This window comes from Nonomuraea sp. NPDC051941, from assembly GCF_044593615.1.
Genome location: NZ_JBIUCF010000065.1, coordinates 1 through 57,033, shown reverse-complemented (window position 1 = coordinate 57,033; position 57,033 = coordinate 1). Strand labels below are relative to the sequence as shown.

Genomic DNA, 57,033 nt, shown 5'->3' with positions numbered 1-57,033 from the left:
GGTGCCGTTGGCGTAGCCGATGGTCATCGTGTACGAGCGCGCCGTGGGCATGTTCACCACGAAGTCGACGTAGCTGTCGGTACGCGGCGTGCCCGAGTTGTCGATCCGGCCCACGTAGCCGCCGCCCGACGCGCTGGAGGCGCTGAGCCGCTGGGCGCGGAAGACGGAGGCGTTCTCGGCCTCGTACCGCTGCTGGTAGGCAGGCACCCCGCTGACCGGCTCGACGACGAGCTGGTAGGCGCTGGTGGCCACCATGTTGGGCACGGACACGCTGAGCTGGCCGCCGCTGACCGTCCGGGTGGTCGTGGAGATCGTGGTGGGGGCGGTGACCGCGGTGAAGCGGCCGCTGGACGGGGTGGAGGTCAGCGTGACGCGGACGCTGGAGCCGAGTGCGCCGAGGCCCGTGAGGTTGACGGTGTTGGTGCCGGCCTCGTTGCCGAACGCCACGTTGACGATCTTGCGGGTGCCGTCGTAGGAGGCGAACCCGTCCAGGCCGGTCGTCGTGGTCGTCGTGGTCGTGACCATGTTCCCGGCCATGTCGCCGTACCACTTGTACAGCCACCAGGTGCCGGTGGGCTGGCTGTTGTTGACGACCAGGCCGTTCATGGTGCCGTACTCGTACCAGAACGCTCGGTGGGCGGACTCCACGCCGCCCCGCTCCAGCTTGGCGACGTAGCTGGCGATCCGGCCGGGCACGTCGACCTCGCTGGTGGCGGCGTACTCGTTGATGGAGATGCGGCGCGGGCTGATGCCGAGCGAGGACTCCAGGTTGCGGTAGTCGGCGATGTCGGAGGCGATCCTGGTGGGGTTCTGCAGCTCGTGCCAGCAGATGATGTCCGGCAGGGTGCCGGTGTTCTTGGCGTTGGTGAGGAACGACTGCATCCAGGAGCGGTTGTAGGTGGCGGTGCTGGGGCCGACGATCGGCGTGAGCGTGTCGAGCGCGCGCACCGCCCGGTACGTACGCACCCAGGCGTCGTTGAAGTTGCCCGCCGCGGCGGTGTTCCAGGTGTAGTCGGGCTCGTTCCAGAGCTCCCAGCCGATGACGTTCGTGACCGTGGTGGCCGACAGCCGGGCGTTGACCATGGTGTTGACCTTGGCCAGCCAGTCGTCCCAGCTCACCCACCTGTACGGGAAGTCGGGATAGATGTCGGGCATCCGGATGAACTCGCCCGCGCCGGCCCGGGTGGCCTGCGGGGACACCAGCAGGGAGTCGCCGCCGGGCGGCTGGCCGTTGGGGCGCTGGCCGACGCCGGGCGCGGGCTGGGTCAGGGAGTTGACCTTGATCGGGAGGAGGGTGGAGTCGGCCGGCCGGGAGTTCTCGGCCAGGCCGTACAGGCCGCCGGAGGCGACGTGGGTGACCGGCCGGAACGGCTGCGCGACGTTGACGGTCAGCGTCGCGCCGGCGGCCGCGGCCGGGGGTGAGGCGGTCACCAGGGCAGTGGCCGTGGTGACCAGGGCTAAGGCGAGCACTCGGAATCGGGACATCGTGTCACTCTCCTTCGATGGGCAACCAGACACGCATGCTCGACGGGCCGCGACGGGCCCACGAGTGGTACGGCCGCAGCGGCACGTCGAACCACTCGACGTCCGCCGCGGAGGCAGCCGCGGCGCCGGAATAGGCCCACGACCGGTCGGGGGGTGCGGCCAGGCGGCCGCGGACCAGCACTTCGCCGGGCTCGGCCCGGGGGCCGGATCGGGGGTCGCGTCGGGGATCGATCGCCAGGGCGTCGAGCCCGCCGGGGTGCGGGAGGTCGTGGGACTCGGCGCACAGGACCTCGGGGCCGCGCTCGACGGCGACGCAGCCGCGTACGGCGTCGATGCGGGGGTCCGGCCAGGTGAAGCGGGGCTCCATCGGCAGTTCGAGCGTGATCACCTCGCCCGCCCGGAACGCCCGCCGCACCGTGGCCATGCCGGGCTCGACCGGCCGCGCCCGCCCGTCCTCGGCGAGCGTGGCCCCGTCGGCCCAGGCGGGGACCCGCAGCGCCAGCGTCCAGAGCCCGTCGGCGAGGATCCGGACGCGGACGGTTCCGCTGTCGGGGTAGGCCGTCTCGACCTCCACCGCGACCTCCCGCCCGTCCGGCAGCTCGGCGCGGACGGTCGAGGGGGCGTACTGGTGGAGCTGCAGGCCGTCGTCGTCGGTGGTGGCGAGGTAGCCCTGGAGGCCGGCCAGGGTGCGGGCGACGTTGGTGGGGCAGCAGGACACGTCGAACCAGGCGGCCCTGACGCCGGCCTCGGCGCGCGGGCTCACCTCGTCCGGGTCCGCCTCCCGGCCCGGTGCCCGCTGGTGGAGGGGGTTGGCGTAGAAGAACGCCGTGCCGTCGGGGCTCGGGGAGGTGGCAATGACGTTGTAGAGCGTGCGCTCGATCAGGTCGGTGTAGCGGACGTCGCCGGTGGCGAGGTGGAGGCGCCAGGAGACCATGATCGAGGCGACGCCGGCGCACGTCTCGCAGTACGCCCGGTCCGGCGGCAGCTCCCAGTCCTCGCCGAAGCCCTCGTCCTGGTGGCGTGAGCCCATCCCGCCCGTGATGTACGTGCGGCGCGCGACCGAGCGCTCCCACTGCCGCTCCACGGCCCGCAGCAGCTCGTCGTCACCGCGTTCGACGGCGACGTCCACGGCGGCGGCGGTGAGGTAGAGCGCGCGGACCGCGTGGCCGCGCCACACGTCGGCCTCCCGGATCGGGATGTCGTCCTGGAAGTAGGCGCGGCCCAGGGGGATGTCCCTGAGCGTGCCGTGCCCGCGGCGGTCGAGGAAGATCCGCGCCTGCTCGACGTAGCGCTCCTCCCCCAGCGCCCGGCCGAGCTCGGCCAGGCCGACCTCGATCTCCGGGTGCCCGCAGATCCCGGGCCGGCCGTCCGCGCCGAACGTGCGGCACACGTGGTCGGCGGCGCGGCGCGCGACCCGTACGAGGTCGTCCTCGCCGTGCGTGCGCAGCCGGGCCACCGCGGCCTGCAGGAGGTGGCCGGTGTTGTAGAGCTCGTGGCCCATCTCCAGGTCGCTGTAGCGCGGCGGCTGCGTGCCGTGCCCGAAGCAGGTGTTGAGGTAGCCGTCCGGGTCCTGGGCGCGGGCGATCCGCCCGGTGAGCCGCTTGATCGCCGCCTCCGCCCCCGGGTCGCCGGTACGGCCGCGCTCCCAGGACAGGGCCTCCAGGAGCTTGTAGACCTCCGAGTCGGAGAACGACCAGCCGGGGCGGTCGGGCGCGGTCGTCCCGTCGGCGACCCGGTCGAAGTTGGCGAGCCAGCCGAGGCGCTCCATCCACGACTCGCAGTGGGCGAGCGTCGCCGCGGCGTTCACGGCCTGCCGGCTCCCCCAGAACCCTCCGGTGATGGAGACCTGCGCGAGCCCGAGGGGGCGTACCCGGCCCTGGGACGGCAGCACGGGGCTGGTCATGTGGTGAACCTTTCGACGGATTGCTGTTCAGTCCTTCACGGCGCCCGCGGTGACCCCGGCGGCGATGTAGCGCTGCGCGAGGACCAGCAGGAAGGCCGCGGGGACGGATGCGATCACGGCGGTCGCCATGATCGAGTTCCACTGCGTGGTGTTATTGCCGATGTAGCGGAAGATGCCGAGCGTGATCGGGATCACGTCGCTGTTGCGGTTGAGGGTCGAGGCGAAGATGAAGTCCGACCACGCCCACAGGAACGCGAAGAGCGAGACCGTGATCACCGAGTTGCGGCTCAGCGGCAGGATGATCGACCGGAACGTCCGCCAGGTGCTCGCCCCGTCGATCTGCGCGGCGGCCATGAGCTCGCCGGGGATGCTCGCCATGAACGCCCGGAAGAGCAGCACCCCGAACGGCACGGCCAGCGTCGAGTCGGCGACGATCAGGCCGGGGACGGTGTTGAGCATCCCGAGCCTGATGTAGATGGCGTAGAAGCCCATGGCCATGACGACCGCGGGGATCATCTGCGCGACGAGGAGCAGGAAGTCGATCCCGCGCGCGCCGCGCGGGCGCAGCTTGGCCAGCGAGTAGCCCGCGGGCAGGGCGACGAGCAACGTGAGCGCGACGGTGCCGAGGCCGATGAACAGGCTCGTGGCCAGGGCCGGCAGCTGCTGGGCGAACGCCGCCGCGTACCCCTCGAACGTGGGGTTCCAGGGGAACCAGTGGGGCGGGTCGGCCCGCATGTCGCCCGTCTTGGTCAGCGAGACGTTGAACATCCAGTAGACCGGGAACAGCATCACCCCGACGAGGACGACGCCTGCCGCGGTCTTCCAGCTCTTCATGCGCGCTCCTCCTTGCGCTGCAGGTGCACGTGCAGGAGCCCGGCGGCGAAGGCGATGAGGATCAGCAGGTTGCCGACGGCCGCCGCCGGCGAGAAGTCGGGCTGGCCGGTGCCGAACGCCTCCCGGTACGACCAGGTGGCCAGCGTCGTCGAGGCGTCCGCCGGGCCGCCCTTCGTCATGATCCAGATGATGTCGACGACCTTGAGCGTGTAGATCAGGCCGAGCAGCAGCGTGATCGCCGACACCGGGCGCAGCAGCGGGAAGGTGATGCGCCAGAAGCGCTGCCACCCGTTGGCCCCGTCCAGGCCGGCGGCCTCGTACAGGTCGGCGGAGATGTTCTGCAGCCCGGCGTACAGGATCACCAGGTTGAACGGGACGCCGAGCCAGATGTTGGCGATCGTGACGGCCAGCAGCGAGGTGTCGGGAGAGGTGAGCCAGTTGATCTGGCCGATCCCGAACGCCTCCAGCGCCGCGTTCACGATGCCGTTGTCGCTGTTGAGCATCCACGACCAGGTCGAGGCCGAGACGATCAGCGGCAGCAGCCACGGCACCAGGAACATCGCGCGCAGCACCGCCGACAGGCGGAAGTTGCGGTGGAAGAAGACCGCGAGGGCCAGGCCGAGGGCGTACTGCGCCGCGATGGACACCAGCGTGAACAGGGCCGTGTTGCGCAGCGCCCGCAGGAAGGTGTCGTCGGACAGGATGTCGCGGTAGTTGTCCAGCCCGGTGAACTCCGGGTCGCCCCGCACGAACGCCCGGGGCGTGTAGTCGTGCACGCTGAGGTCGATGTTGCGGTAGAGCGGATAGGCGTAGAAGGTGAGCAGGTAGATCACGAGCGGCGCGAGGAAGGCGTAGGCCGTCCACTGCCGCGAGCGCCCCCGCCGGGGAGCCGCGTGCGCCGCCCTGCCCACCGTCACCGCCTCGCCGGCCTCGCTGCTGAGAGAGGTCATCGGATCAGCCGCCGGTGGCCTGCTTCGCCTGGGCCTGCGCCTGCTTGAGCGCGTCGGCGGGGGTGGCCGAGCCGCTCAGCGCCTTCTGCACCCCGGTCCACAGCGCCTCGGAGATCTTCGGGTACTTGGTGCCGAGGTTGTCGCTGGTGCGGCCCTTGGCCGACTTCACGGCGTCGACCCACGGCTTGAGGCCCGGCTCCTTGGCGAGGATGGCCTGCTGGCCCTCGGCGGTGGAGGGGATGTAGTACGCGAACGTCGTACCGGTCTCCACCAGGCCCTCGGGCGTCGTCATGCATTCGAGGATCTTCTTCGTGACGGCGTAGCGCTTGGTGTCCTTCTGCACCGGGACCGTGATGAACTCACCGCCCGTGGGCGTGGGCGCGGTGCCCCCGTCCTTGCCGGGGATCTGCACGATGCCGGTGGGGAAGCCCGCCTTCTTGGCGCTGTCGATCTGCCAGGTGCCGTTCTCGGCGAACGCGAACTCCCCGGTCAGGAACTGCTCCCAGGTGGTGTTCTGGGAGTTGCTGATGACGGAGTTGGGGGCGGTGCCGTCCTTGACCCACGTGGTCCACAGGTCGAGCGCCGCGACGGCCTGGGGCGAGTCGAGCTGGGTCAGCTGCGCGCCGGAGCCCCAGAACCACGGCAGGAACTGGAACGAGCCCTCCTCCGTGCCGATGGCCGCGAACGTGATCGGCTTCTTGCCCGCGGCCTTGACCTTCTTCAGCGCCGCGTTGAGCGTGGCCCAGTCCTTGATCGAGCCGGGGTCGACGCCGGCCGCGTCGAGGATCTTCTTGTTGTAGTAGAGGGCGAGGGTGTTCGCGCCGATGGGGATGCCGTACGTCTTGCCGTCCAGCTCGCCGGCGGCGATGAGGTTCTTGTCGAACCGGGCTGTATCCAGGCCGAAGTCGGACATCGTGGTGAGCATCCCGGCGTCCGCGAGCGTCGAGACGGCGGGGTTGTCGAGGAGGATGACGTCCGGCGCGTTGCCCTCCTGGCCGGCGAGCAGCGCCTGGTTGGTCAGCGCGGTGGTGTCGTAGGCGGTGCGCTGGATGGTGACGCCCGCCTGCTTGCCGCAGGAGTCCACCCGCTTCGCCCAGGCCGAGGCCGGGTCGTGCTGCGGGTACGGGTCCCACCAGGTGTACGCGCCGGCGCCGCCCGCGGCGGCGCTGGTGGTGGTGGTGCCACCGGTCTGCGGGGCGGACGCGCAGGCGGACGCGCTGACTGACAGGGCCAGAACGGCGGTTCCGAGGACCGCCGCCTTCGCGGAAACCGACGTGCGGTTCATCGATGCCTCCAATGTTAGCGCTCACACTCGAGCGCGGCCGGAAGGTGTGGGGGGTCGGGGCCCGCGAACTAGCGGGCGGTCGGGGGCACGGTGGGGGGCGCTGCGGGGGGCGCGGTGCTTCCGCGCGAGACCAGTTCGGGAGAGATGAAGCGCACGACGAACGGCTCGTCGCGGGCCGCCGGCGATTCGACGCGGCGCACGAGCTGGCGTACGGCCATGGCGCCGAGCCGGTCGGGCGCGCTCTCGATGAACGAATAGGGCAGGGAGAAGGTCGCGGCGAACTCGGCGGAGTAGCGCCCGATGACCGAGAGGTCCTCGGGCACCCGCAGGCCTCGCTGGTGGGCGACGGAGGGCAGGGCCGCGGTGGCGGCCTCGTTGTTGAGCAGCAGGCCGGTCGCCGACGGGTAGGCGTCGAGCAGGGCGTTGAGCAGGTATCCGACCGCGGGCTGGCGGGACTCGCCATACACGGCGTGCAGGGTGACGCCGAGCTGGCGGGCCCGTTCGAGTGCGGCGTCGCGCAGGCGCCACACGTACGCGCCGCCGCGCTCGACGACGTGCTCGGGCTGCGAGATCAGGATGAGCTCGCGGTGGCCGAGCCGGTGGAGGTGCTCCACCATGGCCCGGCCGGCCTCCTCGAAGTCGAGGTCGAACACGTCGAGCCCCGAGCAGTCGCCCGGCAGGCCGACCAGGGCGCCCGGCTGCGGCGCGGCCCGCAGGATGGGCAGCCTCGGGTCGAACTGCGCGATGTTCATCAGGACGACGCCGTCCACCATGCGCGAGTCGGTGATGCGCCGCAGCGCCCGCACGCCGTCGGCCTCGGTGACCAGCAGCGTGTCGTAACCCAGGTCGCGGGCGGTGTTCGTGACACCCACGATGTACTGCATCATCGCGGGCGCGAACTCGTCTTCGTGGAACTGGGCGAGCAGACCGAGGACCTTGGTCTGGGATGTGGCCAGCGCTCGGGCGCCCGCGTTCGGCGTGTAGTCGAGCGCCTCGGCGGCCGCCAGCACGCGACGGCGGACCTCCTCCGAGATGGGCCGCTTGCCCGACAGCGCGTAGGACGCGGTGCTGCGGCTCACCCCGGCCTCCCGGGCCACGTCTCCGATCGTCGCCACTCTCACCTCCTGTACGTCATTGAACCGGTTCGACAGTTGCGTCGCGAAAACCCTCGGATCGCCGACCGGACAACGCCTTTTCCTGGGGATCTGCAGGATCGATCGGCCCGCCACCGGTCACGGCCGGGAACGGGCTCCACCTGCGGGCCGCCGGAATCAGCGAACCGGTTCAACGATGTGCCCCGACTGTCGCGCCGCCGGTGCGCGGGAGTCAAGAGCGAGGACGGTCGGCGATATCGAATCGTGACATGCCGGAAACGCCCATTGACGCGCTGGGCGCGGCTACGTAACCTACGCGAAACCCTCAGTTGCGTACCTCGATCACCCTCCCTGAGATTTGTTAACGCTCACACCTCCAGGGACTTCGTCATGACCATCAAGGCCATGTGGGCCGGGCTGCTCCCGGCCGCCCTCGTCGCCGCCTTAACCACGGGCGTCGCGGATGCGCGGACCGTGGATCCGCCCTCTCCCGTGCTCCTCTACACGTTCGACTCCGACGACCTCGCCACCGGCTCCATCACCGACTCCTCCGGCAACGGCCTGAACGGGACGCTGGTCAACGGCTCCACCGCCGCGCTGGTCGACGGCGCGGGCGGTGGCCACGCGCTGAGCCTGCCCGGCGGCGCGCCTTCCTCCGACGGCGCCTACGTGCGGCTGCCGCTGGACGCGATCAAGGGCAGGACCGACCTGACGGTGTCGGCGCGGGTCAAGTGGGACGGCACCGCCGCCGCCTGGCAGTGGATCTACGCGCTCGGCAAGGACACCAACCGCTACCTGTTCAGCACGCCGTACAACGGGGACGGCGTGCTGCGCACGGCGGTCACCACCTCGGGCGGCGGCGGCGAGGCCAAGGTCACGGGCTATGCCCCACTGCCGGCCGGCGCCTGGAAGACGCTGACCGTCACGCTCGACACCGCCGCCAAGCGCGTCACCACCTACCTCGACGGCGCCGCCGTGGCCTCGGCCCCCACCGCCATCAGCGCCGCGCAGCTGATCGACGCCGCCACGACCTCGGCCGGGTTCATCGGGCGCTCGTTCTATCAGGACCCGCTCTTCGACGGCGCGATCGACGACTTCCGCGTCTACGCCGCCGCGCTGTCGGCGGAGCAGGTGGCGGCCGTCGCCGGCGGCCAGACACCGACCCCGACAGGCCTCGCCCAGAGCGCGTTCTCCGTCCGGACGACCATCGGCACCGCGCCGGCCCTGCCGGCCGCCGTCCGCGCCACCTTCACCGACGGCTACGACCGCGAGCTGCCCATCGCCTGGTCGCCCGTGGATCCCGCGGACTACGCCGCCGCCGGGACCTTCACCGTGACCGGCACGGCCGGCGGCAGGCCCGTCACGGCCGAGGTCACCGTGATCCGCGAGGGCCAGCTCGTCATCGACCTCGCCGAGGACACCGGCCCCTTCCACGGCGGCGCGTCCGGCACCCTTTACGGCCTTTACGGGCCGGGGGTGCCGACCGACAACCTCATCGAGGGGATGCGCCTGCGCACCGTCTCGACCAAGGCCCAGGACGGCCCGCAGCACCCCGGGGCCGACGCGCTCGAGGTCGTCAAGCCGCTGGCCGACAGCACCGACGGCGACGTGTACATCTACATTACCGACATCCACCGCGGCTTCCCCTACCAGTGGCCCGGCGGCACGCCGCAGGAGAAGCTCGACCTGTATCGGCAGAAGATCGCCAAGCAGGTGGACCAGGTCCTCCAGCTCGACCCGAAATATCAGGACAACATTGTCTTCGTGCCGTTCAACGAGCCCGAGGGCAACATGTTCGGCACGGGTGAGTGGAGCTACAACCGGGTCAGCTGGCTCAGCGACCCGCGCGACTACTTCAAGGCGTGGGACGACGTCTACGCCCTCATCAAGGGCAGAATGCCGGCCGCCCGGATCGCCGGCCCCAACACCAGCGTGCTGTACTCCCAGGTCAAGGGCTACCTGGAGCACGTCGTCGAGGCCGGCACCGTGCCCGACGTGATGACCTGGCACGAGCTCAGCCACCCCGAGCAGGTCAGGGCCAGCGTCAAGCGCTACCGCGAGATGGAGGCCGAGGTCTTCGCCGGCACGAAGTACGCCGGGAAGCGGCTGCCCATCAACGTCAACGAGTACGCCTTCAACTACCACACCTCGGTGCCCGGCCAGATGATCCAGTGGGTGTCGGCCATCGAGGAGTCGAAGGTCGACGCCGACATCGCGTACTGGAACATCGACGGCAACCTGTCCGACTCCGCCGTACAGGCCAACCGGGGCAACGGCCAGTGGTGGCTCTTCAACGCCTACGGCAGCATGAGCGGCCACACCGTGCGGGTCACGCCGCCGTACCCGGGGCAGAACTACACCCTGCAGGGCGTCGCCACGCTCGATCCGGGCAAGAAGCAGGCCCGCGCGATCTTCGGCGGCGCCGACAGCGCCGGGCACATCCGCTTCGAGCACGTCCCCGACAAGGTCTTCGGCCGCCGCGTGCACGCGTGGGTGCGGGAGATCCCGTGGACCGGCCAGGTCGGCGACTCGGCGCAGCCGGAGATCGTCGCCGAGCGCGACGTCGCCGTCAAGGACGGCACCGTGGTCTTCGACTTCGGGGCCGGTGACCTGCCGAGGCTCAAGGAGTCGTCGGCGTACGAGATCGTCCTCACCCCCGCCGGCTCGGGCACCGCGACGGCGCCCGCGCCCAAGCTGTGGGAGGGGTCGTACGAGGCCGAGGACGCGAAGTACACCGGCGGCGGCTACAGCCGCAACGGCCCGGAGGGCTCCCCGTCGGACGTGTCGAAGTTCTACACCTCCGGCCGCTACGACGTGGGCGGGCTGCGTACCGGCTCGGACGGGGTGCTCGATTTCACCGTCGAGGTCCCGCGGGCCGGCCGTTACGACCTCAGCGTGTTCGCCAACTCGCTGAACACCTTCGACCGGGTGCGCGAGCAGGGTCCGACCAACGTCTTCGTGCGCGTGGACGGGGGCGCGGAGCAGGAGCTGTTCCTGCCGCTGGGCTACAAGTGGGTGGTGTGGGACCACGCGGACACCACCGTGGAGCTCACGGCGGGCAAGCATGTGCTCTCCCTGGCCGCGCGCAGCCTCGACGGCGCCAAGGCCACGAAGGGCGACGCGATCGTCGACCGGATCCGGCTCTCGCTGGCCAACCCGGCGGCGGCGACCTCGATCTACGAGGCCGAGCTGGCCGACCTGCGCGGCGCCCGCCCGTCCTACTCCGCGTACAGAGCCGCGCTCTCGGGCTCCGGGGTCGTCGCGGCCCGGCGCGAGGAGTCGGCCACCTTCTGGGTGTACTCCGCCCAGGACGCCCCGGCCGAGCTGGACCTCAAGCTGCTCGGCTCCGGCCAGGCGGCGGTGACGGTCAACGGCGTACGGGTGCTGGACCGCGCCCGGCGCGGCGACGCGACCGCGGCGGTGTCGCTGTCCGGCGGCGTCAACAAGGTCACGGTCACCGGCAGGTCCGGCACGTCGCTCATCGACCGGCTGGAGGTGCGGCCCGCCGCCGGCGCGCTGCCGGCCACCGTGTACGAGGCGGAGTCCGCCCGGCTCGCCGGGACGGCGAAGGCGTCGCCGCTCTCGCTGGCGGGCGGCGGGAGCGCGGTCACCGGGGTCGGCGGCACGCCCGGCAACGCCAACACGCTCACCTTCGACCTGCGGGCCGCCGCCGACGGCACGTACGCCATGCGGGTGCGCTACTCCAACCCGGAGCAGTCGCCCGCCACGCACTACAACCCGGACCCGCTGGCCAGGCACGCCGACATCTCGGTGAACGGCGCCGCCGCGCAGCGCGTCCTGTTCCCCCACACCTTCCACGAGAACAACTTCTGGGAGCTCACCGTCCCGGTGCGGTTGAAGAAGGGCTCGAACACGGTGCGCTTCTCGGCCGAGGAGCTGCCGAACTTCGACGGCACCACGTACGCGTCGGAGACCTTCCCCGGGGTGCTCCTGCGCGCGCAGTACGCCCCCGTGATCGACAGGATCACGCTGGCGCCGTACAGCGGCTGACCCCCATCGGTGCCGCCCGTGCCCCAGCCCTGGGGCACGGGCGGCACCGATGCACGCTTGTCGGGCGGGCCGTACCGATCAGCGGGACGGTGACACCAGGCCCGCGTCGTAGGCCGTGATGACCAGCTGGATCCGGTCGCGGGCGGCGAGCTTGGCGAGCAGGCTGGCCACGTGCGCCTTGGCCGTGCCCGGGCTGATGTGCAGCTCGGCCGCGATCTCGGCGTTGGACAGGCCGCGCCCGACCAGGGTCAGCACCTCGCGTTCCCGCCCGGTGACGCCCGCGAGCTCGCGCGGCCGGGGCGCCGGGGCGGGGCGGCGCGCGAAGTCCTCGATGAGGCGGCGGGTGACGCCGGGCGCGATCAGGGCGTCCCCGGCGGCGACGACGTGCACGGCGGACAGGATGTCCTCCAGTGCCATGTCCTTGACCAGGAATCCGCTGGCCCCCGCCCGGAGGGAGGCGTAGACGTTGTCGTCGTCGTCGAACGTCGTCAGCATGATCACCCGGGTGGACGGGGACTCGGCGGCGATGGTCTGGGTGGCCTCGATGCCGTCCATGCCGGGCATGCGGATGTCCATCACCACCACGTCCGGACACAGCCGCCTGGCGAGCTGGATCGCCTGGGCCCCGGTCCCGGCCTCTCCGGCGACCTCGACGCCGGGGGTGCCGTCGATGACCATGCGCAGGCCGGCGCGGATCAGCGGCTGGTCGTCGGCGAGCACGACACGGATCGTCACGACACCTCCACCCCGGCGCTCGCACGTCCGGCCGGGTCTTTGATCGGGCCGGCGAGTGGGGTCGTGAGCGGCAGGCGGGCGGTGACGCGGAAGCCGCCGCCCGGCCGGGGGCCCGCGCTGAAGTCGCCGTTCAGCAGGGCGACGCGTTCGCGCATGCCGGCGATCCCGTGCCCGCTCCCCGCGCTCGGCGTGGCGGCGCCGCGTCCGGCGCCGCGTCCGGCGTCGGAGATGTCGATGCGCAGCTCCTCGTCCTCGTAGTCGATCGTGACCTGGCAGTGGTCGGTGCCCGCGTGGCGCAGCACGTTGGTCACGGACTCCTGCACGATGCGGAAGGCGGAACGGTCGACGGCGGCGGGCAGGGGTCGTGGCCGCCCGTGCCTGCGCACGTCCACGCGTACCCCGGCGGCCGCGGTCGCCTCGGCCAGCCGGTCGACGTCGGCCAGCCCCGCCGCGGGCGCGGGTTCAGAGGACTCACGGTCACGGTCGCTGTCGCGCAGCGCGCCGAGCAGGTGCCGCAGCCCCTTCAGCGTCTGCCTGCTGGTCGCCTCGATCGCGCCCAGCGCCTCGCGCGCCTGCTCCGGCCGGCTGTCGATCACGCGGGCGCCGGCGCCGGCCTGGATGGCGATGATGCCGATGCTGTGCGCGACCATGTCGTGCAGCTCGCGGGCGATGCGCAGCCGCTCGTCCGTGACCGCCTGGGCCGCGGCGTGCGTACGCAGCGCCCGTTCGTACTCGCGCCGCTGCCGGATGAACATCCCGCCCATCCAGCCGACGACGACGCCCAGGCCGAGCAGGACCGACAGCGCCAGGAACCCGGGCGCAAGAGCGCGCAGGCCGTGCCGCAGCAGGTCCGCCTGCAAGGCCGCCTCCTGGACGACGAGCGTGACGGCCGCCGCGGCCAGGCCGGCGCGGCGCGACCGGGTGGCGGCGACCAGGCAGACCAGGACGTCGCCCGCCAGGAGCAGCGGCCAGAACCGCTCCGCCGGCAGCCCGGCCGCCGACGCCGTGACCACCCCGGCCAGCAGCACCGCGAGCACCGTGCCGGGCCGCCGCCGCGCCCAGGCCAGGGGGAAGGCCATGGCGGCGGCGAACGCCGCGTGCTCGGCGCCCACGGGGAGCAGGTTCTCGCCGTCGGTCAGCGTCAGGGTGTACAGCAGCGGCACCAGGCCCGCCAGGCCGCACCAGGTGAGCAGCGTCCGCACGCCGCCCGGCAGCCGTTCCGGCCATCTGTCGCGCACCCGTCGATCGTAGTCACCCGCTCAGGGGCCGGGCATCGGCCGCCGGGCCTATGCCCGCGGGCCACCCACGCCCGCCGCAAACAGGCCCGCGGCCAGATGCGGCACGCCTTCGACCTGCGACAACGTTGGTCAGGTGATCGAAGTCAACGGACTGACCAAGCGCTACGGCGCGGTGACGGCGGTGAACGGCCTGACGTTCACCGTGCGGCCGGGGCACGTCACCGGGTTCCTCGGCCCCAATGGCGCCGGCAAGAGCACCACGCTGCGCATGATCCTCGGCCTGAACCGTCCCACGTCCGGAAGCGCCACCATCGACGGCCGCCGCCGCCCGGCGGGCCTGCGCCACGTCGGCGCGCTGCTGGACGCGGGCGATGTGCACGGCGGCCGCACCGCGGGCGCCCACCTGCGCGCGCTGGCCCGCGGCAACGGCCTGCCCCGGCGCCGGGTGGCCGAGGTGCTGGAGGAGGTGGGGCTGGCGGGGGTGGCGCGCCGCCGGATCGGCGGGTTCTCACTCGGCATGCGCCAGCGACTCGGCATCGCCGGCGCGCTGCTGGGCGACCCGCCGGTGCTGATGTTCGACGAGCCGATCAACGGCCTGGACCCGGAGGGTGTGCTCTGGGTGCGCGGCCTGTTCCGGCGGCTGGCCGCCGAAGGACGCACGGTGCTGGTCTCCAGTCACCTGATGAGCGAGATGGAGCACACCGCGGACCGCCTCGTCGTCATCGGCCGCGGCGAGCTGATCGCCGAGGAGAGCCTGGCCGGGTTCGCCGCCCGCGGCACCGGCGCGTCCGTCGCCGTACGCACCCCGGACCCCGCCGAGCTGGCGGCCGTCCTCAGCCTGGAGGGGGCGCACGTGCGGCCGGAGGGTGGAGACGCCCTGACCGTGACCGGGCTGAGCGCCGCCCGCGTCGGCGAGCTCGCCCATCGGCGCCGGATCATGCTGTACGAGCTCGCGCCGCGGACCGCCTCGCTGGAGCAGGCGTTCATGGAACTGACCGCCGGCCACGCCGAACATCGGACCGGTGACCCCGCAATGGCCGCCAGACCCGCCGATCACCCGGCCGGTGGCCTCCGATGATGACCACCAGACCCGCCGGTGATCCCACGATGAGCTCCGGCACCTTCCGCGACCTGCTCGCCGCCGAGTGGATCAAGCTCTGGTCCCTGCGCTCGACCTCGTGGCTGCTCGGCCTGGGCACGCTGGCCATCGTCGCCCTGGCCGCCCAGAGCAGCCTCGACGCCTACCAGAGCTGGCCCGGCTTCACCGCGATGGAGAGGGCCAGGTTCGACCCGCTGGGCGAGGCGTTCAGCGGCCTGGCCGCCTCCATGCTCATGATCGGCGCCGGCAGCCTGGGCGCCCTGACCATCGTCGGCGAGTACGCCACCGGGCTCATCCGCACGACGCTCACGGCCGTCCCGGCCCGCCACCGCGTCGTGGCGGCCAAGCTCGCCGTCACCGCCGCCGTGACGCTCGCGACCGGCGCGCTCATCTCCGGGGGAACGTTCGGCGTCAGCCAGGCCATCCTGTCCGGCCGCGGCATCGCCGTCTCGCTCGGCGACGCCGGCGTGCTGCGCGTCCTGGCCGCCAACGCGCTGCTCGCCCCGGTGTCGGCGCTGACCGGCATGGGCATCGGCGCGCTGGCCCGGCACACCGCCGCCGCCGTCGTCACCGTCTGCGCCGCGCTGGTCGTCGTGCCCACCTTCTTCCGGCCCACCGTCCACCAGTGGCTCAACGACCTGTACGCCCTGGTCCCCTTCTACGTCTGGCGGACCTGCCTGGGCCTGCCCCTGCTCCGCGACGACCCCGCCCTGCCCACGGTGGCCGGCTCGTGGGCGGCCTTCGCGCTGTGGCCGCTCGTCGCCGCCGCCCTGACCCTGATCGTCGTACGTCGCCGCGACGTATGACCCGTACGAAAGGAAATCCGATGAAGTTCCGCCTGCCCGCCGTCGCGCTGACGGCCTGCCTCGCCCTGACCGCCGTCCCCGGCACAGCGGCCGCCGCCTCGGCCTCCATCCAGTTGGAGTTGCCCCGCCCGACCGGCCCGAACCCGGTCGGCCGCGACATCCTCCCCCTGGTCGACAGCGCCCGCAAGGACCCCTGGGTCCCCGAGTCGGGCCCGCGCCGGCTCATGGTCTCGATGTACTATCCCGCCCGCTCGGCCACCGGCGGACCCGCTCCGTACATGACCACCGCCGAGGCCGCGTCCCTGCTCCAGCGCAAGGCCCCAGGCGCGAAGATCCCCGCCGAAGTCATCAGCGGCACCCGCACCTACGCCCGCGCAGGAGCGCCGCCCAAGCAGGGCCGTTACCCGCTGGTGGTGCTCTCCCCCGGCCTCGGGCTCCCGCGCGCCAGCCTCACCTTCCTGGCCGAGGACCTGGCCAGCCGCGCGTACGTGGTCGCGCTGGTCGACCACGCCTACGAGTCCTCCGGCACGACCCTGCCCGACGGCCGGACCATCACCTGCGCGCCGCTCTGCGACCAGCCCAAACCGCCGGAAGGCGGACAGGCGGCCATCACCGCGAACCGCGCCAAGGACATCGCCTTCGTCCTCGACGAGCTGACCGGCCGGCACCCCGCCTGGAAGAACGCCCGCATGATCGCCCCCCAGCGGATCGGCATGGCGGGCCACTCCCTCGGCGGCGACGCCAGTGCCGCCACCATGGCCGTGGACAGGCGCGTACGGGCCGGGGTGAACCTGGACGGCACCTTCCACCCCGCGGTCCCGCTCGACCGGCCCTTCCTGCTGATGGGCAGCCGGTCCGACCACGTGCCCGGCAAGGACCACACGTGGGATGACGCCTGGACGAAGATGAGCGGCTGGAAGCGCTGGCTCACGGTGGCCGCCACCGACCACGCGAGCTTCACCGACCTGTCCATCCTGCAGCAGGCGGTCGGCCGGTCGGGCCCCGACTCGCTCTCACCGCAACGCTCGCTGGAGATCACCCGCGCCTATGTCGGCGCCTTCTTCGACCAGCACCTGAAGGGCCGCAGGCAGCCGCTGCTCAACGGCCCGTCACCGGCGAACCCGGAGGTCGCCTTCCACAACCCCTGAGGCTGTTCTCATTCCTGAAATATCCGGCTTTGGCGCAGCGGGAAGCGCGTGACAGGCGTCCAGCGGAGACCGTCGAAGCTCGCCAGGTCCACGGCGGTGACGCGGGTGGTGAACGGCAGTCCGGGCGCGACGGCGGACTCGACGCCGTCCAGGACCTCGTCGTCGCCGTAGCCGACGGACAGGTGGGGGACGGCCTCGCCGTACCGGCCGCCGTACGGGCGCAGCGCCGGCCACCTGCCGGTCACGCTCCGCGTGAGAGCGGCGAACGGCCCGGCGGGCTCAGGCCCCAGATAGAGCAGGCCGGGAAAGCGGCCGCAACCGGTGAAGGCCGCCTCGAAGGGCTGGTGGGCGGCGAACAGCCTCGCCAGCTCCGCCAGCGTCCCGTCCCCGATCTCCGGCCGTGGCAGGAACGGATAGAGCACGGTGACGTGCGCGGTCACGCCGTACCTGGCCGACGGGTCGAACAACGCGCGCTGGCCGCCGACGACCGGCTCGGCTTCGGGCACGGGCACCACGAGGACCGTGGCACCGACCGGGTACGGAGCCGCCCCGCCCGCGCTCAACTCGCGCCCCGCGTGCCGTACCAGCGCCACTCGGTGAGCCGTGGGCGATCGGGGAGAGCGGTGCGCCCGGTCGCCCACAGCAGGACCTCCCAGGCGTCACCGTCAACGGCGGCATGGTGGGGAAAGAGCCTGTTCAGGACCCGGGAGCACAACTCCCCCGGCGGCGACCACTCCAGATTCAGCCCTTGAGCGATGTCATGCGTGTGCACGAGGACCTCGACGACGGCCATGGCGGCGAAACCCTCCGGGTCGGAGGGCCCGAAAACGTGGTAGGCGACGGTGTCCGAGGGGGCGGTGCGCAGGACGGAGGCCATCAGGCCTCCGCACGCCTCCACAATGGTCAGCAGGCCCTGGGCACCCGCGGCCCGGTCGGCGAAGATGACGTTCGCCGGGCCACCGCTCCGGTCGCTGCTCGTCCGGAACGGCAACAGCGCGGTCGTCGGCGGCTCGGCGAGCCCGAACCTCGCGGCGTAGGTGAACAGGTCGTCGGCCAGATGCTCGAGCGTCTCCCGGCAGGTCCACTCGAGCGTCCCCGCCTTGGCCTCCCACGCATCGGCATCCGCGTCCCTCAGGGCGTCGATGGCCAGAGCCACGACCCGGCGCACGTCCTCTCCGTCGACTGCGGTTTCCGCGCTGTGCATGAGAAGGATCGTAACAACGGCCGGCGCGGGGCCGGTCAGTCGCGCGTCGGGGTGAGGGCGCGCAGGGCCTCGCGGAGGTCGGCGCCGGAGCCCGCCGCGACGACCCCGCCCTCGCGGTCGACGGCCACGGCGGAGAAGACCGGGCCGGCCGGGGTGTCCGGGTCGCAGGTGAGGGTGACGGCGTGCCCGTCGAGCAGCATGGCCTCGGCGTCCGTCCTGGACGGGGGCGCGGCCCGGTTGATCAGGTCGCGGGCCGAGATCAGGGCGGCCACGGGGGTGCGGTGGCGGCCCAGCAGCACAGGGCTCTCGTCGTACGGCTGGGTGACCTGCCGGACGAGATCGCCGAGCTTGGCCCGGGCCGTCGAGAGCGGCACGAGCGGGAGCCCGCTCAGGATCCCGGACACCTGGGAGAGCGGGACGAGCGCGGCCCACTCCCAGCGCTCGCGGGTGACCAGGATGGTCTCACCGTTCCTGGCGGCCTTGACGATGGTCCCCCAGCGGGCGCGGGCCTCCTCGACGCCGAGCGGGGTGCCGTACCGGGCGTGGAGTTCGGCGTAGGAGGGCGGCTGGGCGGCGGAGTCGTTGATCACCCGAAGAATCGTAAGGCGCCTTACGGAATATGTGCAAGGCGCCTGACAAAATCCACGTCAGACGCGCTTCGCCGTGGAGGCACGGACGACCAGCTCGGTGGCCAGCTCGACGTGGTGGGAGTCGATCTTCTCGCCGGCCGCCAGCCGCAGCGCCGTACGCACCGCCACCCCGCCCATCTCGCGCAGCGGCTGGCGGACGGTGGTCAGCGGCGGGGAGGCCATCCGGGCCATCTGGGTGTCGTCGAACCCCACGATGCTCAGGTCCTGCGGGACGCGCAGGCCCCGCTCCCTGGCGGCCTCCATGACGCCCAGCGCGCTCTCGTCGCAGCCGGCGAAGATCGCCGTCGGCGGCTCCGGCAGGTCGAGCACGGCCCCGCCGTACTCGAGTCCGTCCTCGTAGCGGAAGTGCCCGGAGCGCGTGTACGCGGGCGGCACCGGCACCCCTTCGGCCTCCATGGCGGCACGGTAGCCATGCAGGCGGGCCTGGTGGCAGGCGGCGGCGGCCGGGCCGCCGAGGTAGGCGATGCGCCGGTGGCCGAGGGACAGCAGGTGCTGGGTGGCGGCCAGCCCGCCGGCGAAGTTGGTGGAGCCGACGCTGGTCACGCCGGCGTGCGGCAGGTGGAGCGGGTCGATCACGACCAGCGGCAGCCGGACGCGGGACAGCGCGGCCAGCTGCCGGGTGCTCAGCTGGTCGCACGTGACGCAGATCAGCGCCCGGCGCCCGGCGGCGGCCAGGTCGCCGGCCCACGCGGCGGGGTGGTCGATCTTCTTCCTGACACTGACGACGATCCCGACGCCGAGCTCCGCCCCGGCCGCCACCACACCCTGGATGATCTCCGTGGAGTAGGTGCTGAAGTCGTCGTCGAACTGCACTTCGACGGTGTCCGTGGCGACCGGCCCGTCCGTACCCGGGGTCCGGCGTGGCGACGGCGCGATGTAGTCGTGCTCCCGCAGCAGCGACTGCACGAGGGAGCGGGTGGTCGGCGCCACGTCGCTGCGGCCGTTGAGCACCTTGGACACGGTCGCCACCGACACGCCCGCCGAGGCCGCGACCGTGGCCAGCGTGGCGCGTCTAGAACTGGACGGCATCGACTCCCCTTTCACGCTCGACCGACACGGGGGTGTCCAGGCGCCGGTCGTGGCCGACGACCCGGGCCGGGCCGGCCAGCCGTACCGTGCTCCGGCACGGCAGGTCGGCCGCCGACGTGCCGACGAGCACCTCGAGGTCCCCGGGCTCCACGATGCGCCTCAGATCGCGGCCGGTGAAGGCCGTCCGGTCGGCGTGCACCCGGAAGGTCACGCGGGCGCTCGCCCCGGGCTCCAGCCGGACCCGGGCGAACCCGGTCAGCTGCCGGACCGGCCGGGTGACCTGCGCGACGACGTCGTGCAGGTAGAGCTGGACGACCTCCTCGCCGGCCCGGTCCCCGGTGTTGCGCACGCTGACCGCCACGCCGAACTCGCCGTCCGTGGGCACCTCGGCGTCGCTGATCCGCAGGCCGCCGACCTCGAAGCTGGTGTAGGAGGCGCCGTACCCGAACGGGAAGAGCGGGGTCGGGTCGAGGTTGCTGATGCCCTGGCTGTCGGCGCCCAGCGGCGGCTGCAGGTACGTGCCCGGCTGCCCGCCGTGCCCGCGCGGGATCTGCACCGGCAGCCTGCCCGACGGCTGGACCCGGCCGGACAGCACGCCGGCGACGGCCGCGCCGCCCTCCTCGCCGGGCATGAACGCCTGGACGAGCGCCGCCGCGCCCGCGCGCACCCGGCCCAGCGCGTACGGACGGCCGGAGACGACGACGGCGACGACCGGCGTGCCCGTCGCGGCCAGCTCGGCCACCAGGTCCTCCTGCAACCCAGGAAGGCGCAGGTCGTCGGCGTCGCAGCCCTCACCCGAGGTCCCGAGGCCGAACAGCCCGGCGAGGTCGCCCACGGCCACCACGCACAGGTCCGCCCCGCGCGCCGCTTCGAGCGCGGCGGCGAACCCGGAGCGGTCGTCCCCCTGCACCTCGCAGCCCCGCTCGTGGACGATCTCGGCCTCCGGCAGCTCGGCCCGCAGCCCGTCGAGCAGGCTGGGCGCCTCGATGCCGAGCCCGAGCGCGGGGTGGCGGGGCAGCACGTGGTTGGGGAAGGCGTAGCAGCCCATGAACGTCCGCGGATCGTCGGCGCACGGCCCGACGACCGCGATCCGGCGCGGCCCGGCAGGCAGCGGCAGCGCGTCGCCGGCGTCGAGCAGGACGATCGACCGCTCGGCCAGCTCGCGCGCCAGCGCCCGGTTGCCCGGCGAGTCGAGGTCCACGTCATCCGCCCCGGACACGGACTTCTCCGGCGTCCAGTCCGGGTCGAGCAGCCCGAGCTGCACCTTCTGGGTGAGCAGCCGGCGCACCGCCCGGTCGATCAGCGACTCGGGGAGCTCGCCGGCGCGTACCCGCTCGACCAGGTGCGGGCCGAAGCCGAGCGTGTCGGGCAGCTCGACGTCGATGCCCGCGGTGAGGGCCTGGACGCCCGCCTCGCCGGTGTCGGCGGCGACGCGGTGCATGCTCGCCAGGAACGGGATCGCCCAGTAGTCCGACACGACCGTCCCGGTGAAGCCCCACTCCTCGCGCAGCACCTCGGTCAGCAGCCAGGGGTCGGCTCCGGCGGGCACGCCGTCCACGTCGGAGTAGGAGTTCATCACCGACCGGGCGCCGCCCAGCGCGATGGCGGTCTCGAAGGTCGGAAGGATCATGTCCATCAGCTCGCGCCGCCCCATCGGCACGGGCCCGTGGTTGCGGGCCGCCCGGGAGGCGGAGTATCCGGCGAAATGCTTGAGGGTGGCGATGATGCCCGCGTTCTCCAGCCCGCGCACGTAGGCGGCGCCGAGCATGGAGACGAGGTACGGATCCTCGCCCATCGTCTCCTCGACCCGGCCCCACCGGTAGTCGCGCACCACGTCCAGCACCGGTGACAGGCCCTGGTGCACGCCCACGGCCCGCATGTCCCGGCCGATCGCGACCGCCATCCGCTCCACCAGCTCAGGGTCGAACGTCGCCCCCCACGCGATGGCCGCCGGGTAGACCGTCGCCCCGTACGTGGTGAACCCGGTCAGGCACTCCTCGTGGACGATGGCCGGGATCCCGAGCCGGGAGCGCTCGACGACGGCCCGCTGCAGCCTGACCACCTCGGCGGCGCCCTCCCGCGCGGTCACGGGGGCGCTGCCGTGCACCCGGGTCAGGTGGCCGAGCCCGTGCCTGACGGCCTCGTCGAGGGGGACCGTGCCGGAGGCCGTGAACACGTCCTGCATCGGGGCGACGTTCAGCGTCTCGGCGTCCTGCGCCGGCTCGTGCTGCATGTCGTTGCCGAGCCACCGGCTGCCGAGCTGGCCGACCTTCTCCTCGAGGGTCAGCTCCGCGAGGAGGGCCTCGACTCGGTCGGCCACGGGAAGCGCCGGGTCCTGCCACGGGCGGAGCACGCCGTCCATCGCGGGGGTCCGATCCAGAGCCGTCATCTGCTCTCCTTAAAGCCGATTCCCGCCGTGAGTATTTCGAAATGTTTCGATGTCGTCGAGTGGCCTACGAGCAAGCGTCCCCGATTTACAGACGACCAGATGAACGCCGCGCCTGAGTACTTTACACACGCGCTGCTCGAAAGGGCAGATTCCCGGATACGCCGGTCTTGACAGGCCCATGGTCGAAACCTAAATTGACGGACCACGCGGTATGTCGCAAATGTTTCGACGAGCTCACTCAAAGGAGACGTGACGAGCGGCATCGGCAGGCGCCGCGTCCCCGGCCGCCCGCCACCACCATCCGACGATCAACGAGCCGCGCGGCCAACCCCCCGGCGTTCAAGTACGGAGATCAGCGTGGAGAACAGGTCAACTTCCCGCCGCACCTTCCTCAGCCTCTCCATGGGCCTTCCCCTCGGAGCAGCCCTGACCGCCTGCGGAGGCTCCGGCCCGACCCAGGCCGGCGCCGGTGGCGGGGGTGCCACCACCACAGGTGGCGGCAGCGGTGCCGGCAAGGCCACCTACTGGTATCTCACCGGACAGCCACAGGAAGGCATCCGCACCCGCGCCGTCGAGCGCTTCAACAAGGCCAACCCGAGCAGCCAGCTCGCGACCACGATGTTCCAGAACGACGCCTTCAAGACCAAGATCAAGACGGCGATCGGCGCGGGCGAGGCCCCCACCATCATCTGGGGCTGGGGCGGCGGCGGACTGAAGAGCTACGTGCAGGCCGGCCAGGTCGACGACCTCACCTCCTGGTTCGACCAGAACGCGGCCCTGAAGGACAAGCTGTTCCCCTCCTCCTTCAACGCGGCCACGGTCGACGGCAAGATCTACGCGGTGCCGGTCGAGGCCGTGACGCCGATCGTCCTCTTCTACAACAAGAAGGTCTTCGAGAAGGTCGGCGCGCAGCCCCCGCAGAGCTGGGGCGACATCATGGACCTGGTCAAGAAGTTCAACGCCGCGGGCGTCGCGCCGTTCTCCCTCGGCGGCCAGTCGCGCTGGACGAACATGATGTGGCTGGAGTTCCTCTTCGACCGCATCGCCGGCCCCGAGGTCTTCCAGGCCGTCTTCGACGGCGAGAAGGACGCCTGGAGCAACCCGGCCGCCATCGACGCCCTGACCAAGATGCAGGACCTCATCAAGGCGAACGGCTTCATCAAGGGCTTCTCCTCGATCACCGCCGACTCCAACGCCGACCAGGCGCTGCTGTACACGGGCAAGGCCGCGATGATGCTGCACGGCGGCTGGACGTACGGCAACATGCGCGACACCGGCGGCGACTTCGTCAAGGGCGGCAACCTCGGCTACATGAACTTCCCGCCGGTGGACGGCGGCAAGGGCGACCCCAGCGACACCGTGGGCAACCCGGCCCAGTACATGTCGATCTCCTCCAAGGCGTCGGAGGCGGAGAAGGAGATCGTCAAGAAGTTCCTCGCCACCGAGATGAACTCCGACGCGCAGAACAAGGACTGGGCCAGCAACGGCTTCGTGCCGATCGTCAAGGGCACCGACTCGCAGTTCGGCACCGACCTCGACGGGACGTGGCAGCGGTTCGTCTACGAGACCGCCAGCAAGGCCAAGTCCTTCCAGCAGTCCTGGGACCAGGCGCTCAGCCCGACCGCGGCCGAGGTCCTGCTGGACAACATCGCCAAGCTGTTCCAGCTGTCGGTCTCGCCGCAGCAGTTCGCCACGAACCTCAACGAGGTCATAGGCAAGTGACGGTCCCCCCGATCTCCGCCAGGGGAAACGCGCCCCTGGCCGCCGTGCCCGGCGGCCAGGGGCGCGGCCTGGCCTGGCTGGCCGTACCGGCCCTGCTGCTCTTCGTCGGCTTCGGCGTCATCCCGCTCATCGGGGTCTTCGTGCTCAGCTTCACCGCCTGGGACGGGCTCGGCGAGATCCGTCCGGCGGGCTTCGACAGCTGGCGCGCCGTGCTCTCCGATCCCGGCCTGCCGCACGCGCTGTGGGTGACGTTCCTGGTCATCGCGATGTCGTGGGTGGTGCAGACGCCGGCGAGCATCCTGCTCGGCACGTTCCTGGCCGGCTTCCAGCGCTACCGCGCGGTGTTCTCGGTGATCTACTTCATCCCGCTGCTGCTCAGCTCGGCCGCCATCGCGATCACCTACAAGGCGCTGCTCGACCCGAACTTCGGGCTCGGCGCCGGGCTGGGGATCCCGATCCTCGTGCAGGACTGGCTGGGCGAGCCCGTCCTCGCCTTCAGCGTCGTGATCTTCGTGGTGTCGTGGCAGTTCATCCCGTTCCACTCGCTGATCTACCAGGGTGGCGTGCGCCAGATCCCGCGCTCGATGTACGAGGCCGCCGAGATCGACGGCGCCGGCCGGGTCCGCATGTTCTTCAGCATCACCCTGCCCCAGCTCAAGTACACGATCATCACGTCCTCGACGCTGATGGTCGTGGGGTCGCTGGTCTTCTTCGACCTCATCTTCGTGCTCACCGCCGGCGGCCCGGGGGACGCCACCCGGGTGCTCGCCCTGGAGATGTACAAGAGGGGCTTCCAGGCCAACCTGATGGGCCCGGCCAGCGCGATCGCCGTCATCCTGGTCCTGGTGGGCCTGGCGCTGGCGCTGCTGCTGCGCCGCCTCGGCGGCCGGGACGCGAGCCACAGTCAGCTGGAAGGTGCCTGACATGACGACGACCCTCGCGAAGAACACCTCGCAGGCGGCGGCGCGGCACACCGCTCCCGGCCCCAAACGGGTGACCCGCCGCCCCAACTGGCTGGGTGGGCTGGTCGCCTGGTTCTGGCTGGCGGTCGTGGTCGTGCCGATCTACTGGATCGTCATCACCAGCTTCAAGTCGCAGAGCAACTATTACGTCGAGAACCCCCTCGTGCCGCCGGCCGAGCCCACGCTGGCCAATTATCAGATGGTCATCGAGTCGGACTTCATCCGATATTTCATGAACAGCGTCGTCGTCACGGTCGGCGCGGTCGCGCCCGCCGTGGCGGTGTCGTTCATGGCGGCGTACGCGATCGTCCGCAGCGGCAGGGGGCGGTTCCTGCGCTGGACCAACTCGGCGTTCCTCATGGGCCTGGCCATCCCCCACCAGGCCACGATCATCCCGATCTACCTGATCATCATCAAGCTCGGTCTCTACGACACGCCCATGGCGCTCATCCTGCCGTCGATCGCGTTCGCGATCCCGCTGTCGGTGCTGATCCTGTCGAACTTCATCAGGGACGTGCCCAAGGAGCTGTTCGAGTCGATGCGCCTCGACGGCGCCAGCGAGCTCGGCACGCTCTGGCACCTGGCACTCCCCCTGACCAGGCCCGCCGTGGTGACGGTGACCATCTACAACGCCCTGACGATCTGGAACGGGTTCCTGCTGCCGCTGATCCTCACCCAGAGCCCCGAGCAGCGCACGCTGCCGCTGGCGCTGTGGACCTTCCAGGGCCAGTACAGCATCAACGTGCCCGCGGTGCTCGCCTCCGTCGTCCTGACCTCGGTGCCCATCCTCATCCTGTACGTGGTCGGCCGCCGCCAGCTGCTGGCCGGCCTGACCGCCGGATTCGGCAAGTAACGAGGAGCCGCCCGCCCCAGATTGCAAAATCGGACTGCGGTCCGGTAACGTCTTACCCACGTAACCGGACCGCAGTCCGACTTATTCTGGAGGCAATGACATGACCGCTCTGATCACCCGGGACGACCTCGCGGCGGCCATCAAGGCGGGCACGGTGACCGTGGTCGATGCGCTCGGCGGCGCGTACTACGCCAAGCAGCATCTCCCTGGCGCCGTCCCCCTGGCCCCGGCCGACGTGGACGCCCAGGCATCCGCGCTGCTGCCCGACAAGAACGCCGCGATCATCACGTACTGCTCCAACCCGGCGTGCCCGAACAGCGGCCAGGTCGCCGGCCGGCTCACCGCGCTGGGCTACACCGACGTGCGCAAGTACCGCGAGGGGATCGAGGACTGGACGGCCGCGGGGCTGCCCGTCCAGTCGTCCTGACCGCCCTTCCGCCTACTGACCGAAGCTGCCCGCCAGCACCTCCACCCGGTCCCGCTTCGCGTACAGCTCCCAGAAGCCGTCCGCGAGGACGTCCGGGTGGATCACCTCCGGCTCGAACTCGAGCGGCACCGAGGACGAGGTGATCCCCCGGTGCGGCACGCTGCCCTCGATCAGCGCCCCCACGTTGACCGCCCCCACGTACACACCCTTGCCCGCGAGCTCGGCGTTGAGGGTGTGGAAGTAGTTGCGCAGCGCCGCCTGCGCCATGCCGGCGTTGCCGAGCCCCGGCGTCGGATAGATCCCCGACTGCCCCGCGGTGAACAGGATCGCGCCGTCGCCCCGCTCGACCATGTCGGGCAGCACCTGCCGCACCAGGGCGACCGCCGAGAGCACGAACCGGTCCAGGATCACCCGCGCGTTCTCGACGTCGACGTCGAGCGTCGCCGCGATCCCCTCCCCCATGTTCCCGCCGCCGGGGCTGAACTCGGCGACGTCGATCCGCCCATAGGCCTCCTTGATGGCCGCGACCGCGGCGGCGAGCCGGCCGGGCTCGTAGACGTCGGCGGTGAATCCGGCCGCCTCGATGCCGTCGCGGGCAAGCTCGGCGACGAGGTGGTCGAGGTTCGGCCTGGTCCGGGCGACGAGCGCGATCCGGAAGCCTTCGCGCCCGAAGCGGCGGGCGAGGGACAGGCCCATGACGGGGCCGGCGCCGAAGATGGCGAGAGTTCTGGGCATGATGACTCCTTAATGCATTCAGCTAAGTTGACTGCACTCCCAACTTCTGTGCCGGAAGCATACGCACAAGTTGGGAGTGTTCTCAACTTCGCCTACGATGGGCCTCATGCCGACCCCCGCCAGACCGCTCCGCAGAGACGCGCAGCGCAACCGCGACCTGCTGGTGACGGCCGCGAGAGAGCTGTTCGCCGCCCGCGGGCTGGACGTCCCCCTCGACGAGATCGCCCGTACGGCCGGGGTGAGCAGCGGCACCCTCTACAACCACTTCCCGAGCCGCGACGACCTCGTCGACGCCGTCTTCGCCGACCGCACCGCCACCGTGGTGCGGATCTCGGAGCACGCCCTGTCGCTGCCGGACGCGTGGAGCGGGCTGGTGCACTTCCTGGAGCGGGTGTGCGAGCTGCAGGCCGCCGACCGCGGCTACAACGACCTCGTCTCACGCCGGGGCCCGCAGCCCACCCCGGCCAGTGACCCGGCACTCGGTTACGCGATGATGTCGCGGATCATCGAGCGCGCGCACGAGGCCGGGGTGCTGCGACCCGACTGCACGCTGGAGGACATGGTGTTCGTGACGTGGGGCATCGCCCGCACGGTCGAGGCCACCACCGCCGTCCGGCCCGAGGTGTGGCGGCGGCATCTGGCGTTGATCCTCGACGGGTTCCGCGCCCCGGCGGCGCATCCGCTGCCGGAGCCGCCCCTGCGACCCGACGAGCTGATGCGCATCATGCGAGAGTTCTGCTGACCGTCGCCCTGACGCCAGGTGACGCCCGCCTGCGGCCCGAAATTCCCGCCGGGAACGACGACGGCAGATCGCATGGCTCCAAGGTACGCGCGGCCGGGAATGCCCGGAGGCACCCATGCGTTGTGGCGAGCAACCGATTGAAGATTCAACCAAACAGGAGGGGTCATGCCCGCCATCACCGCTGACACCCTGGCCCTGCCCCGCGTCGCCACGCCCGACCCGGCCACCGTCACGCGGCGGCCCGTGAAGTCGGTGACGACCGCGCCCAGCGGGTTCGAGGGCGAGGGGTTCCCGGTACGGCGCGCGTTCGCCGGCGTGCCGCAGTCCGCGCTGGACCCGTTCATCCACATGGACCAGATGGGCGAGGTCGAGTACGCGCCCGGCGAGCCCAAGGGCACCCCCTGGCACCCGCACCGCGGCTTCGAGACCGTCACCTACATCATCGACGGCATCTTCGAGCACCAGGACTCCAACGGCGGTGGCGGCACGATCACCGACGGCGACACCCAGTGGATGACCGCGGGCTCGGGCCTGCTGCACATCGAGAAGCCGCCGGAGCACCTGGTGGTCTCGGGCGGGCTGTTCCACGGCGTCCAGCTGTGGGTCAACCTGCCTAAGGCGCACAAGTTCCACCTGCCCCGCTACCAGGACATCCGCGGTCGCCAGGCGGCGCTGCTCTCCTCGGCCGACGGCGGCGCGCTACTGCGGGTGATCGCCGGCGAGCTGGACGGCCACGCCGGTCCGGGCGTCACGTTCACCCCGATCACGATGGTGCACGCCACGGTGAGCCCCGGCGCCCGGCTGGAGGTGCCGTGGAACCCGGCGTACAACGCCCTGGCCTACGTGCTGGCCGGACACGGCTACGCCGGGGACGAGCGCACGCCGGTGCGCAAGGGACAGCTGGTCGTCTTCGGCCAGGGCGGGGCGATCACCGTCGCCGCCGACCCGGCCCAGCCGCAGGCCGAGCCGAACCTGGAGGTGCTGCTGCTCGGCGGGCAGCCGATCCGCGAGCCGGTCGTCCAGTACGGCCCCTTCGTGATGAACAACCGCGCCGAGATCCTTCAGGCGATGGAGGACTACCAGGCCGGCCGCCTGGGCGTCATCCCCGCCGAGCGCCTTCCGCACACCGGACAGGAGTGAACATGCCGATCGAGAAGCTGGCCGAGGAGTACAAGCGCGGGCGCCGGTTCTTCGACTCCCAGGATTACATCGGGGCCGCCCGCATCCTGGCCCAGGTGGTGGCCGCCGCGCCGGACAACCTCGCGGCCCGGCTGCTGCTGGCCCGCGCCTACTACCACTCGGCCCAGCTGGGCCGGGCCGAGGCCGAGCTCCGGCTGGTGCTGGAGCGCGACCCGGCGGAGGGGTACGCCTGCCTGCTCCTCGGCCGTACGCTGCAGCGCCAGAACAGGCCGAAAGACGCCGAGCCGTACCTGCGCATGCATGCCGCGATGACCGGCGAGTGACATGCGCGACGCCGAGCGCCGCCGTCCCCGGACGGCGGCGTTCCGGCCTGCAGTGATATCCATTCGAATATCGACAATCAAGGCATATCAGTCTTGGACAGCGCGAACGGCTCTGTGCTGTCATGACGCCCATGTCCCCTTCGAGCCCCTTGTGGAGCCTTGCCCGCCTGACCGGAGCGGCCGTGGCCGCCGGCACGGTGGTCGCCGCGATCGCGCTGCCCACCGTGGGCGGCACAGGCTCCCTGTTCGTCTCGGCCACCGAGATGCTTGATCTCAAGCCCGCCCAGCTCGAAGAGCCGCCCCTGGCCCAGACCTCCGTCGTGTACGACGCCGAGGGCGACCGCATCGCCCAGTTCTACGCCGAGAACCGCAAGGAAGTGCGGCTGAACCAGATCGCGGACGTGATGAAGACGGCGATCGTCGCCATCGAGGACTACCGCTTCTACGAGCACGGCGCGCTCGACCTGGAGGGCACCGCCCGGGCCCTGGCCAAGAACCTCAGCTCGGGCGGCATCGCCCAGGGCGGCTCGTCGATCACCCAGCAGTACGTCAAGCAGGTCCTGCTGAACTCGGCCGACACCGCGGAGGGCAAGAACAAGGCGCTGGAGGCCAGCTACGCGCGCAAGCTCAAGGAGCTGCGGTACGCGATGGGGGTCGAGGAGAAGTATTCCAAGGAAGAGATTCTCCGCCGATATCTGAACATCGCCTATTTCGGCGCGGGCGCCAACGGCGTGGAGGCTGCGGCGCGGCGCTTCTTCGGCGTCTCGGCCGCCGACCTCAACCTGACCCAGGCGGCGACCCTCGCCGGCGCCGTCCAGAACCCCAACAGGACCGACCCCGGGCTCGGCAAGCAGCCCCGCAAGCTGCTGCTGGAACGCCGGAACGTGGTGCTGGACCGGATGGCGCAACTCGGCCGGATCACACCGGATCAGGCGGCGCGGGCTAAGGCGGCGAAACTCGGCTACAAGGGCGTCGAGGCGCCCAATGGCTGCCAGGCCAGCCGCTATCCCTACTTCTGCGAATACGTACGTCATGAGCTGCTCACCAGCCCCGCCTTCGGCAGGACCGAGCAGGCCAGGAAGCAGCGCTTCGCCAGCGGCGGCCTGAAGATCTACACGACCCTGGACCCGAAGGCGCAGCGGGCGGCGGAGACCGCGATCAGGAAGCACGTGTTCGCCTCGGACCACCCTGTCGCCGCCGAGGCGCTGGTCAAGCCGGGCACCGGCGAGATCAAGGCGATGGCGGCCAGCCGCCCCTACGGCCGCTCGGCCAAGCGGAACGAGATCTCCTACAACCCGGTGGCGGACAAGCGGCACGGTGGGTTGATCGGCTTCCAGGCGGGCTCGACGTTCAAGACGTTCACGCTGATCACGGCGCTGGCGCAGGGCATGAAGATCGACGACGGGATCAGCGTGACCAACGCCTACACCGCCCCCGGCTACGCCTCGTTCAAGAACTGCAAGGGCCAGAACATGGGCATCCCGTCCTGGACGGTCACGAACGACGAGGGTTCGCCCGGTTTCAAGACGCTCGCGACCGGTACGTGGGGGTCGGTGAACACGTTCTTCATGGCGCTGGAGCAGCGGGTCGGCCTGTGCGAGACGGTTCAGACGGCCAAGGCGCTCGGCATCAGGCGGGCGGACGGGGGGCCGCTGCAGGAGTACGAGACGTTCACGCTCGGGATCAACGAGATGGACCCGGTGACCGTGGCCACCGCGTACGCGGCCGTCGCGGCACGCGGCACGTACTGCGCGCCCATGGTCATCACCAAGGTGACGGAGGCGAGCACGGGCAAGGCGACCTCGTACGAGCCGTCGTGCCGCAAGGCCCTCGACCCGGAGGTGGCCGACGCGACCGCGCACGTCCTGTCCGGGGTGTTCACCAAGGGCACGATGCGCGGCGTCGGCGGCATCGGCCGCCCGGCGGCGGGCAAGACGGGCACCACGGACGGGTACGCCACGGCCTGGTTCGCCGGGTTCACCCCCGACCTGGCGGGAGCGGTCAGCGTGGGCGACCCGCGCGGCTCCCAGCGCTACAAGCTGACCGGCGTCACGATCGGCGGCCGCACCTTCGGCGCGGTGGCGGGCGCCTCGGTGCCCGGGCCGATCTGGAAGGACACCATGATGGCGGCGCTGGAGGACGTGCCGGCCGCGGACTTCACCCCGGTGAACACGGCCCGCTTCGGCGGCTGCGGCCAGAGCTGCGCACCGCCCCGCGATGACCGTCAGGACCCGGCCCAGGACCAGCTCGAGGACACCGAGGGCTGACCTCGTCTCGGCCGCCGTCTCCTGCGAAAGGGCCGGCGTCCACGGAACCATGGCCGGGGTGGCTCACCGCCTCCCCCTCGGCCGTCGCGACGCTCGCCCTGAGCGGCCGGGGTTGCGCGGCGAGGCGGTGATCGGCCAGTATCGTCGGCATGACTTGTGGAAAGGGCGGTCTCCGCCCAGCCCGTTGAGGCCCATGGAGCCGGCCGAGGAGCCGGCCCTCGACATCTCCGCCGATGCCTTGCTGGCGCGTTTCGCGCCTCTGCCGTACCCGCGGCGCATGCGGGCTCTGGCGCTCCACGCCCGTCGGCTGGCCGGCACCTCCCAGCTGCGCGTCCTCCTGGACGAGCTGTCCGCGCGGGATCGGTACGCCCGGCGTACGGCGCTGCACGTGGCCATGGCGGCGCGCGACCTCGATCACATCCGAGAGGTTCTCGCCGGGCCGGACATGGGGCTGCGGCGCGCGGCGCTGCGTGCGGTGCGGACCCTGCCCGTGCCGGATCCGGCGGTGGCCGCGGCGTTCGAGGACGCCCCTGCCGAGCTGCGGTTCGCGCTGTATCGCACGCTGGCGCTCGGTCGCCGGCACGCGCTGGCCGAAGCGCTCCTGCCGGACGTCCACGCGCGATGGGGTGCGCGCGAGGCGGCGGCGCTGCTGCCGGCCTGCGGTGCCGAGACCGTCGCGCGATGGCTGCCGGACGTCGCCCACGCGGTGACGTCCTGGACGGCGCTGGCCAAACGGCACCCGGGCGCGATCATGGCGGTGGCCGAGCAGGAGCTGGCGGGTGGCGTTCATGTGTGGAGCTGGTGGCGCCGCCGCGGAGCGGGCGTGATGCTCGCGGCCCTCGCCGAGCCGGCCCGCATGCTGGCTCTGCTGGAACGGCACGACCTGCGTCACAGCCTCCGCGGCCTGCCCGCCCCGGTCGTGAACGCGCTGTTCGGGGTGGATGCCGCGCGAGCCGGGAAATTGTTCGCCGACCCCGTGGCGACCGGCTGGGAGGGGCCGGCGAAAGCGGTGCTCCGCCACCTGCGGTCGGGCTCGGACGTGGAGATCCTGCGTCTGGCCTCGTCCGAACACCGGCTCGACCCGGTGCTGCCCTCGCTGCCGCCCGCCCGCCGGGCCGCGATCTTCGAGGCGGTCGCCGCGCGGAGGGGCGGTTCCACCGGGCTGTGGGCGATGCGGTTCCTCAGATGGCTGCCTCCGGAGTCGGCGGCGGCCGAGGCGAGGCGCATGCTGGCCTGGCACGAGTCGGTGTGGCACTCGCCCCGTTCCCGCCTGGACAATCCGGACATCCCGCTGAAGCTCACCTCCTACCTGCCCTACGAGGAGGCCGTCGGCCCGCTGCGCGAGGCCGCCGTGGCCGGGGACCCCCGACGGCGCGGGCTGGCCAGGACGCTGCTGATCCAGTGCACGGCCCGGACCCGGGACCGGGCGGCGCTCCACGCGCTCCTCGCCGACCTGGCCCTGCGCACCGCCAACGAACAGGACCCGCTCCGCCGGGATCTGCTGGCCGCTCTGCGGGAGGTCCCGCCCGCGCTGCTCGACGACTCCTGCGCGGGGACGCTGGAGCGCATCGCCGCGGACGCCGTCGAGGCCCCGGACTCCTCCCTCGCCACCCAGGACGAGCTGCGGAGCCTGGCCGGCCGGGTCCTGCGGCACCACGACCCGGCCACCGCGCCGGCGCTGACGGCGTGGGCGCTGGGCACGTACGGGAGGCTCGTGGCGCGGCACGGCGCGAGCGGCCTGCCCGCGCGGGAGCCCCGGCCGTCCCCCGTCCGCCGCCGCCGCTACCGCACCCATGGCCCGCTCGCGGAGTCGCACCGCCTGGACCGGGTGCTGCGCGCGGGTCAGGAGCACGATCTACTGGCGGTGCTGCGTCCGCACCTTCGTGCCGCACGCGAGCGGGAGGACTTCACCCTGGCCGTGGCCCTCGCCCACGTGCTCGGCCGCCGGTCATGGGCGCTCACCGAACTCCAGGACGACCTGCGCGCCGCCATCCGCACGGCACCGGAGGCGCTGGCCCGCGAGGCTGCCGGCTTGTGGCTGAACCGTCCTCATCGCCGCCTGCGGACGACTCGTGCCGCAGCCGCCTCTGGGGGGCAAGCGCCGGAGCGGCCGAGCGGTCTCGGGATCGAGCAGGAGGGGCGGTCAGGAGGAAGCGGGAGCGTGCGGGAGGAGCGGGTGCTCTGGCTTGTGCGGGAGGACGCGTCCGCCGTGACGCTGCCCGCCGTCTGGCGGACCGTGGCCCGGCGTCGTACCGACCTCCTCCGCCCCCTCCTGGACGGCCACCGCAGCGGCCGTTTCGCGGACCCCGCGTGGGTGCCGCAGGTCGACGGCGGCGACGCCGGTCGATGGACGCCCGCCCAGCGCGAAAGGGTCCGCGCCGAGCTCACCGCCGCCGTCCACGACGAAGGGCTGCCCATCGCCGCGCGGCTGGCCGCCGTCCAGGCGACCGGCCGGACCGGCGGCGGGCTGGACCTCCTCGCCGCATGGGCGGACCGGGAGGAGACGATGCTGGCCGAAGCCGCCGTCACGGCCATGGCGCGCGCCGGCGAGCCCGCCCGCGCGGTGCCCGTGCTCGTGGGCCACGCCGGCGGCCCGGCCTCCCGCGTCGCGGTGGCCGCGCTGGCCCGCTGCTGCCGTTCGACGCCTCCGTCCCTGCTCGGGCCGCTGCTGGAGGAGGCGCTGACCGCCCCCGGCAGCAAGGTGACGCTGCGCAAGCTGGCCGCCCGCCAGCTGGGCCGCAACCGTCCGCCCGGCGCGGTGGACGTGCTGCTGCGGGCGTGGGCCGACCCGGGGCTGCACCGGGACGTACGGGTCGCCCTCGCCTCGGTGCTGCGCACGATCCCCGAGGACCCGCGGACCCTGGACGCGCTCGGCGACGCCGCCGGCCGGCACGCCGGCGAGCCGATGCTGCGCACGCTCTTCCAGGCCCACCCGATGGAGTACGCCCCCGCCGCCCGCCCCCGTTACGCGGACCTGGTACGGCGCCTCCTCATGGCCGCCGACCTGCCGGGGGTGAGTTTCCGCGGGTCGAAGGCGTTCGCCCTGTGGGCGCACTGGTACCGGGGCGGCTTCGACGAGATCATCGAGGCCGTGGCCGATCCGGGGACGACCGGGGAGGGCATGGCGGTGTTCCTGGGGCTGCTGCGGGCCGGGTCGATCCGGTCCCAGGCGCTGGACGTCCTGGCCAGGCTGGCCGCCGCCGTACCCGGGGAGGACCTGCGGACACCGGCCAGGCAACGCGTGGACACCATCGCCCGAAGACTGGCCGGGCCCTTGGAAGAGGAGCCGGAGCCGTGGCGGCGGCGGCTCGCCCGGGACGCGATGGACGTGCTCGCCACCCAGCCTCTCCTGCTGCCCCAGGTGGCCGAGCTGGGTGTGGCCCTGATCCCCAGGGAAACGGACGGGGACGAACTCGCCGACGCCCTGTGCGCCCTGGCCGACCTGCTCGCGGACAGGCCGGTGCTCGCCGCCCGGACGGCCGGCAAGGCCGTCTCGGAACTGTTCGGCGAGTACGGACGGCGGCCACCGCTGCCGATCGCGGTCGCGCTGCCGGCGGCCCGGCGTCTGGCCGGCCGCGGTGACCTGTCCGGCGGCCTGTTCGCGCTCATGCTCACCCAGTCGGGAGGGCAGCGCACCGAGTGGGCGGCCCCGTGGCGCGACCTCCTCCGTGACCTGCGCTCCTCCCCGCACCTGGAGGTACGCCAGGAAGCATGGGACACCTCCGTGGACTGACCCCGGACAACCGGATGGCCCGCGCCGCCCGGACGGCCGCGGCATCGGGTTTCCACGGCAGAATGATGCCGATGATCCTCCCGCCCGCCGCGCGCGTCTGCGTCGTCGCCGCCGCCCTGATCTGCCTCGCCGGCTGCGGCACGCAGGCTCCCGGCGCCGGGGCCGCGCCGGCCCGTCCCACGGCGACGGGTCTCCCGCCCGGCCACCCCCTGGTCCAGCCACCGCCGACGGTGTGGTCCCCGCCCCCGACCCCGTCCTGCGCCGGCTCGGGACTGCTCCTGTACGCCGAACCGCCCGATGCCGCGATGGGGCTGCGCGTCCAGACCGTGACGCTCACCAACTGCGGCGACACGGTGCGGCAGGTCGAGGGGTACCCGCGCGTCCGGCTCCTGGACGAGGACGGCGAGCCGCTGAAGGTGAAGATCGACCGGGGCGCCCGGCGGGTCACCACCGCGGTCGAGGATCCCGGACCGAAGGCGGTGACCGTACGGCCGGGCCGATCGGCCGCCTTCACCCTGGCGTGGCGCAACACCTACGGCGGCACCACCCGTCCGCCCGCGGTCGGCGCCACGCTCGTCGTCACCACCGGCTCTGGCCGGCAGCGTGTCAGCGGCCTCTTCGACCTCGGCTCGACGGACCTCCTGGGCGTCACCGCCTGGAAGCCGGTCCCGGTCAAGCGATGAGCCCGGCCACGGGCACTGCCGATGAGAGGTGGCCCTCCCTGTAATCCGATCTGATGATCGACCCGCATGAATGCGGCGATGGCGAGGCGATCCTATGGGCCTGATCACGGCCCCGAGCCGTCCTGAAGGCGACGACGGCGCACGAGGGGTGCTGATCGCTCCGGGCGGCGGCCGAGGCCGGGCACCTCGACCCGGAGGCGGACCACGAGGAGCTCGCCGACCAGCTCGTCGCGATGGCCGACGGGCTGCAGCTGCAGTGGCTGCTCGACCCTGACAACGTCGACCTGGTCGGCCGCTTCCGCTCCTTCGCGGGACGCGTCCTGAACTTCTGAGCCGCGCGGCGACCGTCACCGCGCGGCCGCCCGCTCAGCTCGCCGGGGCCTCGGAGTTCGCCATCCGCAGCAGGTCGTCCATGGCCGGCGGCTGCTGCCCGCCCTGGGAGGCGCCCATGCTGAGGAGGGTCGCCAGCGGGATCTGGGCGATCAGCGCCTGGCTGGCCGGGTCGGTGAAGAAGCTCTTCTCACCGTCCGCGGCCTTCAGCAGGGTCTCCTCGACGATCTTCCTGCCCTGGGGATGGGCCAGCCATTCCTGAAGCGTGCTGTCGGCCGTGAGCGCGGCCCGCGGTGACTCCACGTCCAGATGGATGCGCTGCTCCAGGGGCAGGTCGCGGGAGGAGCTGCCGACGTGCACGCCGTACTCGCCCGGCTCGGCCACCCACTGCCCGTGCCGGGTGCTCCAGTAGCTGAAGGCCCGGGCGTCGAGCTCGATCACCACGCGGGCGCTCTCGCCGGGGGCCAGGCGGACCTTGCGGAAGCCGCGCAGCTCGCGTTCGGGACGGTCCACGTCGGCGACGGGGTCGCTGACGTACACCTGCACGACCTCGGCGCCCTCCCGCGTGCCGGTGTTCGTCACCGTGACCTCGACGCGGGCCTCGGGCCGGGCCGGGTCGGGGACGTGCACGGCCAGGTCGGAGTAGGCGAACGTGGTGTACGACAGCCCGAACCCGAACGGGAAGGCCACGTCCCGCCCGGTGCGGTCGTACCAGCGATAGCCGATGTAGAGGCGCTCTCCGTAGAGCACCTGTCCCTCCGAGCCCGGCCAGTTGACGTGCGCGGGGGTGTCGGACAGCCGGTGCGGGACGGTCTCCGCCAGCCGGCCGGAGGGGTCGGCGTGGCCGAAGATCAGGTCGGCCGCGGCGCCGCCGCCCGCCTGGCCCGCCAGCCACATCTCCAGCAGGGCGGCCGCGTGCTCGGTGAGCGGGCCGGTCAGCACGACGCCGCCGTTGCTCAGCACGACCGCGACCGAGGGGTTGACCGCGGCCACCGCCTCGAGCAGCTGGAGCTGCGCCTCCGGCAGGTCCAGGTCCTCGCGGTCGAAGCCCTCGGACTCGGCCTCCGACGGCTCGCCGAGGAACAGCAGCACCGCGGCGGCGCCGCGAGCCGCCTCCACCGCCTCGGCGAGCAGGACGGCGTCGGGCGTCCCGTCGAGGCGGAACCCCGGCGCGAACGCGACCTCACGCGAGGTCGCGCCGCGGAGCGCCGTCAGGGCGTCGTCGAGCCGGGTCGGGTTGATGAGAGAGCTGCCGGCCCCCTGGTAGCGCGGGGTGCGCGCGAACTCGCCCAGCACCGCGATCGGGCCGCCGGACTCCGGGTCCAGCGGGAGCAGGCCGCCGTCGTTCTTCAGCAGGACCGCGCACTCCGCCGCGACGCGGCGGGCGAGCGCGTGGTGCGCGTCGAAGTCGGGCGCCGCCTCCGCGCGCCCCTGCCGCAGCCGGTCGTGGGTGCTCACCAGGCGTTCCACGGCGACGTCCAGGACCTCTTCACTGAGCTCGCCGGCGCGCACGGCCGCGACGATGGCGGCGGCGCTGCGGCCCCCGGTGCCCGGCATCTCCAGGTCCAGGCCGGACCGGACGGCGGCGGCCGGGTCGTGCACCGCGCCCCAGTCGGAGACCACGTAGCCGTCGAAGCCCCACTCCTCGCGCAGGACCGTGGTGAGCAGCCAGGGGTTCTCCGACGCGTACACGCCGTTGACCCGGTTGTACGAGCACATGATCGTGGCCGGCCGAGCCTCGCGGACGACGTGCTCGAACGCGCGCAGGTAGATCTCCCGCAGGGTGCGCTCGTCCACCTCCGCGCTGACGCGCATGCGGTCGGTCTCCTGGTTGTTGGCCGCGAAGTGCTTGACCGACGCACCGACGCCGCGCGACTGCAGGCCCGCGACCCACGCGGCGCCCATGACGCCGGCCAACAGCGGGTCCTCCGCGAAATACTCGAAGTTGCGCCCGCACAGCGGGGAGCGCTTCATGTTGACGCCCGGGCCGAGGAGCACGTCCACGCCGAGCGCCCTTGCCTCGACCGCGAGCGCCTCGCCGACCTCGCGCAGGAGGCCGTCGTCCCACGACGAGCCCAGTGCCGCCGCGGTGGGGAACGCCGTGGCGGGCATGCTGTCGGCGAGGCCGAGGTGATCGACCCCGGCCCGCTGCAGGCGCACGCCGTGCGGGCCGTCGGTGAGCAGCGCGGCAGGCACGCCCGCGTGCGACACCTCCGCGGTCGTCCAGAAACTGGCGCCGGACACGAGCCGCGCCTTCTCCTCGAGCGTGAGCCGTTCGACGACGGGTCGTCCGTCGGTCATGTCGTGACCTTCCTGTCCTGCGGGATGAGTGGCAGCTAGCGCGCGCTAGCTGCCAGCGATGCGACGCTAACCTTGGGGCACTAGCGCGCGCAAGTGCCGTGTTGGGGAACATGTCGGGAAACGGGAGGGCGGCCATGGGCGGACGGGAACGACGGGTGACGGCGAGCGACATCGCGCGGTCCCTGGGGATCTCCCGGGCCACGGTGGGCTTCGTCATCAACGACACCCCGGGCCAGACGATCTCGGAGGCGACCCGGCGCAAGGTGCTGGCCGAGGCCGCGCGCCTGCGCTACCGGCCGCACGCCGCCGCCCAGGCGCTCGCCCGGGGCAGCAACCGCATCGTCCTGTTCATCCTGCCCGACTGGCCGGTGGAGCACAGCCTGCGCCGCTACCTGGAGGAGGCGACCCTCGTCCTGGACCGCGCCGGCTACTCGCTGGTGACCTGGACCCGGCACGCGGGTGGCCGTTCCCGCCCGCTGTGGGAGACGCTCGACCCCGACCTCGTCGTCCCGGTCGTCCCCCTCCCCCGCGACGACCTCGACGTCCTGCGCCGGGAGGCGGGCGCGCGGCTGCTTTTCGGCGGCGGTGAGCCCTCCGAGCTGCACGAGGTGCCGTCCCTGCGGGCCGGGCCGGCCCTCCAGGTGGAGCATCTCCACGAGCGCGGGCACGCCCGGCTGGCCGTCGCCCGCACGGGCGAGCCGCGCCTGGAGCTGCTCGCCGGCCTGCGCGCCTCCCTGGCGCGGACGCGTGCCGCGGAGCTCGGCCTCGAGATCGCCGACGTGCGGACGGTCTCCGACGAGGACGGCTCCGCGGCCGATGCCGTACGGGACTGGGTGGACTCCGGCGTCACCGGGGTGATCGCCTACAACGACGACGTCGCCGCCGCCGTCGTGGGGGCGGCCGTGCGCGCGGGGATCGCCCTGCCCGGCCGCCTCGCGGTGGTCGGGCACGACGACAGTCCCCTGGCACGGCTGCTGGTGCCCGCGCTGACGAGCGTGCGCGTGGATGTGGCGGGTTTGGGCAGGTACGCCGCCCATCGCGCGCTCCACGCCCTCGGGGTCGAGGACACGCCCCCGGCCGAGCCCGACGTCTGGGCCAGTGTGGTTCACCGGGAGACGTCGTGACCGGGCGTCAGTCCGCCAGCGCCTGCCGGCGGCGGAGTTCGAGCTGCTGCCCGATCCGGGCGGTGTCGCGCGGGTAGGTGACGTACAGAATGGAGAGCAGGAGGCCGTTGACGATCATCAGGATGACCAGCACCCACAGGAACACGCCCTGGATGCCGAGCGTCGCCGCCAGCGAGCCGGCCAGGAGCGAGAACAGCGCCCATGCGATCGTCTCGAACACCGTCAGCCAGATCGCGTACGCCTGCCCGCGCAGCTCCGGCAGCACGACGCCGGCCACGATGGGCCGGTTGACCGGCGGGTTCAGGCCCTGGCAGGCGCCCAGCAGGGCCCAGAAGACCGCGTAGGTGGCGATCGTCTCGTACCGGAACTGCGTGCCGAAGAAGGCGATGACGGCGAACAGGATCTGGGCCAGTTGCAGGACCAGGACGCGTCCCCTGCTCGGCATGAGCCGGTCGAGCCGGGGCAGGATGAATCCTGCGCTCAGCGTGGCGACGCTGTAGCCGATGCCGAACGGGAGCGCCACCAGGATGGCGGTGGCGTTGTCGATGCCGCGCTCGGTGACCAGGAACTGCACGCCGAAGATGGCGATCAGCAGGTGGCCCGACAGGAGCCGGCTCACCATCATCACGGTGTACGTGGGGATGCGGAACAGCCCGACCACGGAGGCGACGGTGACCTTCGCCTTCGTCCGGTCCTCGTTCGCGAGGTCGGCGAGCTGCTTCTCGGAGGATCCGATGCCCGGATCCGCGAAGAAGGCGGCGACGACGAACCCGGCGACGATGCAGACGCCGCCGAGGGTCCACAGCGCCCAGCGCCAGCCGTCCTCGAGTCCGACGAAGACGGCCATGACGGGCGCGAGGACGATGGCGGCGAGCTGGAGCGTACCGAAGAAGATCCCGTTCGCCCGGGCCCGCTGCTCGTCGGCGAAGGAGTCGGCGATGACGGCCATGGCGATGGGCGAGCCGCCGATCACCGCGGCGGACATGAGGGTGCAGCAGATGAGGAGCTGGACGAAGTTCTGGGAGAAACCGGCGGCGATGCCGAAGAGGCCGCCGGTCACCGTCGTGGCGACCAGCGCGCCACGACGGCCGATCTTGCTGGACAGCCACACCCAGAACGGGCCGGCCGGAACGCTGGCGATCTTGCCGAGCGCCGCGATGATGCCGAGATGACCGCTGTTGAGCCGGAGCGCGGCCGCGAGCGTGGGGAAGACGGTGTTGATGAGACCGGCTTCGGTGTTGTCGACGACGCTCACGCCGGAAAGGACGGCGAGATTGCGCCAGCGATGGGGGACGTTGGCGGCCTGAGCCGCTCCTGGCTGTACGGACGCGGTGGAGGCGCTGGCATCCATGCGGTGCCCCTGTCTGCAGTGTTGCGATAGAGAGACCGTCGCCTCAGTCGATCGAGGCGGCGGGTGTTGCCGTAAGAAGGCCGAACTGCTCGTCGATGCGGCGCAGGAGCGCGGCGGGCACGAAGCCGAGACGGGCGAGGTCCAGCAGGCTCATGGGGGCGGGGGCGGCGAGCAGCTCCGACTGGACCAGGGCCGGGGCCTCCTGCGCGAGGACGTCCTTGGCGCCGGTGACGCCCAGCAGCTCCAGGAGGGGCGCGCGGAGCAGGGCAGGAGCCTGGAACTCCGCGCCCGCGGGCAGCGGTACGGCGACGGCCGCCGCGCGTTCGCGCTGCTCGCGGACCAGCAGGTGCTCGCGGGTGACCGCGCCCTCGCGCGGGATGCCCAGGCGCTCGAACTGGCTGGGCGGGGCGTCGGTCTCGACCATGAGACGGCGCAGCAGCTCGATCATCCGCAGCTCCACGTCGTCGTCCACGATCGGGCTCTCCTGCGCCGGGTCCTCGTGCAGGTCGAACAGCAGGGTGCCGTGCTGCCACGGGTTCATCCAGCTCGGGGAGGCGGGCATCCGCATCGTGCGCAGGCCCTTGGTGAAGGCGAACGGCGCGGCCGGCTCCCAGTCCCGCAGCTCCGCCACCGAGAACCTGCTGCGCATGTGGGTGGGCATGAGTGTGAACTCCTCCAGCGGCCCGTTGGCCGCCACCCTGCCCGCGCGCATGTAGACGTAGCGGCCGTCGGTGACGTTCACGTGCCCGCCGTGGATGCCGAACAGGGCACCCTCCCGCAGCGGCCCGTCCTGGGCGAGGTCCGCGCCCTGCATGTCAGGGGTGGGCTCCTGGCCGAAGTAGCGCAGCACGGTCGGCGCGATGTCGATGGTCTGCGCCAGCTCACCCCGCCGCCGGTCCCGCCCGCCGGTCCGCGGGTCCCACAGGAACATCGGCAGATGCACCAGTTCGTTGAACCACGGCATCACCGACTTGGCCCACCAGCCGTGCTCGCCCAGCAGGAAGCCGTGGTCGGTGTTGACGACGAGCAGGGTGTCGTCCCACATGGCGTGCTCGTCCATGAAGTCCAGCACCCGGCCGAGCGAGCGGTCACACATCGACACCAGCGCGGCGTACTCCAGGCGGGCGTGCTCGACCTGCCCCTGCGGCTCCAGCACCTTCTGATACGGCGGCCAGTCGAAGGCGGGCCCGTCATAGTCGTGCGGGTAGCGGTCCTTGTAGTGCTGGTGGGTGAAGAATGGCTCATGGGGGTCGAACAGCTCGATCTGCAACAACCACCGGTCGGCGTCGGCGTTGGTCTCCAGGAAGTGCAGACCGGCGTCGACCGTCAGGGTCTGCGAGTGCTCGGCCTCGGTCGGCATGTACGTGCGGTTGATCACGTCCTGCCGCTTCATCGCCCCGTACGGGCTCGCCGGGGCGCCGTCGTCGGCGACCACGCCCTTCCACGGGTCGCCCTCCTGGCCCCGGAAGAACTCCCAGGTGCTGTAGCGGGTGTGGTAGGTCGCGCCGCCGTCCTCCCAGTAGTGCGGATGGTCGGAGACCAGGTGCGTGTGCACGCCCGCCCGCTTGAGCAGCTCCGGCATCGAGTCGTCGAACGGCTCCAGCGGGCCCCAGCTACGGTGCAGGAAGTTGTACCGGCCGGTGTGCATCTCACGCCGCGCCGGCATGCACGGCAGCGACCCGGCGTAGAAGTTGTCGAACGTCACCGCCTTGGCCGCCAGCCGCGCGAAGTTGGGCGCGTCGACGAAGGTGTCGGCGTAAGGGGCGAGCATGTGCCTGTTCAGGCTGTCGAACATGAGGATGATGGCTCTCATCGCGTCGCCTCCTCGGCGTGATCGGTGTTGATCGGCTCTCCGTCGAGGAGCCTCCGGCGCAGCTCGATGAGCGAGGCGATGTGGCGGTCCATCGCCTCGGCCCCGCGCCGGTGGAGCCACTCGTCCATCTGGCCGCCGAGCTCGGCGTCGTAGCCCCGCGGCGGCTCGTCGAACCGGCTGCGGTCACGGTGGCGGTACCGCGCGACCTCCGCCACCCGGGTGTTGATCTCGACGTCGAGGATGCCGATCACCTGCTCGACCGTCATGAACCCGGCACTACCCAGCCGCGCGTACAGGTCAGGGTCCTGGAAGCGCGTGGGCGGGTTGTACGGGCGCGTCAACCAGTCGGTGAAGACCGTGTGGCCCTCTTCGGTCACGTGGTAGCGCTTGGCGTTGCTCGCCCCGGCGCGCTCCTCGATCGTGTGCTCGACCCAGCCGCGCTCCTCCATCGCCGCCAGCGTCCGGTACGCCTGGCTCATGGTGGTGTTCGAGCGCATGAACCGGCCGTGCGTGTCGAAGAACCTCTTCAGCTCATAGCCGGTGCTGGGGCGATGGAGCAGCGCGCCGAGCAGCAGAATCTCAAGCTTCATCAAATGTGCCCGTCGTTGTAACGGAGTTAACCGTGCCACAAGTGGAATGGTGATACCATGACACAAGTGTCACCCCCTGTCGATAGGTCCGCCCCCTCTTCCTGCTGCATGCCGCACCTGGCGGCCGCCCCGGGCCGCGAGCCGATTCCCGCCGGGCGCGGCGCCCACCTGATCGAGCAGTGCCGCGTCGAGGCCGGCGCCTTCCGCATGGGCGACCCCTTCGGCGACGGCCTGGCCGGGGACGGCGAGTCGCCGGTGCACGAGGTGACGCTCGACGCGTACGACATCGACGCGACCACCGTCACCAACGCCGACTTCGCCCGCTTCGCCGGCGACACGGGCTATCGCACCGAGGCGGAGCTCGCGGGGATGTCGGCGGTCTTCCACACGCTGGTCCACCCGCGGGCGGACGTCATCGGCCGCTCGCCGCGCGCTCCCTGGTGGCTCGCCGTCGAAGGCGCGAGCTGGAGGCGTCCGGAGGGCCCCGGCTCCGACCTGCTCGACCGTGAAGATCATCCCGTCGTGCACGTGACCTGGAACGACGCCCAGGCCTACTGCGCCTGGGCCGGGCGGCGCCTGCCCACCGAGGCCGAATGGGAACGCGCTTCACGTGGCGGCCTCGAAGGCGCCCGCTACCCCTGGGGCGACGACCTCCTCGACGCGCGGGGCGACTGGCAGGCCAACATCTGGCAGGGTTCCTTTCCCGATCACAACACCGCCGAGGACGGCTGGCCGGGCACCGCGCCCGTGCGCACCTACCGCCCGAACGGGTCCGGGCTCTGGCAGACCGTGGGCAACGTCTGGGAGTGGTGCGACGACCCGTTCGACCCGCGGGCGTACGCCAAACGAGCCCGCGCGCGGGTCCACGACCCGCGCTCCCGGGTCGCCCCGAGGCTCCGGGTCCTGCGCGGCGGCTCGTACCTGTGCCACGACTCCTACTGCAACCGCTACCGCAACGCCGCCCGATCGTCGAACACGCCCGACTCCAGCATGGGCAACGCGGGCTTCCGCACGGTGGCGCTCTGAGGCGACGGCCAGGCCGTCGGCCGCAGGGTCATGATTAGGTAGGCCCATGGCGCATGAATCGGGCAAGCCGGCGATAAGGGGCGCGATCACCACCCCTGAGGCGCTTCTCGCGGCACCCGGTTACGTGGCCCGGCGGCTCCACCAGTCGTACGTGGCCCTGTGGACCCGCGTGGTCGACCCCGTCCTGACGGGCCCCCAGTTCGCGGTCCTCACCGCGGTCGACCACCATCCGGGCGTCGATCAGGGCTCGCTGGCCTCGTCGGTGGCGCTCGACCGGTCCACGATGGCCGACGTCGTCCGACGGCTGGAGGACAACGGGCTGATCGTCCGGCACACGGCGCCGCATGACGGCCGGCGCAAGCTGCTGCACCTGACCGAGGAGGGGTCCCGGCGGCTGGCCGAGGTCGGCAAGCGGGCCCGGGAGCTCGACGAGCAGCTGCTGAAGGGCTACTCGCCGGCCGAGCGGGAACGGGTGCTGCGCGAGATGACGGCCCTCGCCGCCCGGTGGGAAGGGCTCACGGCCGGCGAGTGAAGCGCCCGGCGGGGGACGTCAGTTCCTCGTCTCACTGGAGTTATATCCTCCCCCACCTCTTGCTTTCCGTGGATCGTCCGTGTTCGGATTAATTTCGGCCCCGATCAGGAGAGGCTGGAGGAGCGTTGGCGGCGAGCCAGTCGTACCACGTCACGATCGTCGGCGGCGGCCTCGGCGGGCTGACCGCCGCGCTGTCGCTGCGGCGGCGCGGCCTGCGGGTCACGGTGCTGGAGCAGGCGAGCGAGCTGGGAGAAGCCGGGGCGGGCATCCAGACCGCGCCGAACGCCAGCCGGGTCCTGATCGGGCTGGGCCTGCGCGCCGCGCTGGAGAAGATCCACACCGAGCCGCTGGACCAGGTGCGCCGGCGCTGGCAGGACGGCAGCGTCATCGGCCTGACCCCGCTGGGCGAGTTCTGCAAGCGGGAGTACAACGCCCCCTACTGGCACTACCACCGCGCCGACCTGCACAAAGTGCTGCTCGACGCCTGCGTGGCGGACGACGGGCCCGGCCCCGTCGTGGAGATCCGCACCGGGTGCGAGGTCACGACCGTGGACCGGACGAACCCCGCCCGGCCCGCCGCGGTCGTCGGCGACGGCCGGCGGTTCGAGACCGACGTGCTGGTCGGCGCCGACGGCATCCGTTCCAGGGTGCGCGACGCGCTGGGCCTGCCCGACACCCTGCGGTTCTCCGGCGAGATGGCCTACCGCGTCCTCATCCCCGGAGACAAGATCGCCGCCGATCCGGCGACCCGGTGGCTGGTGGACCGCTTCCAGAGCACCATCTGGTACGGGCCGGACCGGCATCTGGTCCACTACCTGATCCGCGGCGGCGAGTGGCTCAACGTCGTGGCGATCGTGCCCTGCACTCCCGGGGTCGAGGAGCGTTGGACCGTTCCAGCCACCGTGGACGAGCTGGTCGAGGCCTTCCCCGGCTGGGACGAGCGGGTCGGCCTGATGTTGTCCAAGGCCGAGGGCGACATCTCGGCCTGGGCCATGTACCACCGCCGCCGTGATCCGGTGTGGGTGGACGGGCAGGTGGCCCTGTTGGGTGACGCGTGCCACGCCATGCTGCCGTACCAGGCGCAAGGCGCCTCGCAGACGATGGAGGACGCGGCCGTCCTCGCCGAGGAGCTCGGCGCCGTCCCGGTCGAGGGGGTGCGGGCGGCGCTCATGCGCTATGTGTCGCGCCGCGCCAGGCGCGCCGGGATGGTCCAGGACGCGGCCTGGCGCAACATGGCCCTCTACCACCTGCCCGATGGGCCCGAGCAGCGGGCCCGCGACGACAAGCTGCGGCGCTTCGACGGCGAATCCGACGTCTCGTACCGGTGGTTGTGGAGCGGCAGCCCGCTCGACGACCGGGATGAGGAGACCTTCTCCTATCAGTTCCATGACTAGACCGGTCCGGCGCCGTCCCCCAGCCGCGCTCCCGTCTCCATCGTCGCCTGACAACCGGGTGGAACCATGAAAACAGGAGACCAGATCGTTCAGGACCTGCCGTGGAGGTGGCGGGTCCAGGGCAAGATCTTCGTCATCGGCGGCCTCGGCTACATGTTCGACGCCTGGGACGTCGCGCTCAACGGCTTTCTCACTCCCCTGCTGGGCACGGAGTTCGGCCTGTCGCTCGGCGAGCGGGGCCTGGTGGCGACCGCCAACCTCATCGGCATGGCGGCCGGCGCCGTCGCCTGGGGCACCGTCGCCGACCGGATGGGCCGCAAGCGGGCCTTCGGCCTGACCCTGCTCATCTTCGCGCTCTTCTCCGTCGTGGGCGCGGCCGCCCCCGGTTTCGAGGTCTTCCTGCTGTTCAGGTTCCTGGCCGGCGTCGGTCTGGGCGGGTGCATCCCCGTCGACTACGCGCTGGTCGGCGAGTTCTCGCCGAGCCGGCTGCGCGGCAAGGTCCTGGCCGCCATGGACGTCTGGTGGCCCGTCGGCGCGACGCTGAGCGGCGTGGCCGCCACCCTGCTCGGACCGCTGCCGGGCAACTGGCGGTGGATGCTCGCCGTCATGATCCTGCCCGCGCTGCTGCTGTTCTGGGTGCGGCGCGGCATTCCGGAGTCGCCGCTCTACCTGGCCGGGACCGGCCGCGAGCAGGAAGCACGTACGATCATCGACGACCTGGTCAAGCGCACCGGCGCCACGCCCCAGCCGTACGTCATCGAGCCGCCCGTGGACGACGGCGCATCGCGCGGCCTTCGGGCGGCGCTCGGCCAGCTCCGCCTGGTCTGGGCGTTCAGCCCGCGGGTGACCTCCGCCGCCTGGCTCCTGTTCATCACGATCATGACGATGTACTACGTGGCGCTGAGCTGGATGCCGTCGATCCTCATCAAGGAGGGCTACACCGACTACGCGGCCTTCGGCAAGACCACGCTCATGACCGCGGTCGGCATCGTCGGCGTGCTCGTCTCGGCATGGCTGATCGAGGCGGTCGGCCGCAAGTGGGTGATCGGCGTGTCGGCGCCGGTGGGCGCCGGTGCACTGGTGGGTTTCGCGCTGTACCTCGACGTCAGGTCGGCGGCGCTGCTGTGGCTGGCCGTGTTCGGCTTCGTCGTCCAGCTCACGATCCCGGTCCTGTACGCCTACGTCGCCGAGCTGTATCCGACCAGGATCAGGGCCAGCGGCTTCGGATGGGCGTCCTCGGTCAGCCGGGTGACCTCCGGCTTCATCCCGATGATCTTCGGCGGCCTGCTCTGGCCGGCGCTGGGGCTGACGATGACGTTCGTCGCCCTGGGCGCCCTGGTGCTGGCGGTCGTGCTGTGGATGGCGATCGCCGCGCCGGAGACGAGGGGCCGGGAGCTAGACCGCATCACCGACCCGTCCGGCGACACGGTGACCGCGAGCACGTGATGAAGCCCGCGCCGTTCACCTATCACCGCGCCCGCGACGTCGCCGGTGCGATCTCCCTGCTCGTGGAGCTGGGCGAGGACGCCAAATACCTCGCGGGCGGCCAGAGCCTGGTCGCCATGATGAACTTCCGCCTCGCGCGGCCGGCGCACCTGGTCGACCTGGGCGGGCTGCGCGGCGAGCTGGCCTGCCTCCAGGAGGAGGACGGCGCGCTGCGCGTGGGGGCGCTCACCACGCATCACGAGGTGGAGCGGGCGCCGCTCGGCCCCGGTTTCGCCGTGCTGCGGGAGGCGATGCGGTGGGTCGGGCACCTGCCCATCCGCACCCGCGGCACGGTGGGCGGCAGCCTCGCGCACGGCGACGCCACCGCCGAGTGGTGCCTGCTCGCGCTCCTGCTGGACGGCGAGGTGGTCGTCCAGGGGGCGAGCGGGCGCCGCCGCCACGTCCCCGCCGGGGACCTGTTCCTCGGCTTCTACACGACGACGCTGGCGCCGGAGGAACTGATCGTCGAGGTGGTGTTCCCCCGCCCCGCGCCGCGGGCGGCCCTCACCGAGCACGCCGAGCGGCGGGGCGACTTCGCCACCGTGGCCGCCGCCGTCGATCTCGACGCCTGCCGCGTCGTGCTCGGCGGCGTCGCCCCCGCGCCGGTGCGGGTTCCGGCGGCCGAGGCGGTGCTGGCCGGCGGCGGGACATTCGCCGAATGCGCCGAGGCCGCCGCGGCGGCCATCGACCCGCCGTCGGACGGCAACGGCGGCTCCGGATATCGCCGGGTTCTCACCCGGACCCTGGTCGAACGCGCTTGCGAGGCGGCGATGACGCGATGAGCTGGGTCGGAAGGTCGGCCGCCCGCCGGGAGGACCCCCGGCTGCTGAGCGGTCACGGAAGGTTCGTCGACGACCTCCACGTGCCCGGGACGCTGCACGCGCAGTTCGTCCGCAGCACGGTCGCCCACGGCACCGTGACCGGAGTCGACCTGTCCGCGACGCTGGCGACGCCTGGAGTGGTGGCCGCGTTCACCGCCGCCGACCTCGACCTGGGCGACATCACCGCGATCCTCGACCGGCCGCCGTCGGAGTTCGTGCCGACGGCGATGCCGGTGCTGGCCCGCGACCGGGTGCGCTACGTCGGCGAGCCGCTCGCCGTCGTGCTCGCCGGCAACCCCTACGCCGTGGAGGACGGCGTGGAGGCGGCCCGGGTGACCTACGAGGCGGACCGGCCGGTGGTCTCCGCCGAGCAGGCGCTCGCCCCCGGCGCGCCGCTCCTGCACCCCGCCGCCGCGGCCAACACGCTGGTGGACGTGTCGATGTTCGCCACCGAGGGCATCGACGCCGTGTTCGCGGGGGCGCACCGGGTGGTGAGCGTGCGGGTGAACTCCGCCCGGCAGAACGCGCTGCCGCTGGAGACCCGGGGCGCCGTCGCGAGCTGGGATCCGCGCGAGGAACAGCTCGTGGTGCACACCTGCACGCAGGTGCCGCACCTGGTCCGCACCCTGCTGGCCGAATGTCTCTGCCTGGACGAGCGAGCCGTACGCGTCATCGCGCCCGACATGGGCGGCGGCTTCGGGCTGAAGTGCGTCGTCGGCCGGGAGGAACTCGCCGCCGCCGCGGCGGCCCTGCGGCTGCGCCGCCCGGTCAAGTGGATCGAGGACCGGCGCGACGCGCTCACCGCGTCGTTCCTGGCCCGCGAGCAGCACTACGACGTGCGCGCCGCGTTCGGCGAGGACGGCAGGGTGCTCGCGCTGGACGCCGGCATCGTGTGCGACATGGGCGCCTACTCCTGCTATCCGTTCACGGCCGGGATCGAGCCGCTGATGGCCTCGGCGGAGCTGCCCGGCGTCTACCGGGTGCCCGCCTACCGGGTGCGCGCCCGGGCCGTCGCCACCAACAAGGCGCCGTCGGCGCCGTACCGAGGGGTGAGCAGGCCGCAGATCGTGATGGTCATGGAGCGGCTGATGGAGCGGGCCGCCCGCGAGCTGGACCTGGACCCGGTGGAGGTGCGGCGGCGCAACCTGATCATCGAGTTCCCCTACACCGGGGTCAACGAGGTCACCTACGACCCCGGCTCCTACCTGGAGTCGCTGGACTTCTGCGAGCGGCTGCTGCGCGACGAGGACTGGTACGAGCGCCGGGAGGCCGCCGCCGCCGAGGGCCGCCATGTCGGCATCGGCTACTCCTGCTTCAACGAGCGCACCGGCTACGGCTCCGCCGCGTTCGCCAAGCGCAAGATGGCGGTGGTGCCAGGCTTCGACCTGGCCGAGGCGCGGATGGACCTGAGCGGCACCGTGACCGTGACCACCGGCACGATGAGCCACGGGCAGAGCCACGAGACCACGATGGCCCAGATCGTCGCCGACCGGCTGCGGCTGGACATCGCCCAGGTCAAGATCCATCAGGGTGACACCGACCGGGTCCCGTACGGGTTCGGGACGTTCGCCAGCCGGTCGGCCACCATCGGCGGCAGCGCCGTCGCCCGGGCGGCGAGCGCATTGGGCGACCGGCTGCTGCGCCTGGCCGCGTACCTGCTGGACACCACCGGCGACGACGTCGAGCTGCACGACGGGTCCGTGCGGCGGCGCGACGACCACGGGCGCGCCCTGACCTACCGCGAGCTGGCCGAGGTGGCCTACCTGAAGGCGCACCTGCTGCCGAAGGACGCCGAGCCGGGACTGACCGCGAGCGCGTCGTTCGACGTGCAGGGCGACGGCACGTTCTCCAACGCCGCGCACGGCGTGGTCGTGGAGCTGCACCCCGGCACGGGCCAGGTGGAGATCCTGCGCTACGTCTGCGTGGAGGACTGCGGCGTGGCCATCAACCCGCAGGTCGTCGAGGGCCAGTGCCGCGGGGGCATCGCGCAGGGCATCGCCGGGGCGCTGTTCGAGCGGGTCACCTACGACGCCCAGGGGGAGCCGGAGTGCGCGTCGTTCATCGACTACAAGGTGCCCACCGCCTGCGAGATCCCGGACATCGAGATCCACCATCTGGAGACGCCGTGCGCGTTCACCGAGAGCGGCGCGAAGGGCGCCGGCGAGGGCGGCACCATCGGCGCCCCGGCGGCGGTGCTCAACGCGGTCAACGACGCCCTGCGGTCCACCGGCGTGGAGCTGGACGACACCCCCATCAGGCCCGAGACGGTGCAGCGGGCGATCGGAGCGTGCCCGTGACGGAGAAGCTGCTGATCAGCCTGACCGTGAACGGCCGGCGCCACGACGACCTGGTGATCGAATCGCGCTACACGCTGGTGGACGTGCTGCGCCACCACATCGGCCTGACCGGCACGCACGTCGGCTGCGAGCACGGCGTCTGCGGCGCCTGCACGGTCCTGCTCGACGGCGCTCCCGTACGCGCATGCCTGATCTTCGCCGCGCAGGCCGAGGGGCGGGACATCCGCACGGTGGAGTCGCTGTCCCACGACGGCGAGCTGAACGACCTGCAGCGGGCCTTCTCGGCCTGCCACGGGCTGCAGTGCGGGTTCTGCACGCCCGGATTCCTGATGCTCGCCGAGGGATTCCTCGCCGAACGTCCCGACGCGACACGGGAGGAGATCCGCGAGGTGGTGTCCTCGAACCTGTGCCGGTGCACCGGCTACCAGAGCATCGTCGACGCGATCGAACGGTGCGCCCGCGAGCGGCGCGAGGCCCGGGGAGACGCGCGATGATCCTGGACAACGAGATCACCGTCCCCGCCCCGCCCGACGAGGTCTTCGCGCTGATCAGCGACGTGGAACGGGTCGTGACGTGCCTGCCGGGCGCCGCGCTCGACGGCCGCGACGGCGACGCCTACCAGGGTGGGGTCACCGTCAAGGTCGGCCCCGTCACCGCCGCGTACACCGGCACCGTCCGCTTTCTGGAGGTGGACGCCGGGCGGCGGCTGCTGCGGCTGCAGGGGCGGGGCGCCGACACCCATGGCGGCGGCGACGCCGAGGCCGAGGTCGTCCTCACCGTGGAGGAGGCGCCGACCGGGTCGCTGCTGCGGGTCCGCACCGACCTGCTGATCCGCGGGAAGATCGTGCAGTTCGGCAAGGGAGCCATCGCGACCGTGTCCGGCCGGCTCCTGCAGCAGTTCGCCGCGAACCTCGCCACCCTCGTCGGCGCCCCGGCCCCCTCGGCCGCGCCGGTTTCCGCCCGGCCCGCGCCGCGGGAGCTGGACGGTCTGGCGATGCTGCTGCCGCCGGGCGCGCTCAAGTACGCGGCGGTCGCCGCCGCCTTCGTGGCCGGGCTGGTGCAGGGCTGGCTGCTCTGCAAGGTCCGCCGGCAGGCCAAGCTGATCAAGGAGTTGCGCCGTGGCTGACGGGCACGGCCGGGGGTTTACTCGGTGGCCACCCGGACTCCGAGCGCGATCAGGGTGGCGCCGAGGAGCGCCTCCTGGACGCGCCGGACGCGCCGGGAGCGGAGCAGGTGACGAACGCGGTGCACGCTCAGGGCGATCAGGCCCAGCCCGGTCATGCTGAAGGCGACAGCGATCATCGCCAGTCCCAAGGCGACCGGCACGGCCTGGCCCGGCGAGCCGGCCGGCACGAACTGCGGGAGAGCAGCCAGAAAGAACAGCGTGGCTTTCGGATTCGTGAGGTTGGTCAGGAGCCCCTGCAGGAAGGGTGTGCCGCGCCGTTCGGGCTCGGTGAGGGCCGGTTCGACGCCCCCGTGCGCGGGGCCGATACGCCAGGCCGCCCACAGCGAGCGGGCGCCGAGGACGACCAGCACCACCGCACCGGCGAGCTTGACGAGCGCGAACAGCGCCTCGCTGCGCAACAACAGCTCCGCCAGACCAAAGGCGACCAGCGTGGCGTGCACGAAAAGCCCCGCCGCACAACCGAGCGCGGTACGCATACCCGCTGACCGGCCGGACTTCATCGTGCTGCGGACGACCACGGCAGTATCGAGACCGGGCGTAATCGTGATCAGCAGGCACAGGCCGATGAAAGGCAACAAATGATCGGTCATCACATGATTGTGCCGCAGGACAACGCGATGCCGATGGGTGAACAAGCGCACCGTATCCTCCGATGAACCTTCATGATCCGGCAAGCCTGCGGGAGACGTCGATGTCAGCGCTTTCACGGACCTGTCCGTCGCCTCCGGTCCGGGAAGCTGTGGGCGGGGAGGCGGCGGTGTGGCTGTGGCCCGGCCGCGCCCTGTACGCCGGGCCGTCCCTGCGCCTGGGCCCGCACTCCGGCGCGGTGGCGTGCGTGGCCGTCGGCGTGGACGCGCCCTTCGCCGTACGACGCGCGCCCGGCGGCGAACTGCGGGCGCGGACCGCCCTCATCCCGCCACGGGTCCGGCACCAGCTCACGGCGGGTGGCGACCGCATGGTCTTCCTCTACCTCGACCCGGGCTCGGCCGAGGACCGGGCGTGCCGGGCCAGGTTCACCGCCGGCGAAGGCGGCGTCATGACCGGGCACGAAGCCGAGGCCGGCCTTCTGGTCCGGGCGGCGGCCATCTCCGCGCACAGCCCGGACCGGCAGATCACCGCCTGGGCGGACGAGGCCACCGGCCATGGGCCGCCGTCGTTCACCGACCCCCGAATCGCCGCCGCCATGCGCCGCCTGATCGGCGCGGACGAGCCCTTGCCCGCTGCGCTGCTGGCCGTCGAGCTGGGACTGTCGGAGTCACGCTTCCTGCGGCTGTTCAGGGACCGTACGGGCACCTCGTACCGGAGGTTTCGGCTGTGGGCGCAGATGCACCGGGCCGGTCGTGCGCTGGCCGCGGGCGAGAACCTCACCCGTGCCGCGGCCGACGGCTACTTCGCCAGCCCTTCCCACTTCAGCACCGCGTTCCACGCGATGTTCGGCCTTCCCCCGAGCGCACTGCTCTCCCGGCAGCTTACGATCCGGTGCCTGGATCCCCTGGTGTGACGGGACGGCTCACCAGGCGATGGCGGCCAGCAGCGCGCCACCGCCCACGGCCTCCACCCAGAAATACAGCCACGAGGGATAGAACGCCGACGGCCGCTCGACCGACCGCGCCACCAGCCGGCCGGCGGCCATGCCCAGCAGGGACCCGGCGACGGTCACGACCACGCCCGTCCGCAGCCCGCCCGCGTCGACCGCCGCGGCCAGCAGCAGGCCCGCGACGGCCACGCCGAAGCCTCCGTACACGGCACGGACCTCGGTCCGCGCCTCGACCGAGTCGGCCACGATCCGGAACGGCCTGATCAGCGCGGCAGGCGCGAGGAGGCCGTAAACGCCCATCCCGAGGAAGAACACCGCCGCGGCGGCGATCACGACAGTCGACATGGAAGTGCTCCCTCTGTGTCACAACAGCTTGCCTGGCCAGGACAGCCTGCCGTTCGCGCACCGCACCCGGCTTTCACCGACCCGTCACGTTCCCGGACGAGACCGCACTCGACTGCCTGTAGCCGCGTGCAGGACCGCCCACGCGGACGGGCCGAGCCGCAAAATCGTTCGATCGCGGCGGCGGTCACGATCTACGATGCGGACGTGTGGGCAACAGATTGAGCCATGTCGCGACGGTGAACGAGCGGATCGCCGCCGACGGCCGGTACACCGCCGAGGACGGCACCCTCGTCACCGTGGGTCCCGCGCTGGCCGCGGCGATCGCCGGCACGGTGAGCCATCCGCCGGACGAGCCGATCGCCGCGCCGACCGCCGCGGGCCACCGGACGTCTTTCGAGGTCACCGCGGAAGGCAGCCTGCAGGCCGCTCGGCGGCTGCACCTGGCGGGCGCCGAACGGATCGCCGTGCTGAACTTCGCCTCGGCCCGCAATCCCGGAGGCGGCTACCTCGGCGGGGCCAAGGCGCAGGAGGAAGACCTGTGCCGCGCGAGCCTGCTGTACCCGTGTCTGCTGAACGCCCCCGACTATTACGCCGCGCACCGCGCCTCCTCCGACCTGCTCTACAGCCACCGGGTCATCTGGTGTCCCGATGTGCCGGTGCACCGCGACGACCGTGGCCGGCTGCTGAGCGAGCCGTACCCGGTCTCGTTCCTGACCTCGCCCGCGCCCAACGCCGGGCAGCTGCTGCGGCGCGATCCCGGCGCGGGGCCGCGGATCCGGCGCGCGCTGCACGAGCGTGCCGGACGCGTGCTGGCGGTCGCCGCGCACCACGGCGCGCGGCAGCTCGTGCTCGGGGCGTGGGGGTGCGGGGTGTTCCGCAACGACCCGCATGAGGTCGCCGCGGCGTTCCACGCCCACCTGGCCGAGGGCGGGGTGTTCGAACGGGTGGTGTTCGCGGTGTGGGCCCGGTCGGAGGAGTCGGCCAACCGGGCCGCGTTCGCCGAACGCTTCGGGGCCGGGTGAGCGTGTCGGCGCAGATTGCTCGACCGCGTATAAATTGCGGGGATGACCTTCGATGATCTCATCCCGTCCGCCGGTGAGTCGCCGCTGGTATCGCGGCCGGTGACCCAGGCCGTGATCCTCGCCGGTGGCAAGGGATCACGCCTGCGCCCGTACACCGACACCCATCCCAAGCCGATGATCGAGATCCCGGGCACCGGCCTGCCCATCATCGGTCACCAGCTGGAATGGCTGGCGGCGGAGGGAGTGACCGATGCCATCATCTCCTGCGGCTACCTGTCCGAGGTCGTGCTCGACTGGCTGAGCGGGGCGAGTCTGCCGCTCAAGGTGACCCCGGTGATCGAGACCGAAGCGCTCGGGCGTGGCGGCGGGCTGAAGTTCGCCGCCGCTTCCCTGCCCCGACCGGATGAGCCCTGGTACGCCACCAACGGCGACATCTGGACCCGCTTCAGCCTGCGCGACATGGCGGACTTCCACCATGAACGCGACGCCCATGCCACCCTCGCCCTGGCTCGCCCTCGGCTCCCTTGGGGCACCGTCGACATCGACCGTTTCGGCAACGTCCTGGACTTCGTCGAGGCTCCGCCGTCGCCCTATCCGATCAATGCCGGGGTCTATGTCTTCTCCGCCGAGTTCGCCTCGATGCTCCCGGATGTCGGCGACCATGAGCGGAGCACGTTCCCCTACCTCGCCCGCCAGCGTCGCCTGGCGGGTTATGAGTTGCCGCAAGGGGTGTACTGGCGGGCCATCGACACCGCCAAGGATCTGAACGAGGCCGCCAAGGAACTGGCCGCCTTCCGCAAGAAGAACACCGCGTCCTGACCGCGCCGGACGGATGGTCATAACTCAAAAGAGTGCGCAGCGCGTTACTTCATTTTCGCCGTGATGCCGGGGAGTGTGGACCGTACGCCCATCTCTGCAGGGAGGATGACGTTGTCGACATCCGTGGGCCAGGAACCCACTCCCCCGAACGTGCCGTTCCTCGATGTCCTGGATCCGGCTTTCGACTTCGGCGCCCCCGAGGTCTCCGCGGCCCAAGCGGAAAGCTGGTACGCGACCAGCCCCATCGGCCTGCTCGTACTGCGCTATGAGCAGGCCAATGACCTCCTACGCGACCGGAGGCTGGACCACAACGGCAAGCGGTACCTGGAGACGAACGGGATCTTCGACGGTCCGATCTACGACTGGTTCGTCCCGATGATCGTCAACCACGAAGGAGAGGACCACCGCCGCCTGCGCCGCCTGACGAGCAAGGCGTTCACCGCGCGCACGGTGGAGAGCCTGCGGCCGTTCATCCGGGAGCAGGCCGAGCAGCTGACCGAGGGCCTGGCGTCGGCCGGGACGTGCGAGTTCGTCGAGGAGTTCGGCTCCCGGCTGCCGCTGACGGTCATGTGCCGGTTGCTCGGCGTGCCGCCCGAGGACTACGACGTGTTCGGAGCCTGGACCAGAGACATCGGCCTGGTCTTCAGCCTCGCGACCGGCGGCGATGTCGTCACCAGGGTGGAAGCCGCGGTACGCGGCCTGAACGACTACGCCGACTTCCTCATCGAGGAGAAGTCGGCCAGGCCCACCGACGACCTCAGCTCCGCCCTGGTCGCGGCCTACCAGGCCGACGACGGCCGAGTCACCAGGGACGAGCTGCGCAACCTGCTGGTCACGCTCGTGTTCGGCGCCCAGGACAACACCCGCTACCAGCTCGCGAACGCCATGGTCGTCTTCGCCGAGCACCCCGACCAGTGGACCCTGCTGGGGCAGCGGCCGGAGCTGGCGGCCCAGGCCGTCGAAGAGGTGATGCGCTGGCTTCCCTCGGCGGGCACCATCTACCGGTTCGCCGCGGAGGACTTCGACTACGAGGGACTGCACATCGCGCGCGAGACGTTCCTCACGATGTGCGTGAGCATCGCCCAGCGCGACCCGCGTGCGCACAAGAACGCCGATCGATTCGACATCACGGCGGTCAGGGACAATCCCCCGCTGCAGTTCGGCGCGGGCCCGCACCACTGCCTGGGCGCGGCTCTGGCCCGCGTCGAGATCGGGGAGGCGCTGCCCATCCTCGCCGCCCGGCTGGGCCCGCCCTCCGTCGCGGGGCCGGTCGCCTGGCAGGGCCCCCTCGGGATCCAGGGCCCGGACACGCTGCCGCTGCGCTTCAACTGATCCTGACCGGCGGCCTGCCCTCCTCCCGGGGAGGGCGGGGTTCCGGGGCGCTCACGGCCGGGAGACGCCGTGGTAGTGCGGCAGGTCCAGCGGCGGCACCGGGAAGCCGCCTGCCGCCGGCTCTTCGGACAGTTCCTCGAACTCGGCCTCGACCTGGGCCTTCTGGGCCTCCTTGCGCCGCTGGCCGACGGTGTCGAACCGCATCCAGATGGCCAGCCCGCCGATCACGATGATCCCGGTGACCACGAGGGCGATCATCCGGGACTCCTCGTTGAGCATCA

47 protein-coding genes and 2 pseudogenes (1 of these 49 only partly in view) are annotated in these 57,033 nt (G+C 72.0%); 28 read left to right on the top strand and 21 right to left on the bottom strand.

Going from position 1 to position 57,033, the window contains the following annotated elements; genetic code table 11:
• From ACIHFD_RS59775 to ACIHFD_RS59750, 6 genes are all read right to left on the bottom strand, one after another.
• Positions 1-1,485, bottom strand: the 5' portion of a protein-coding gene (locus ACIHFD_RS59775; protein ID WP_397374547.1) for a hypothetical protein. The gene continues 213 nt to the left of window position 1, outside the view; the window shows 1,485 of its 1,698 coding nt (coding positions 1-1,485); the start codon lies at positions 1,483-1,485; the stop codon falls past the left edge of the window.
• A 4-nt stretch (positions 1,486-1,489) separates the two neighbouring features.
• Positions 1,490-3,388: a glycoside hydrolase family 127 protein gene (locus ACIHFD_RS59770; protein WP_397374546.1), complete on the bottom strand. Its 1,899-nt coding sequence runs from the start codon at positions 3,386-3,388 to the stop codon at positions 1,490-1,492.
• Between the two features lie 27 nt (positions 3,389-3,415).
• Positions 3,416-4,222: a carbohydrate ABC transporter permease gene (locus ACIHFD_RS59765; RefSeq protein WP_350741042.1), complete on the bottom strand. Its 807-nt coding sequence runs from the start codon at positions 4,220-4,222 to the stop codon at positions 3,416-3,418.
• Positions 4,219-5,172, bottom strand: coding sequence for a carbohydrate ABC transporter permease (locus ACIHFD_RS59760; RefSeq protein ID WP_397374545.1), 954 nt, complete (start codon positions 5,170-5,172; stop codon positions 4,219-4,221). Before ACIHFD_RS59760 ends, ACIHFD_RS59765 begins: the two co-directional genes overlap by 4 nt.
• 4 nt (positions 5,173-5,176) lie before the next feature.
• Complete coding sequence (locus ACIHFD_RS59755) at positions 5,177-6,457, bottom strand: extracellular solute-binding protein (protein ID WP_397374544.1); 1,281 nt, start codon at positions 6,455-6,457, stop codon at positions 5,177-5,179.
• A 68-nt stretch (positions 6,458-6,525) separates the two neighbouring features.
• Entirely contained in the window at positions 6,526-7,572 is a 1,047-nt protein-coding gene (locus ACIHFD_RS59750) for a LacI family DNA-binding transcriptional regulator (RefSeq protein ID WP_397374543.1), read from the bottom strand.
• 369 nt (positions 7,573-7,941) lie between these two features.
• Between ACIHFD_RS59750 and ACIHFD_RS59745 the strand changes: the two genes are divergently transcribed.
• Complete coding sequence (locus tag ACIHFD_RS59745) at positions 7,942-11,562, top strand: LamG-like jellyroll fold domain-containing protein (RefSeq protein ID WP_397374542.1); 3,621 nt, start codon at positions 7,942-7,944, stop codon at positions 11,560-11,562.
• A gap of 78 nt (positions 11,563-11,640) precedes the next feature.
• On the opposite strand, the gene ACIHFD_RS59740 is transcribed toward ACIHFD_RS59745, so the two are convergent.
• The gene (locus ACIHFD_RS59740; RefSeq protein WP_397374541.1) at positions 11,641-12,297 is read right to left on the bottom strand and encodes a response regulator; all 657 of its coding nucleotides are present in this window, start codon (positions 12,295-12,297) and stop codon (positions 11,641-11,643) included.
• The gene (locus ACIHFD_RS59735) at positions 12,294-13,535 is read right to left on the bottom strand and encodes a sensor histidine kinase (RefSeq protein ID WP_397374540.1); all 1,242 of its coding nucleotides are present in this window, start codon (positions 13,533-13,535) and stop codon (positions 12,294-12,296) included. The genes ACIHFD_RS59740 and ACIHFD_RS59735 overlap by 4 nt, the downstream gene beginning before the upstream one ends.
• 133 nt (positions 13,536-13,668) lie before the next feature.
• Between ACIHFD_RS59735 and ACIHFD_RS59730 the strand changes: the two genes are divergently transcribed.
• Genes ACIHFD_RS59730 through ACIHFD_RS59720 form a run of 3 tightly spaced genes read left to right on the top strand, consistent with a single transcriptional unit; the run spans position 13,669 to position 16,588 of the window.
• The gene (locus ACIHFD_RS59730) at positions 13,669-14,613 is read left to right on the top strand and encodes an ABC transporter ATP-binding protein (protein ID WP_397374539.1); all 945 of its coding nucleotides are present in this window, start codon (positions 13,669-13,671) and stop codon (positions 14,611-14,613) included.
• On the top strand, positions 14,610-15,440 hold the full coding sequence (locus ACIHFD_RS59725) for a hypothetical protein (protein WP_397374538.1): 831 nt from the start codon (positions 14,610-14,612) through the stop codon (positions 15,438-15,440). The genes ACIHFD_RS59730 and ACIHFD_RS59725 overlap by 4 nt, the downstream gene beginning before the upstream one ends.
• A 20-nt stretch (positions 15,441-15,460) precedes the next feature.
• A complete protein-coding gene (locus ACIHFD_RS59720) occupies positions 15,461-16,588 on the top strand; it encodes an alpha/beta hydrolase family protein (protein ID WP_397374537.1) in 1,128 nt (375 codons plus the stop codon).
• An 8-nt stretch (positions 16,589-16,596) separates the two neighbouring features.
• On the opposite strand, the gene ACIHFD_RS59715 is transcribed toward ACIHFD_RS59720, so the two are convergent.
• The 5 genes from ACIHFD_RS59715 to ACIHFD_RS59695 are packed head-to-tail and all read right to left on the bottom strand — an operon-like array spanning position 16,597 to position 21,860.
• Entirely contained in the window at positions 16,597-17,100 is a 504-nt protein-coding gene (locus ACIHFD_RS59715) for a 2'-5' RNA ligase family protein (RefSeq protein WP_397374536.1), read from the bottom strand.
• A gap of 47 nt (positions 17,101-17,147) precedes the next feature.
• Complete coding sequence (locus tag ACIHFD_RS59710; protein ID WP_397374535.1) at positions 17,148-17,792, bottom strand: maleylpyruvate isomerase N-terminal domain-containing protein; 645 nt, start codon at positions 17,790-17,792, stop codon at positions 17,148-17,150.
• Between the two features lie 35 nt (positions 17,793-17,827).
• Positions 17,828-18,382 (bottom strand): type II toxin-antitoxin system prevent-host-death family antitoxin, encoded by a 555-nt coding sequence (locus ACIHFD_RS59705; RefSeq protein WP_397374534.1) that lies wholly within the window; start codon positions 18,380-18,382, stop codon positions 17,828-17,830.
• 57 nt (positions 18,383-18,439) lie between these two features.
• Entirely contained in the window at positions 18,440-19,471 is a 1,032-nt protein-coding gene (locus ACIHFD_RS59700; protein WP_397374533.1) for a LacI family DNA-binding transcriptional regulator, read from the bottom strand.
• Positions 19,455-21,860: a glycoside hydrolase family 3 N-terminal domain-containing protein gene (locus tag ACIHFD_RS59695; protein ID WP_397374532.1), complete on the bottom strand. Its 2,406-nt coding sequence runs from the start codon at positions 21,858-21,860 to the stop codon at positions 19,455-19,457. The genes ACIHFD_RS59700 and ACIHFD_RS59695 overlap by 17 nt, the downstream gene beginning before the upstream one ends.
• A 357-nt stretch (positions 21,861-22,217) precedes the next feature.
• Here ACIHFD_RS59695 and ACIHFD_RS59690 point away from each other — a divergent pair, with 357 nt between their 5' ends.
• The 4 genes from ACIHFD_RS59690 to ACIHFD_RS59675 all read left to right on the top strand — a co-directional run bounded on the left by ACIHFD_RS59690 (position 22,218) and on the right by ACIHFD_RS59675 (position 25,824).
• Entirely contained in the window at positions 22,218-23,582 is a 1,365-nt protein-coding gene (locus tag ACIHFD_RS59690; protein ID WP_397374531.1) for an extracellular solute-binding protein, read from the top strand.
• Positions 23,579-24,505: a carbohydrate ABC transporter permease gene (locus ACIHFD_RS59685; RefSeq protein ID WP_397374530.1), complete on the top strand. Its 927-nt coding sequence runs from the start codon at positions 23,579-23,581 to the stop codon at positions 24,503-24,505. Before ACIHFD_RS59690 ends, ACIHFD_RS59685 begins: the two co-directional genes overlap by 4 nt.
• Before the next feature lies 1 nt (position 24,506).
• Entirely contained in the window at positions 24,507-25,397 is an 891-nt protein-coding gene (locus tag ACIHFD_RS59680; protein ID WP_350741076.1) for a carbohydrate ABC transporter permease, read from the top strand.
• 100 nt (positions 25,398-25,497) lie between these two features.
• Complete coding sequence (locus ACIHFD_RS59675; protein WP_397374529.1) at positions 25,498-25,824, top strand: rhodanese-like domain-containing protein; 327 nt, start codon at positions 25,498-25,500, stop codon at positions 25,822-25,824.
• 12 nt (positions 25,825-25,836) lie between these two features.
• Here the strand turns inward: ACIHFD_RS59675 and ACIHFD_RS59670 are convergent, their stop codons facing one another.
• Positions 25,837-26,559 carry an SDR family NAD(P)-dependent oxidoreductase gene (locus ACIHFD_RS59670; RefSeq protein ID WP_397374528.1) on the bottom strand — a complete coding sequence of 241 codons (723 nt, stop codon included), beginning with the start codon at positions 26,557-26,559 and terminating at the stop codon, positions 25,837-25,839.
• A 106-nt stretch (positions 26,560-26,665) separates the two neighbouring features.
• Here ACIHFD_RS59670 and ACIHFD_RS59665 point away from each other — a divergent pair, with 106 nt between their 5' ends.
• From ACIHFD_RS59665 to ACIHFD_RS59635, 7 genes and pseudogenes are all read left to right on the top strand, one after another.
• A complete protein-coding gene (locus ACIHFD_RS59665; RefSeq protein WP_397374527.1) occupies positions 26,666-27,301 on the top strand; it encodes a TetR/AcrR family transcriptional regulator in 636 nt (211 codons plus the stop codon).
• Positions 27,302-27,466: 165 nt separating this feature from the next.
• Entirely contained in the window at positions 27,467-28,441 is a 975-nt protein-coding gene (locus ACIHFD_RS59660; RefSeq protein WP_364266594.1) for a pirin family protein, read from the top strand.
• 2 nt (positions 28,442-28,443) lie between these two features.
• A complete protein-coding gene (locus ACIHFD_RS59655) occupies positions 28,444-28,764 on the top strand; it encodes a tetratricopeptide repeat protein (protein WP_363985093.1) in 321 nt (106 codons plus the stop codon).
• Positions 28,765-28,895: 131 nt separating this feature from the next.
• Positions 28,896-31,031: a transglycosylase domain-containing protein gene (locus ACIHFD_RS59650; protein WP_397374526.1), complete on the top strand. Its 2,136-nt coding sequence runs from the start codon at positions 28,896-28,898 to the stop codon at positions 31,029-31,031.
• Positions 31,032-31,224: 193 nt separating this feature from the next.
• The gene (locus ACIHFD_RS59645) at positions 31,225-34,764 is read left to right on the top strand and encodes a hypothetical protein (protein WP_397374525.1); all 3,540 of its coding nucleotides are present in this window, start codon (positions 31,225-31,227) and stop codon (positions 34,762-34,764) included.
• 71 nt (positions 34,765-34,835) lie between these two features.
• Positions 34,836-35,447: a DUF4232 domain-containing protein gene (locus ACIHFD_RS59640; protein WP_397374524.1), complete on the top strand. Its 612-nt coding sequence runs from the start codon at positions 34,836-34,838 to the stop codon at positions 35,445-35,447.
• Between the two features lie 170 nt (positions 35,448-35,617).
• A pseudogene (locus tag ACIHFD_RS59635) lies at positions 35,618-35,779 on the top strand (TetR family transcriptional regulator C-terminal domain-containing protein); the annotation flags it as partial.
• A 34-nt stretch (positions 35,780-35,813) separates the two neighbouring features.
• On the opposite strand, the gene ACIHFD_RS59630 reads toward ACIHFD_RS59635, so the two are convergent.
• On the bottom strand, positions 35,814-38,078 hold the full coding sequence (locus ACIHFD_RS59630) for a glycoside hydrolase family 3 C-terminal domain-containing protein (RefSeq protein WP_397374523.1): 2,265 nt from the start codon (positions 38,076-38,078) through the stop codon (positions 35,814-35,816).
• Positions 38,079-38,212: 134 nt separating this feature from the next.
• On the opposite strand from ACIHFD_RS59630, the gene ACIHFD_RS59625 reads away from it, so the two are divergent.
• Positions 38,213-39,202: a LacI family DNA-binding transcriptional regulator gene (locus ACIHFD_RS59625; RefSeq protein WP_397374522.1), complete on the top strand. Its 990-nt coding sequence runs from the start codon at positions 38,213-38,215 to the stop codon at positions 39,200-39,202.
• A 7-nt stretch (positions 39,203-39,209) separates the two neighbouring features.
• Here ACIHFD_RS59625 and ACIHFD_RS59620 read toward each other — a convergent pair whose 3' ends face one another.
• From ACIHFD_RS59620 to ACIHFD_RS59610, 3 genes are read right to left on the bottom strand one after another with little or no spacing between them, the layout of a single operon-like run.
• On the bottom strand, positions 39,210-40,553 hold the full coding sequence (locus ACIHFD_RS59620; RefSeq protein WP_397374521.1) for an MFS transporter: 1,344 nt from the start codon (positions 40,551-40,553) through the stop codon (positions 39,210-39,212).
• Positions 40,554-40,596: 43 nt separating this feature from the next.
• Positions 40,597-42,366, bottom strand: coding sequence for a sulfatase (locus tag ACIHFD_RS59615; protein WP_397374520.1), 1,770 nt, complete (start codon positions 42,364-42,366; stop codon positions 40,597-40,599).
• Positions 42,363-42,956, bottom strand: a complete 594-nt coding sequence (locus ACIHFD_RS59610) for a PadR family transcriptional regulator (RefSeq protein ID WP_397374519.1) — start codon at positions 42,954-42,956, stop codon at positions 42,363-42,365. Before ACIHFD_RS59610 ends, ACIHFD_RS59615 begins: the two co-directional genes overlap by 4 nt.
• A gap of 108 nt (positions 42,957-43,064) precedes the next feature.
• Here ACIHFD_RS59610 and ACIHFD_RS59605 point away from each other — a divergent pair, with 108 nt between their 5' ends.
• The 8 genes from ACIHFD_RS59605 to ACIHFD_RS59570 all read left to right on the top strand — a co-directional run bounded on the left by ACIHFD_RS59605 (position 43,065) and on the right by ACIHFD_RS59570 (position 51,637).
• Positions 43,065-43,982, top strand: a complete 918-nt coding sequence (locus ACIHFD_RS59605) for a formylglycine-generating enzyme family protein (RefSeq protein ID WP_397374518.1) — start codon at positions 43,065-43,067, stop codon at positions 43,980-43,982.
• 46 nt (positions 43,983-44,028) lie between these two features.
• Complete coding sequence (locus ACIHFD_RS59600) at positions 44,029-44,514, top strand: MarR family winged helix-turn-helix transcriptional regulator (protein WP_397374517.1); 486 nt, start codon at positions 44,029-44,031, stop codon at positions 44,512-44,514.
• A 125-nt stretch (positions 44,515-44,639) separates the two neighbouring features.
• Entirely contained in the window at positions 44,640-45,908 is a 1,269-nt protein-coding gene (locus tag ACIHFD_RS59595) for an FAD-dependent oxidoreductase (RefSeq protein ID WP_397374516.1), read from the top strand.
• Between the two features lie 66 nt (positions 45,909-45,974).
• Positions 45,975-47,354 (top strand): MFS transporter, encoded by a 1,380-nt coding sequence (locus ACIHFD_RS59590; RefSeq protein WP_397374515.1) that lies wholly within the window; start codon positions 45,975-45,977, stop codon positions 47,352-47,354.
• Positions 47,354-48,175 (top strand): FAD binding domain-containing protein, encoded by an 822-nt coding sequence (locus ACIHFD_RS59585; RefSeq protein ID WP_397374557.1) that lies wholly within the window; start codon positions 47,354-47,356, stop codon positions 48,173-48,175. Before ACIHFD_RS59590 ends, ACIHFD_RS59585 begins: the two co-directional genes overlap by 1 nt.
• Positions 48,172-50,511: a xanthine dehydrogenase family protein molybdopterin-binding subunit gene (locus ACIHFD_RS59580; protein WP_397374514.1), complete on the top strand. Its 2,340-nt coding sequence runs from the start codon at positions 48,172-48,174 to the stop codon at positions 50,509-50,511. Before ACIHFD_RS59585 ends, ACIHFD_RS59580 begins: the two co-directional genes overlap by 4 nt.
• The gene (locus ACIHFD_RS59575) at positions 50,508-51,005 is read left to right on the top strand and encodes a (2Fe-2S)-binding protein (RefSeq protein ID WP_397374513.1); all 498 of its coding nucleotides are present in this window, start codon (positions 50,508-50,510) and stop codon (positions 51,003-51,005) included. Before ACIHFD_RS59580 ends, ACIHFD_RS59575 begins: the two co-directional genes overlap by 4 nt.
• Complete coding sequence (locus ACIHFD_RS59570; protein WP_397374512.1) at positions 51,002-51,637, top strand: SRPBCC family protein; 636 nt, start codon at positions 51,002-51,004, stop codon at positions 51,635-51,637. Before ACIHFD_RS59575 ends, ACIHFD_RS59570 begins: the two co-directional genes overlap by 4 nt.
• A gap of 17 nt (positions 51,638-51,654) precedes the next feature.
• Here ACIHFD_RS59570 and ACIHFD_RS59565 read toward each other — a convergent pair whose 3' ends face one another.
• On the bottom strand, positions 51,655-52,287 hold the full coding sequence (locus ACIHFD_RS59565; RefSeq protein WP_397374511.1) for a LysE family translocator: 633 nt from the start codon (positions 52,285-52,287) through the stop codon (positions 51,655-51,657).
• A 167-nt stretch (positions 52,288-52,454) separates the two neighbouring features.
• On the opposite strand from ACIHFD_RS59565, the gene ACIHFD_RS59560 reads away from it, so the two are divergent.
• On the top strand, positions 52,455-53,198 hold the full coding sequence (locus ACIHFD_RS59560; protein ID WP_397374510.1) for a helix-turn-helix domain-containing protein: 744 nt from the start codon (positions 52,455-52,457) through the stop codon (positions 53,196-53,198).
• A 9-nt stretch (positions 53,199-53,207) separates the two neighbouring features.
• On the opposite strand, the gene ACIHFD_RS59555 is transcribed toward ACIHFD_RS59560, so the two are convergent.
• Positions 53,208-53,579, bottom strand: a complete 372-nt coding sequence (locus ACIHFD_RS59555) for a DUF4345 family protein (RefSeq protein ID WP_355211413.1) — start codon at positions 53,577-53,579, stop codon at positions 53,208-53,210.
• 206 nt (positions 53,580-53,785) lie between these two features.
• Between ACIHFD_RS59555 and ACIHFD_RS59550 the strand changes: the two genes are divergently transcribed.
• The 3 genes from ACIHFD_RS59550 (at position 53,786) to ACIHFD_RS59540 (ending at position 56,752) form a co-directional block, all read left to right on the top strand.
• Positions 53,786-54,601: a TIGR02452 family protein gene (locus tag ACIHFD_RS59550; protein ID WP_397374509.1), complete on the top strand. Its 816-nt coding sequence runs from the start codon at positions 53,786-53,788 to the stop codon at positions 54,599-54,601.
• Between the two features lie 99 nt (positions 54,602-54,700).
• Positions 54,701-55,420: an NDP-sugar synthase gene (locus ACIHFD_RS59545; protein ID WP_397374508.1), complete on the top strand. Its 720-nt coding sequence runs from the start codon at positions 54,701-54,703 to the stop codon at positions 55,418-55,420.
• Positions 55,421-55,531: 111 nt separating this feature from the next.
• Positions 55,532-56,752, top strand: a complete 1,221-nt coding sequence (locus tag ACIHFD_RS59540) for a cytochrome P450 (protein ID WP_397374507.1) — start codon at positions 55,532-55,534, stop codon at positions 56,750-56,752.
• A 51-nt stretch (positions 56,753-56,803) separates the two neighbouring features.
• Here the strand turns inward: ACIHFD_RS59540 and ACIHFD_RS59535 are convergent.
• Positions 56,804-57,033: pseudogene (locus ACIHFD_RS59535) on the bottom strand (NADH-quinone oxidoreductase subunit H); the annotation flags it as partial.

Excerpts from the sequence above, each read along its gene's own strand:
- ACIHFD_RS59770 (WP_397374546.1), bottom strand. The coding sequence starts at position 3,388 with ATGACCAGCCCCGTGCTGCCGTCCCAGGGCCGGGTACGCCCCCTCGGG.
- ACIHFD_RS59765 (WP_350741042.1), bottom strand. The coding sequence starts at position 4,222 with ATGAAGAGCTGGAAGACCGCGGCAGGCGTCGTCCTCGTCGGGGTGATG.
- ACIHFD_RS59760 (WP_397374545.1), bottom strand. The coding sequence starts at position 5,172 with ATGACCTCTCTCAGCAGCGAGGCCGGCGAGGCGGTGACGGTGGGCAGG.
- ACIHFD_RS59755 (WP_397374544.1), bottom strand. The coding sequence starts at position 6,457 with ATGAACCGCACGTCGGTTTCCGCGAAGGCGGCGGTCCTCGGAACCGCC.
- ACIHFD_RS59745 (WP_397374542.1), top strand. The coding sequence starts at position 7,942 with ATGACCATCAAGGCCATGTGGGCCGGGCTGCTCCCGGCCGCCCTCGTC.
- ACIHFD_RS59725 (WP_397374538.1), top strand. The coding sequence starts at position 14,610 with ATGATGACCACCAGACCCGCCGGTGATCCCACGATGAGCTCCGGCACC.
- ACIHFD_RS59720 (WP_397374537.1), top strand. The coding sequence starts at position 15,461 with ATGAAGTTCCGCCTGCCCGCCGTCGCGCTGACGGCCTGCCTCGCCCTG.
- ACIHFD_RS59710 (WP_397374535.1), bottom strand. The coding sequence starts at position 17,792 with ATGCACAGCGCGGAAACCGCAGTCGACGGAGAGGACGTGCGCCGGGTC.
- ACIHFD_RS59700 (WP_397374533.1), bottom strand. The coding sequence starts at position 19,471 with ATGCCGTCCAGTTCTAGACGCGCCACGCTGGCCACGGTCGCGGCCTCG.
- ACIHFD_RS59695 (WP_397374532.1), bottom strand. The coding sequence starts at position 21,860 with ATGACGGCTCTGGATCGGACCCCCGCGATGGACGGCGTGCTCCGCCCG.
- ACIHFD_RS59680 (WP_350741076.1), top strand. The coding sequence starts at position 24,507 with ATGACGACGACCCTCGCGAAGAACACCTCGCAGGCGGCGGCGCGGCAC.
- ACIHFD_RS59675 (WP_397374529.1), top strand. The coding sequence starts at position 25,498 with ATGACCGCTCTGATCACCCGGGACGACCTCGCGGCGGCCATCAAGGCG.
- ACIHFD_RS59670 (WP_397374528.1), bottom strand. The coding sequence starts at position 26,559 with ATGCCCAGAACTCTCGCCATCTTCGGCGCCGGCCCCGTCATGGGCCTG.
- ACIHFD_RS59665 (WP_397374527.1), top strand. The coding sequence starts at position 26,666 with ATGCCGACCCCCGCCAGACCGCTCCGCAGAGACGCGCAGCGCAACCGC.
- ACIHFD_RS59660 (WP_364266594.1), top strand. The coding sequence starts at position 27,467 with ATGCCCGCCATCACCGCTGACACCCTGGCCCTGCCCCGCGTCGCCACG.
- ACIHFD_RS59655 (WP_363985093.1), top strand. The coding sequence starts at position 28,444 with ATGCCGATCGAGAAGCTGGCCGAGGAGTACAAGCGCGGGCGCCGGTTC.
- ACIHFD_RS59650 (WP_397374526.1), top strand. The coding sequence starts at position 28,896 with ATGTCCCCTTCGAGCCCCTTGTGGAGCCTTGCCCGCCTGACCGGAGCG.
- ACIHFD_RS59645 (WP_397374525.1), top strand. The coding sequence starts at position 31,225 with ATGGAGCCGGCCGAGGAGCCGGCCCTCGACATCTCCGCCGATGCCTTG.
- ACIHFD_RS59640 (WP_397374524.1), top strand. The coding sequence starts at position 34,836 with ATGATCCTCCCGCCCGCCGCGCGCGTCTGCGTCGTCGCCGCCGCCCTG.
- ACIHFD_RS59630 (WP_397374523.1), bottom strand. The coding sequence starts at position 38,078 with ATGACCGACGGACGACCCGTCGTCGAACGGCTCACGCTCGAGGAGAAG.
- ACIHFD_RS59625 (WP_397374522.1), top strand. The coding sequence starts at position 38,213 with ATGGGCGGACGGGAACGACGGGTGACGGCGAGCGACATCGCGCGGTCC.
- ACIHFD_RS59620 (WP_397374521.1), bottom strand. The coding sequence starts at position 40,553 with ATGGATGCCAGCGCCTCCACCGCGTCCGTACAGCCAGGAGCGGCTCAG.
- ACIHFD_RS59615 (WP_397374520.1), bottom strand. The coding sequence starts at position 42,366 with ATGAGAGCCATCATCCTCATGTTCGACAGCCTGAACAGGCACATGCTC.
- ACIHFD_RS59610 (WP_397374519.1), bottom strand. The coding sequence starts at position 42,956 with ATGAAGCTTGAGATTCTGCTGCTCGGCGCGCTGCTCCATCGCCCCAGC.
- ACIHFD_RS59605 (WP_397374518.1), top strand. The coding sequence starts at position 43,065 with ATGCCGCACCTGGCGGCCGCCCCGGGCCGCGAGCCGATTCCCGCCGGG.
- ACIHFD_RS59600 (WP_397374517.1), top strand. The coding sequence starts at position 44,029 with ATGGCGCATGAATCGGGCAAGCCGGCGATAAGGGGCGCGATCACCACC.
- ACIHFD_RS59590 (WP_397374515.1), top strand. The coding sequence starts at position 45,975 with ATGAAAACAGGAGACCAGATCGTTCAGGACCTGCCGTGGAGGTGGCGG.
- ACIHFD_RS59585 (WP_397374557.1), top strand. The coding sequence starts at position 47,354 with ATGAAGCCCGCGCCGTTCACCTATCACCGCGCCCGCGACGTCGCCGGT.
- ACIHFD_RS59580 (WP_397374514.1), top strand. The coding sequence starts at position 48,172 with ATGAGCTGGGTCGGAAGGTCGGCCGCCCGCCGGGAGGACCCCCGGCTG.
- ACIHFD_RS59570 (WP_397374512.1), top strand. The coding sequence starts at position 51,002 with ATGATCCTGGACAACGAGATCACCGTCCCCGCCCCGCCCGACGAGGTC.
- ACIHFD_RS59565 (WP_397374511.1), bottom strand. The coding sequence starts at position 52,287 with ATGACCGATCATTTGTTGCCTTTCATCGGCCTGTGCCTGCTGATCACG.
- ACIHFD_RS59555 (WP_355211413.1), bottom strand. The coding sequence starts at position 53,579 with ATGTCGACTGTCGTGATCGCCGCCGCGGCGGTGTTCTTCCTCGGGATG.